57 protein-coding genes and 1 pseudogene (1 of these 58 running past the window's edge) are annotated in these 57,671 nt (G+C 41.7%); 31 read left to right on the top strand and 27 right to left on the bottom strand.

Going from position 1 to position 57,671, the window contains the following annotated elements; genetic code table 11:
• A pseudogene (locus tag AC1DUD_RS13005) lies at positions 1-262 on the bottom strand (OmpA family protein); the annotation flags it as partial.
• Positions 263-410: 148 nt separating this feature from the next.
• On the opposite strand from AC1DUD_RS13005, the gene AC1DUD_RS13010 reads away from it, so the two are divergent.
• Positions 411-1,700, top strand: coding sequence for an aminopeptidase P N-terminal domain-containing protein (locus tag AC1DUD_RS13010; RefSeq protein ID WP_477375114.1), 1,290 nt, complete (start codon positions 411-413; stop codon positions 1,698-1,700).
• 70 nt (positions 1,701-1,770) lie between these two features.
• Here the strand turns inward: AC1DUD_RS13010 and meaB are convergent, their stop codons facing one another.
• On the bottom strand, positions 1,771-2,649 hold the full coding sequence (gene meaB / locus AC1DUD_RS13015; protein WP_477375115.1) for a methylmalonyl Co-A mutase-associated GTPase MeaB: 879 nt from the start codon (positions 2,647-2,649) through the stop codon (positions 1,771-1,773).
• 353 nt (positions 2,650-3,002) lie between these two features.
• Here meaB and AC1DUD_RS13020 point away from each other — a divergent pair, with 353 nt between their 5' ends.
• Complete coding sequence (locus AC1DUD_RS13020) at positions 3,003-3,995, top strand: glycosyltransferase family 9 protein (RefSeq protein ID WP_477375116.1); 993 nt, start codon at positions 3,003-3,005, stop codon at positions 3,993-3,995.
• On the top strand, positions 3,986-5,056 hold the full coding sequence (locus AC1DUD_RS13025) for a glycosyltransferase family 4 protein (protein WP_477375117.1): 1,071 nt from the start codon (positions 3,986-3,988) through the stop codon (positions 5,054-5,056). The genes AC1DUD_RS13020 and AC1DUD_RS13025 overlap by 10 nt, the downstream gene beginning before the upstream one ends.
• Here the strand turns inward: AC1DUD_RS13025 and AC1DUD_RS13030 are convergent, their stop codons facing one another.
• Complete coding sequence (locus AC1DUD_RS13030) at positions 5,057-5,794, bottom strand: glycosyltransferase family 2 protein (RefSeq protein ID WP_477375118.1); 738 nt, start codon at positions 5,792-5,794, stop codon at positions 5,057-5,059. It lies immediately after the preceding gene.
• Positions 5,795-6,001: 207 nt separating this feature from the next.
• On the opposite strand from AC1DUD_RS13030, the gene AC1DUD_RS13035 reads away from it, so the two are divergent.
• The 3 genes from AC1DUD_RS13035 to AC1DUD_RS13045 all read left to right on the top strand — a co-directional run bounded on the left by AC1DUD_RS13035 (position 6,002) and on the right by AC1DUD_RS13045 (position 9,769).
• Complete coding sequence (locus AC1DUD_RS13035; RefSeq protein WP_477375119.1) at positions 6,002-7,000, top strand: glycosyltransferase family 9 protein; 999 nt, start codon at positions 6,002-6,004, stop codon at positions 6,998-7,000.
• Positions 7,001-7,069: 69 nt separating this feature from the next.
• Positions 7,070-8,938 carry an ABC transporter ATP-binding protein gene (locus tag AC1DUD_RS13040; protein ID WP_477375120.1) on the top strand — a complete coding sequence of 623 codons (1,869 nt, stop codon included), beginning with the start codon at positions 7,070-7,072 and terminating at the stop codon, positions 8,936-8,938.
• Between the two features lie 30 nt (positions 8,939-8,968).
• Positions 8,969-9,769, top strand: a complete 801-nt coding sequence (locus tag AC1DUD_RS13045) for a DUF5672 family protein (RefSeq protein ID WP_477375121.1) — start codon at positions 8,969-8,971, stop codon at positions 9,767-9,769.
• Here AC1DUD_RS13045 and AC1DUD_RS13050 read toward each other — a convergent pair.
• Genes AC1DUD_RS13050 through AC1DUD_RS13060 form a run of 3 tightly spaced genes read right to left on the bottom strand, consistent with a single transcriptional unit; the run spans position 9,766 to position 12,156 of the window.
• Entirely contained in the window at positions 9,766-10,131 is a 366-nt protein-coding gene (locus AC1DUD_RS13050) for a CoA-binding protein (RefSeq protein WP_477375122.1), read from the bottom strand. The genes AC1DUD_RS13045 and AC1DUD_RS13050 overlap by 4 nt on opposite strands.
• On the bottom strand, positions 10,124-10,609 hold the full coding sequence (locus AC1DUD_RS13055) for a DinB family protein (protein ID WP_477375123.1): 486 nt from the start codon (positions 10,607-10,609) through the stop codon (positions 10,124-10,126). Before AC1DUD_RS13055 ends, AC1DUD_RS13050 begins: the two co-directional genes overlap by 8 nt.
• Entirely contained in the window at positions 10,606-12,156 is a 1,551-nt protein-coding gene (locus AC1DUD_RS13060) for an NAD(P)/FAD-dependent oxidoreductase (RefSeq protein WP_477375124.1), read from the bottom strand. Before AC1DUD_RS13060 ends, AC1DUD_RS13055 begins: the two co-directional genes overlap by 4 nt.
• Before the next feature lie 595 nt (positions 12,157-12,751).
• Between AC1DUD_RS13060 and AC1DUD_RS13065 the strand changes: the two genes are divergently transcribed.
• The 8 genes from AC1DUD_RS13065 to AC1DUD_RS13100 all read left to right on the top strand — a co-directional run bounded on the left by AC1DUD_RS13065 (position 12,752) and on the right by AC1DUD_RS13100 (position 17,107).
• Positions 12,752-13,327 carry an RNA polymerase sigma factor gene (locus AC1DUD_RS13065; RefSeq protein WP_477375125.1) on the top strand — a complete coding sequence of 192 codons (576 nt, stop codon included), beginning with the start codon at positions 12,752-12,754 and terminating at the stop codon, positions 13,325-13,327.
• A 249-nt stretch (positions 13,328-13,576) separates the two neighbouring features.
• Entirely contained in the window at positions 13,577-14,158 is a 582-nt protein-coding gene (locus AC1DUD_RS13070) for a LemA family protein (protein WP_477375126.1), read from the top strand.
• A 107-nt stretch (positions 14,159-14,265) separates the two neighbouring features.
• Positions 14,266-14,700 carry a TPM domain-containing protein gene (locus AC1DUD_RS13075; protein ID WP_477375127.1) on the top strand — a complete coding sequence of 145 codons (435 nt, stop codon included), beginning with the start codon at positions 14,266-14,268 and terminating at the stop codon, positions 14,698-14,700.
• A gap of 11 nt (positions 14,701-14,711) precedes the next feature.
• The gene (locus AC1DUD_RS13080; protein ID WP_477375128.1) at positions 14,712-15,500 is read left to right on the top strand and encodes a TPM domain-containing protein; all 789 of its coding nucleotides are present in this window, start codon (positions 14,712-14,714) and stop codon (positions 15,498-15,500) included.
• 24 nt (positions 15,501-15,524) lie between these two features.
• Positions 15,525-15,929 (top strand): hypothetical protein, encoded by a 405-nt coding sequence (locus AC1DUD_RS13085; protein WP_477375129.1) that lies wholly within the window; start codon positions 15,525-15,527, stop codon positions 15,927-15,929.
• Positions 15,922-16,473 carry an NUDIX hydrolase gene (locus AC1DUD_RS13090; RefSeq protein WP_477375130.1) on the top strand — a complete coding sequence of 184 codons (552 nt, stop codon included), beginning with the start codon at positions 15,922-15,924 and terminating at the stop codon, positions 16,471-16,473. The genes AC1DUD_RS13085 and AC1DUD_RS13090 overlap by 8 nt, the downstream gene beginning before the upstream one ends.
• A gap of 50 nt (positions 16,474-16,523) precedes the next feature.
• A complete protein-coding gene (locus tag AC1DUD_RS13095; RefSeq protein ID WP_477375131.1) occupies positions 16,524-16,751 on the top strand; it encodes a DUF433 domain-containing protein in 228 nt (75 codons plus the stop codon).
• Positions 16,751-17,107 (top strand): DUF5615 family PIN-like protein, encoded by a 357-nt coding sequence (locus tag AC1DUD_RS13100; RefSeq protein ID WP_477375132.1) that lies wholly within the window; start codon positions 16,751-16,753, stop codon positions 17,105-17,107. Before AC1DUD_RS13095 ends, AC1DUD_RS13100 begins: the two co-directional genes overlap by 1 nt.
• 40 nt (positions 17,108-17,147) lie before the next feature.
• Here AC1DUD_RS13100 and AC1DUD_RS13105 read toward each other — a convergent pair whose 3' ends face one another.
• Positions 17,148-17,609, bottom strand: coding sequence for a nuclear transport factor 2 family protein (locus tag AC1DUD_RS13105; protein ID WP_477375133.1), 462 nt, complete (start codon positions 17,607-17,609; stop codon positions 17,148-17,150).
• A 38-nt stretch (positions 17,610-17,647) separates the two neighbouring features.
• Positions 17,648-20,041 carry a redoxin domain-containing protein gene (locus AC1DUD_RS13110; RefSeq protein WP_477375134.1) on the bottom strand — a complete coding sequence of 798 codons (2,394 nt, stop codon included), beginning with the start codon at positions 20,039-20,041 and terminating at the stop codon, positions 17,648-17,650.
• Positions 20,042-20,312: 271 nt separating this feature from the next.
• Here AC1DUD_RS13110 and AC1DUD_RS13115 point away from each other — a divergent pair, with 271 nt between their 5' ends.
• On the top strand, positions 20,313-21,197 hold the full coding sequence (locus tag AC1DUD_RS13115) for a PhzF family phenazine biosynthesis protein (RefSeq protein WP_477375135.1): 885 nt from the start codon (positions 20,313-20,315) through the stop codon (positions 21,195-21,197).
• A 98-nt stretch (positions 21,198-21,295) separates the two neighbouring features.
• Here the strand turns inward: AC1DUD_RS13115 and dnaA are convergent, their stop codons facing one another.
• The 3 genes from dnaA to AC1DUD_RS13130 form a co-directional block, all read right to left on the bottom strand.
• A complete protein-coding gene (gene dnaA / locus AC1DUD_RS13120; RefSeq protein WP_477375136.1) occupies positions 21,296-22,720 on the bottom strand; it encodes a chromosomal replication initiator protein DnaA in 1,425 nt (474 codons plus the stop codon).
• 433 nt (positions 22,721-23,153) lie between these two features.
• Positions 23,154-24,704: an acyl-CoA mutase large subunit family protein gene (locus AC1DUD_RS13125; protein WP_477375137.1), complete on the bottom strand. Its 1,551-nt coding sequence runs from the start codon at positions 24,702-24,704 to the stop codon at positions 23,154-23,156.
• A gap of 4 nt (positions 24,705-24,708) precedes the next feature.
• A complete protein-coding gene (locus tag AC1DUD_RS13130; RefSeq protein ID WP_243485630.1) occupies positions 24,709-25,239 on the bottom strand; it encodes a DUF7935 family protein in 531 nt (176 codons plus the stop codon).
• A gap of 91 nt (positions 25,240-25,330) precedes the next feature.
• On the opposite strand from AC1DUD_RS13130, the gene AC1DUD_RS13135 reads away from it, so the two are divergent.
• Positions 25,331-25,678 carry a HesB/IscA family protein gene (locus AC1DUD_RS13135; RefSeq protein WP_477375138.1) on the top strand — a complete coding sequence of 116 codons (348 nt, stop codon included), beginning with the start codon at positions 25,331-25,333 and terminating at the stop codon, positions 25,676-25,678.
• Between the two features lie 99 nt (positions 25,679-25,777).
• Here AC1DUD_RS13135 and AC1DUD_RS13140 read toward each other — a convergent pair whose 3' ends face one another.
• Complete coding sequence (locus tag AC1DUD_RS13140) at positions 25,778-26,506, bottom strand: TlpA family protein disulfide reductase (RefSeq protein WP_477375139.1); 729 nt, start codon at positions 26,504-26,506, stop codon at positions 25,778-25,780.
• Positions 26,507-26,687: 181 nt separating this feature from the next.
• Here AC1DUD_RS13140 and AC1DUD_RS13145 point away from each other — a divergent pair, with 181 nt between their 5' ends.
• Positions 26,688-27,926, top strand: coding sequence for an ABC transporter permease (locus AC1DUD_RS13145; RefSeq protein ID WP_477375140.1), 1,239 nt, complete (start codon positions 26,688-26,690; stop codon positions 27,924-27,926).
• A gap of 164 nt (positions 27,927-28,090) precedes the next feature.
• Entirely contained in the window at positions 28,091-28,834 is a 744-nt protein-coding gene (locus AC1DUD_RS13150) for a barstar family protein (protein ID WP_477375141.1), read from the top strand.
• Between the two features lie 117 nt (positions 28,835-28,951).
• On the opposite strand, the gene AC1DUD_RS13155 is transcribed toward AC1DUD_RS13150, so the two are convergent.
• The 4 genes from AC1DUD_RS13155 to AC1DUD_RS13170 all read right to left on the bottom strand — a co-directional run bounded on the left by AC1DUD_RS13155 (position 28,952) and on the right by AC1DUD_RS13170 (position 32,887).
• A complete protein-coding gene (locus AC1DUD_RS13155) occupies positions 28,952-29,692 on the bottom strand; it encodes a tyrosine-protein phosphatase (protein ID WP_477375142.1) in 741 nt (246 codons plus the stop codon).
• Between the two features lie 2 nt (positions 29,693-29,694).
• Entirely contained in the window at positions 29,695-30,750 is a 1,056-nt protein-coding gene (gene rfbB, locus AC1DUD_RS13160) for a dTDP-glucose 4,6-dehydratase (protein ID WP_477375143.1), read from the bottom strand.
• A gap of 12 nt (positions 30,751-30,762) precedes the next feature.
• Positions 30,763-31,788 carry a UDP-glucose 4-epimerase GalE gene (gene galE, locus AC1DUD_RS13165; protein WP_477375144.1) on the bottom strand — a complete coding sequence of 342 codons (1,026 nt, stop codon included), beginning with the start codon at positions 31,786-31,788 and terminating at the stop codon, positions 30,763-30,765.
• A gap of 115 nt (positions 31,789-31,903) precedes the next feature.
• The gene (locus AC1DUD_RS13170; RefSeq protein ID WP_477375145.1) at positions 31,904-32,887 is read right to left on the bottom strand and encodes a UDP-glucuronic acid decarboxylase family protein; all 984 of its coding nucleotides are present in this window, start codon (positions 32,885-32,887) and stop codon (positions 31,904-31,906) included.
• 254 nt (positions 32,888-33,141) lie between these two features.
• Between AC1DUD_RS13170 and AC1DUD_RS13175 the strand changes: the two genes are divergently transcribed.
• The 9 genes from AC1DUD_RS13175 to hemH all read left to right on the top strand — a co-directional run bounded on the left by AC1DUD_RS13175 (position 33,142) and on the right by hemH (position 41,678).
• Positions 33,142-34,389: a 3-deoxy-D-manno-octulosonic acid transferase gene (locus AC1DUD_RS13175; RefSeq protein WP_477375146.1), complete on the top strand. Its 1,248-nt coding sequence runs from the start codon at positions 33,142-33,144 to the stop codon at positions 34,387-34,389.
• Between the two features lie 81 nt (positions 34,390-34,470).
• A complete protein-coding gene (locus AC1DUD_RS13180; RefSeq protein WP_477375147.1) occupies positions 34,471-35,280 on the top strand; it encodes an alpha/beta fold hydrolase in 810 nt (269 codons plus the stop codon).
• A gap of 3 nt (positions 35,281-35,283) precedes the next feature.
• A complete protein-coding gene (locus AC1DUD_RS13185) occupies positions 35,284-35,907 on the top strand; it encodes a lysophospholipid acyltransferase family protein (RefSeq protein WP_477375148.1) in 624 nt (207 codons plus the stop codon).
• Positions 35,908-36,113: 206 nt separating this feature from the next.
• Complete coding sequence (locus AC1DUD_RS13190) at positions 36,114-36,713, top strand: lysophospholipid acyltransferase family protein (protein ID WP_477375149.1); 600 nt, start codon at positions 36,114-36,116, stop codon at positions 36,711-36,713.
• A gap of 3 nt (positions 36,714-36,716) precedes the next feature.
• On the top strand, positions 36,717-37,805 hold the full coding sequence (locus AC1DUD_RS13195) for a glycosyltransferase family 2 protein (RefSeq protein WP_477375150.1): 1,089 nt from the start codon (positions 36,717-36,719) through the stop codon (positions 37,803-37,805).
• 50 nt (positions 37,806-37,855) lie between these two features.
• A complete protein-coding gene (locus tag AC1DUD_RS13200; protein ID WP_477375151.1) occupies positions 37,856-38,461 on the top strand; it encodes a carotenoid biosynthesis protein in 606 nt (201 codons plus the stop codon).
• A 188-nt stretch (positions 38,462-38,649) separates the two neighbouring features.
• Positions 38,650-39,501 (top strand): 4-hydroxy-3-methylbut-2-enyl diphosphate reductase, encoded by an 852-nt coding sequence (locus AC1DUD_RS13205; protein WP_110587341.1) that lies wholly within the window; start codon positions 38,650-38,652, stop codon positions 39,499-39,501.
• A gap of 29 nt (positions 39,502-39,530) precedes the next feature.
• On the top strand, positions 39,531-40,235 hold the full coding sequence (locus tag AC1DUD_RS13210; protein ID WP_477375152.1) for a fatty acid desaturase: 705 nt from the start codon (positions 39,531-39,533) through the stop codon (positions 40,233-40,235).
• A gap of 417 nt (positions 40,236-40,652) precedes the next feature.
• Positions 40,653-41,678 (top strand): ferrochelatase, encoded by a 1,026-nt coding sequence (gene hemH, locus AC1DUD_RS13215; protein WP_477375153.1) that lies wholly within the window; start codon positions 40,653-40,655, stop codon positions 41,676-41,678.
• Between the two features lie 141 nt (positions 41,679-41,819).
• Here hemH and AC1DUD_RS13220 read toward each other — a convergent pair whose 3' ends face one another.
• The 8 genes from AC1DUD_RS13220 to AC1DUD_RS13255 all read right to left on the bottom strand — a co-directional run bounded on the left by AC1DUD_RS13220 (position 41,820) and on the right by AC1DUD_RS13255 (position 50,503).
• Positions 41,820-42,011 (bottom strand): cold-shock protein, encoded by a 192-nt coding sequence (locus AC1DUD_RS13220; RefSeq protein WP_090528875.1) that lies wholly within the window; start codon positions 42,009-42,011, stop codon positions 41,820-41,822.
• A 168-nt stretch (positions 42,012-42,179) separates the two neighbouring features.
• Positions 42,180-44,117 (bottom strand): alpha-amylase family glycosyl hydrolase, encoded by a 1,938-nt coding sequence (locus tag AC1DUD_RS13225; protein WP_477375154.1) that lies wholly within the window; start codon positions 44,115-44,117, stop codon positions 42,180-42,182.
• A 287-nt stretch (positions 44,118-44,404) separates the two neighbouring features.
• The gene (gene crtD, locus AC1DUD_RS13230) at positions 44,405-45,880 is read right to left on the bottom strand and encodes a 1-hydroxycarotenoid 3,4-desaturase CrtD (RefSeq protein WP_477375156.1); all 1,476 of its coding nucleotides are present in this window, start codon (positions 45,878-45,880) and stop codon (positions 44,405-44,407) included.
• A gap of 95 nt (positions 45,881-45,975) precedes the next feature.
• Positions 45,976-46,866: a LysR substrate-binding domain-containing protein gene (locus tag AC1DUD_RS13235; protein ID WP_477375157.1), complete on the bottom strand. Its 891-nt coding sequence runs from the start codon at positions 46,864-46,866 to the stop codon at positions 45,976-45,978.
• A 9-nt stretch (positions 46,867-46,875) separates the two neighbouring features.
• Positions 46,876-47,658, bottom strand: coding sequence for a hypothetical protein (locus AC1DUD_RS13240; protein ID WP_477375158.1), 783 nt, complete (start codon positions 47,656-47,658; stop codon positions 46,876-46,878).
• A gap of 72 nt (positions 47,659-47,730) precedes the next feature.
• Positions 47,731-48,513: a hypothetical protein gene (locus AC1DUD_RS13245; RefSeq protein WP_477375159.1), complete on the bottom strand. Its 783-nt coding sequence runs from the start codon at positions 48,511-48,513 to the stop codon at positions 47,731-47,733.
• A 78-nt stretch (positions 48,514-48,591) separates the two neighbouring features.
• The gene (locus AC1DUD_RS13250) at positions 48,592-49,599 is read right to left on the bottom strand and encodes an aspartate-semialdehyde dehydrogenase (RefSeq protein WP_477375160.1); all 1,008 of its coding nucleotides are present in this window, start codon (positions 49,597-49,599) and stop codon (positions 48,592-48,594) included.
• A gap of 238 nt (positions 49,600-49,837) precedes the next feature.
• Positions 49,838-50,503 carry a Type 1 glutamine amidotransferase-like domain-containing protein gene (locus tag AC1DUD_RS13255; RefSeq protein ID WP_477375161.1) on the bottom strand — a complete coding sequence of 222 codons (666 nt, stop codon included), beginning with the start codon at positions 50,501-50,503 and terminating at the stop codon, positions 49,838-49,840.
• 237 nt (positions 50,504-50,740) lie between these two features.
• Here AC1DUD_RS13255 and AC1DUD_RS13260 point away from each other — a divergent pair, with 237 nt between their 5' ends.
• The 4 genes from AC1DUD_RS13260 to AC1DUD_RS13275 all read left to right on the top strand — a co-directional run bounded on the left by AC1DUD_RS13260 (position 50,741) and on the right by AC1DUD_RS13275 (position 54,320).
• Positions 50,741-51,694: an NAD-dependent epimerase/dehydratase family protein gene (locus AC1DUD_RS13260; RefSeq protein WP_477375162.1), complete on the top strand. Its 954-nt coding sequence runs from the start codon at positions 50,741-50,743 to the stop codon at positions 51,692-51,694.
• A gap of 69 nt (positions 51,695-51,763) precedes the next feature.
• Positions 51,764-52,489 carry a YebC/PmpR family DNA-binding transcriptional regulator gene (locus AC1DUD_RS13265; protein WP_477375163.1) on the top strand — a complete coding sequence of 242 codons (726 nt, stop codon included), beginning with the start codon at positions 51,764-51,766 and terminating at the stop codon, positions 52,487-52,489.
• 211 nt (positions 52,490-52,700) lie between these two features.
• On the top strand, positions 52,701-52,916 hold the full coding sequence (locus AC1DUD_RS13270) for a DUF2442 domain-containing protein (RefSeq protein ID WP_477375164.1): 216 nt from the start codon (positions 52,701-52,703) through the stop codon (positions 52,914-52,916).
• Positions 52,917-53,036: 120 nt separating this feature from the next.
• Positions 53,037-54,320, top strand: coding sequence for a hypothetical protein (locus tag AC1DUD_RS13275; protein ID WP_477375165.1), 1,284 nt, complete (start codon positions 53,037-53,039; stop codon positions 54,318-54,320).
• A 128-nt stretch (positions 54,321-54,448) separates the two neighbouring features.
• Here AC1DUD_RS13275 and AC1DUD_RS13280 read toward each other — a convergent pair whose 3' ends face one another.
• From AC1DUD_RS13280 to AC1DUD_RS13290, 3 genes are all read right to left on the bottom strand, one after another.
• Positions 54,449-55,246 (bottom strand): carboxylesterase family protein, encoded by a 798-nt coding sequence (locus AC1DUD_RS13280; RefSeq protein WP_477375166.1) that lies wholly within the window; start codon positions 55,244-55,246, stop codon positions 54,449-54,451.
• Between the two features lie 103 nt (positions 55,247-55,349).
• On the bottom strand, positions 55,350-56,702 hold the full coding sequence (locus AC1DUD_RS13285) for a glucoamylase family protein (protein WP_477375167.1): 1,353 nt from the start codon (positions 56,700-56,702) through the stop codon (positions 55,350-55,352).
• A 116-nt stretch (positions 56,703-56,818) separates the two neighbouring features.
• Positions 56,819-57,671 carry the 3' portion of a RagB/SusD family nutrient uptake outer membrane protein gene (locus tag AC1DUD_RS13290; protein ID WP_477375168.1) on the bottom strand. Its footprint extends 629 nt past the window's final position, so 853 of the gene's 1,482 nt are visible here — the last part of the coding sequence; its start codon lies beyond the right edge, outside the window; its stop codon occupies positions 56,819-56,821.

Below are 57,671 nucleotides of genomic sequence, written 5' to 3' on the forward strand. Positions count from 1 at the left end.
TACCGTAGCCAAGGCTGATCTTTTTCTTTTGGAAATCAGAAGAACCACCGGTTGCCAGCGACTGTGAAGTTGCGCCGCCATTGATACCGATGCTAAATTTCCTGTACTGGCCTAAACCACCAAATACCTTAGCGGTTGAGGTTTCAGATGACGTTGTAGTTGCCGTTGTTTTGGTTGAATCGGTTTGCGCATTAGCCAAACCAGCAACCATCAAAGAAGCAAATGACAATGCGACTGTTTTCTTTAATGTAGAATAATTCATAGTTTTTAAGATTAAACGATTTTAATTGTGATTTTTTTCAAAATTAGTAATTATGTTTGAATCAATGACCAAACATTGTTCCAAAAATTGTAATAGTTACACAAATAACTAAAAAAAAATGATTTAATAAAATAATCACCCGATAAATATGAAATATCTGCCGATAAAAAATAGCTTATTTACAAATAATAGAAAAAATTTCGTTTCAAGAACAAAACCCAACTCAATCGCTATTTTTCACGCAAATGACGAGTTTCCGCGTAGTGGTGATCAGGCATTTATTTTTAAGCAAAATCCCGATTTTTTTTACTTAACAGGCATTGATCAGGAACAAAGCATCCTGGTTTTATATCCTGATTGTCCTAATAAGGCATACAAAGAAGTACTTTTTTTAAGACAAACCAACGAACATATAGCTATTTGGGAAGGTCATAAATACACCAAAGAGGAAGCACGTGAGGCATCAGGTATCGAGAGTATTTTTTGGCTTAACGAATATGATACTATACTGCATAGTATTATTAACTATGCCGAAAATATTTACATTAACACCAATGAAAATGACCGCTATGCGCACACTGTCCCTTACCGTGACTATCGCATGTATGAGGCCCTTAAATTAAAGTACCCGCTTCATAATTATACCCGTTCGGCCCCTATTTTACGCGACCTGAGAGTAATAAAATCAGATATTGAAATTGAGCTTACACAAAGGGCCTGTGATATTACTCGTGATGCTTTTGTACGCGTTTTAAAATACACTAAGCCCGGAGTAACTGAGTATGAAATTGAAGCCGAGATTATTCACGAGTTTATCAGGCAGCGGGCTACTGGCCATGCCTATAACCCTATTATTGCTTCGGGCGCCAATGCCATCGTGTTACATTACAACGATAACAACCAGGTATGTGACGATGGCGACGTGATACTACTTGATTTTGGTGCCGAATATGGCAACTACAATGCTGATATGACCCGTTCAATACCCGTTAGCGGCCGCTTTACTGTGCGCCAGCGCCAGGTTTATAATGCCGTTTTAAACGTGATGCGGGAGGCCACAAAACTCATTGTTGCAGGAACTGTATGGAACGAATACCAGGACGAAGTTGGGAAGATCATGACCGGTGAACTTATTGGCCTTGGTTTACTCGACAGACATGACGTCGAAAAACAGAACAAAAACCTACCGCTGTACAAAAAATATTTCATGCACGGTACCTCTCATCACCTGGGATTGGATGTACATGACTATGCGAGCAGGTATAAACCTTTTGATGTCGGAAATATATTAACCTGCGAACCAGGGATTTATATTGCAGAAGAAGGCTTGGGCATCCGCCTTGAAAACAATATCCTCATCACCGGCAATGGTAATATCGACTTAATGGCCAGCATTCCGGTTGAAGCAGAACATATTGAAGAAATCATGAACAGCTGATACTCCACATTAAGTCTATATAAACAAAACAGCCTGATTTGAGCTTCCTTTACATTGAGCTAATCAAATACTATACATAGGTATCCACAAAAGTATACAGATTGAATTTTCCGCTCTTCAAAGCTTCAGCAATATCAAGCTGAAGCTTTTTTTTGTCTACTCCTGCCATCATTTTTTGTTGAATAAGTTTGTATACTTTTTCGGTCAGTAGTAGCCTTCGCCTGTTGTTTTGTGTTAAATTAGCTTGTTGTATAAAGGCGGCGATATTATCAATCCCCTGGTTTTGCGACGCCGTAGTTTTAAATATGGGTGGTTGCCCGTCAACGCTATGCCCGATGATCTTTTTTAAATTATTGGCAAATACATCAGCCCCTTCCCTGTCGGATTTATTAATGATAAAGGCATCAGCAATTTCCATCAATCCCGATTTGATATGCTGGATCTCATCGCCTGCTTCGGGCACTAATACCACCAGGGTAATATCAGCAAGACCTGTAATTTCAATTTCAGACTGGCCAACGCCTACAGTTTCAATCAGCACATAGTCAAAACCAGCCGCTTTTAATACATCGGCCATTTCAATGGTTTTTGCAGACAAACCGCCTAAGGAGCCCCTTGTAGCTAACGACCGGATAAAAACATCAGGGTGATTAAAATGTGATGCCATCCTGATCCTGTCGCCAAGCAGCGAACCGAAATTAAAAGGAGAGGTAGGGTCGATGGCCAGCACAGCTACTTTTTTTTTATCTTCCAAAAGCAGATCAATGATGCCGTTTACCAGTGTACTTTTGCCGGCGCCGGGTGGCCCCGTAATGCCAATAACCGGGCACTTTTTTTCAAAGTTGAGACTTTTAAGTAAGGTAGTGCTGCCATTCAGGTCATTTTCAACAATAGTTAACGCACGCGCTACCGCACGAAAATTTAATTGACCAATTATATTCTGATGCAAGTTCAAAGCAAATGATAATAATGTTCAAATCTACCTATTATATGATAAACACGTTAATAGCAATATTAAACTATTGTTACGTATGCGATTTGATTTATTCTAAGTATCCGGATACTCATGATATTATTAATCTATTATACTTTTAATAACTATCAAAAAGTTTGAATTATAAACCATGATTCAAACAAATATCAAATTTTACAAAAAAAATAAAATACTCTAAATTAAAAGATACAAAAGTAAATGCAACAATGATATGAAAATTACATTAAGCCTATAGCAGATTTAATCTTATCATTGCAAACTGAAGTATAACATTTATTAATCTGCCCGTAATGTAATACGTTAAAACAATGCCAGATATCTATCATATAAAAACACCTCATATCTTAATTAGCAGGGTTGATGCAATTGGCGACGTTGTACTTACGCTACCGGTGGCAGCATATATTAAACAATTATTTCCCAGTGCTATAGTTTCATTTTTAGGTCGTACCTATACACAACCGGTAATTAATACTATGGCTTCTATCGATGTATTTGTTAATTACGATGAGCTAAAAAAACTACCTGACAACGAACAGGCTGAATATCTTCAAAAGCAAAACATTGACGCGGTTATACACGTGCTCCCCAATAAACATATTGCAAAAGTAGCAAAGCAGGCAGGTATCAAACTCCGAATAGGAACAACCAACAGGGTATTTCATTGGTATACCTGTAACAAACTGGTAAAACTAAGCCGCAAAAAATCAGATCTGCATGAGGCACAGCTTAACCTGGTTTTACTAAAGCCCTTAGGACTTAAGCAGGCGCCCTCTTTAGCCGACATTATAGCAAATAATAATTTCCATAGTAAAGTTGACCTGACACCGGCTTTGACCGCTAAACTTTTAAGCGATAAGTTTAATCTCATCATCCATCCAAAATCGCACGGCAGTGGTATGGAATGGGGCCTGAATAATTTTGCAGAGCTTATAAATTACTTGCCGCCTGATAAATTCAACATCATCATAACCGGATCTGACAAGGAAAAGGCTTTGCTTACAGATTGGATACAAACACTCCCGTCAACAGTGCAGGACATGACCGGGCAGATGTCGTTGGGGCAACTGATAACTTTTATAAGTAAAGCTGGCGGCCTTGTTGCCTCAGGTACCGGTCCGCTGCATCTTGCAGCTCTGACCGGGATCAATACCCTTGGATTATTCCCCTCGTTAAGGCCAATACACCCGGGCCGGTGGGCACCTGTTGGCAAAAAGGCTGACTATATGGAAAGCGGAACAAACAATTTAGAAACGATAACGCCGTTTATGGTGGCAGAGAAAGTTAAAACATGGACATAAATAAACCCCGTGTATTGGTTACATTTGATTCGATGAGGTATCCAAACACTGGTTTGTACCATTTTGGAAAAAGCTTGGGCAAATCACTGATTAAAGAAAACACAGACCTTGATCTGACTTACTTTTTACACAAATCTGTAACCGAGTTTGATACAGACGCAGCCATACACAGAAATTATTTACAAAAGCATCATAAGTTTTTTTTCTACAATAACAAAGGTATTGACCTGTTTCACTTTACCGACCAGTTTTCAAGGCTAAAGCCTAAAAAAGTGCGGAGCAAATACAAAAAGATACTAACTATACATGACATTAACCAGGTACATGAAAATATAGGTAAAGATGAGTTGGACCTGTACCTCAAAAAGCTGGGAGAGCGGATCAATTCAAGTAATAAAATAGTAACAATATCAAACTTTGCCGCTAATGACGTATTAACCTACTTTCCGCATGTTGCCGACAGGTTAACTGTTATCCATAACGGCGCTGATAAACTAATATTAAAACAAGGCCATCAACCGGCCTATCAACCACGAAAGCCATTTTTATTTACGATTGGCATTGTAGCAGCAAAAAAAAACTTTCACGTTCTGCCCGCCTTATTGGCAAACAATGATCTTGAGCTCATTATTTCGGGCATCAAAACGCCGTACGAAGAAAACATCATTGCCGAAGCAAAAAAACATGGGGTTGAAAGCAGGATTAAAATAACCGGCCCTATATCTGACGATGACAGGGCGTGGTATTATAAAAATTGCGAAGCATTTGTTTTTCCGTCAATTGCGGAAGGATTTGGGTTACCAGTAATAGAAGCGATGCATTTTGGTAAACCTGTTTTTGTATCAACCCGTACCTCGCTGCCTGAAATTGCGGGAGATTGTGCCTATTACTTTGATAACTTTGAGCCTGCCAAAATGCAAAAGGTGTTAGTTGCGGGATTGGATGATTTTCATAAAAACTCGCCATCTGAAAAGGTAATAGCCCATGCTGAAAGCTTTAACTGGGATAAAACGGCTAAGCAGTATTTGCAGCTGTATCATGATTGCCTTGAGGGCCGGTGATTATGATTTCCCTCTTAACTTTCTGACCATAAACCTAAGCCAGAATTTAAAACCAAAATTCTTTAATATCAGCTTAGGTTTATCCTTTTCAAATACCATGTCACGCGACTGACCAGAAACACCGTTATGGCTAAAATTGGCTATTATATGGTTCAAATGCACAAACTTTAGGCTTTTATCGCCAAAGCACTGCATGTTTAATGCAAAATCGGCCGAAGAAAGGTACTTTAAATTATAGCTATATTTTTCAAAAACGATTTTAGGATAAATGATGGATTGCTGAATAATGCCGTGCTTGGCAAGGTAATAATCAGATACCTCGCCTAATGGTTTTAACCCTCTTGTATGCACACTGCCATAATAGATGGTATTTGGCAGCTTTAATTCTACAAGCATATCTGAAAAATCAGCCAATAGCTCGTCGTCGGCGCCTAAAAAGTAGATCCAGTTACCTGTTGCCTGCCTTACAGCTTTAGTCATAGCATCATAGATGCCGTTATCCGGTTCACTTTTCCAGTAAGTGATTTTATCATTATTGGCAAACAATATCTCTTTTGTACCGTCAGTGCTGTTGCCGTCAATAACGATAAGTTCAATATCGGGGTAGCTTTGCGTGTACACACTATCAAGGCTTTTCTGCAGTGTTGCGGCGGCATTATAGGTAACAATAATAACTGTAACCTTCCCCGCATACGTACCGCCCTGTTTTGACGTTATATTTTGTGTATTTTCGCTCATTCATTTAATTTGTGCAAAGTAAATACCATAAAAGCAAAATACATTACTTTCTATCTGTTGTTTTAAATGCAAAAAAACAGGAATCTATTCCGATTAACCCGCTTCATTTTACTAAAAGCACCATACATATTCCGATTTTTTGCTTTATTCAAATCCTCCAAAAAAAGAATATTAATCGTTAAGACCGATGCCATAGGTGATTACATATTGTTCAGAAATTTCATCGAGATCATAAAACTGTCGCCAAAGTACGGTAATTACGAAATAGATTTATTAGGTAACGAAATATGGAGCGATCTTGTTGTTGCACATGACGGGCAATACATAACAAAGTTTTTCTTCACAAAAGCAAACAGCCTTTATTATTCGCCCAAGTCGGTATTTAAATTAGGATTGCAATTGTTTGTCAGAAACTATGAGGCGGTATTAAACCCCGCAAGCACACGTACCTTTATTACAGATGGACTCGCTGCACTTTCGGGCTCATCAAACCTGATTGGCTTTGAAAGCAATACTGAAGGCATCGAACCTAAATATAAAGCTAAAACCGACAGGTTTTATAAAACATTATTACCGTTACCTTCTTCAATACATTTTGAATTTGCCAGAAACGAGTATTTTTTTGAGCAGGTACTTAACCAACCCATCTCCATTCAAAAACAATTTATTGGTGCAAACCGATCAACAAAAAGCGGTATCATTATTTTTCCCGGTGCAGGTCTTAAAAGCCGTGGATGGGAGGCTGAAAAATTTGCCCAACTCATTAAAAAACTTGAGCAAAGCACTAATGAAATTATTTACCTGGCAGGTGGTAATGCCGAGATACCGCTCTGCAACCATATATTGGAAAAATCGCAATCAGCAGCCGTTGTTAATATCAGCGGTAAAACCAATTTGAATGAACTTATTGAGATGATTGCAAATTCAGTAATGATTATTTCCAATGACAGTAGCGCCGTCCATATAGCTGCAGCTGTTGATACACCTTTTGTATGTATTGTGGGAGGCGGCCACTTTAACCGCTTTGTACCTTACCCAGCAGGTATTGTCAAAAACGGATCATTTATCTATGAAAAAATGGATTGTTATTATTGCAACTGGAATTGCATTTTCAAAACAGAAAGCGATAAACCTTTTCCATGCATCGCCAATATAGATATCGACAACGTTTGGCAGGCAACTCAAAGGTATTTGACGATAACGTGATATGCTTTTAGGCGACTTTACAGGTTATTAGCTAATTACTATTAGCTTTGCATTTTATAATAAAATTTAATGAAGATTTATTTCAGGCTTCTTTCGTTTGCTCGTCCTATAGGTAAATTCGCGGTTCCTTACTTTATATGTACTCTATTTTCCGTAATATTTAATACGCTTAACCTTGCCTTACTAGCCCCATTATTAAAAACAATTTTCGATCCCAAAACAGTTGAAGTGGTAACCAAACCGGCAAACTGGTGGAACCCTTTAAAGGATTTCGACTATTTTGCACATGAGGCCAATTTAATTTACGGCCCACTGGGGGCATTAAAATTTGTTTGCGTGGCCATAGTTGTTTCAGTACTGCTAAGTAACCTGTTCCGCTATTTTTCGCAACGAATTATGGAGAACCTGCGCATATATACGCTACTTAACCTGCGCCGCACTGTTTTCAATAACGTCATGAATCTGCATTTGGGTTATTTTAGCAATGAACGCAAAGGCGATATCCTTTCAAAGATCTCTGCAGACGTTCAAGTTGTTCAATTTTCAGTGACCGGTACTTTGCAGGTAGCATTCAAGGAACCCTTTCAGCTTATAACTTACCTCGTGTTCTTATTTGTGATATCGGTTAAGTTAACCTTGTTTTCAATGCTGATCATCCCCGTTTCGGCATTTGTTATATCAAGGATAGTTAAACGCCTTAAAGAGCAGGCTGCAGAATCACAGCAAACTTACGGCAATATGATCAGTAATCTTGATGAAGCTTTATCGGGCATCAAGATCATCAAAGCATTTAATGCTGCCACTTTTATCAAAAATCGTTTTGACCGTGAAAACAAGGAGTATTCAAGAATAACCCGCTCTATGGCCAAAAGACAGCAAATGGCATCACCAGTATCTGAGTTTTTGGGTGTATTAATGGTGGCGGGTATAGTATTATACGGTGGCTCCTTAATTATTAAAGGCCAGGGCTCGCTATCTGCCGATAATTTCATCGTTTATATAGCTATGTTTTCGCAGATCATGCGCCCGGCCAAGGCTATATCCGATTCATTTAGCAATATCCACTCAGGTATAGCAGCCGGCGAACGCGTACTGGCACTGATAGATGAGAAGCCGCTGATTGTTAACGCGCCCAATGCCACAGAGCTTACTGGCTTTGAGGATAAAGTTAAATTTGAGAACGTATCATTTGCCTATACAGCTAAACCCAACACAACACCAGGTACTGGCGAGAAACAATCGATCGAAACTGAAAAGTATGTACTCAAAAACCTCAACCTTGAGATTCCGAAAGGGAAAACAGTTGCCTTGGTTGGGCCATCGGGTGGTGGAAAATCAACTTTGATGGATCTGCTGCCCCGGTTCAGCGAGCCGCAGTCGGGAACAATCTCCATTGATGGTAAAAATATCCAAACAGTTACCATGGAATCACTGAGGGCATTAATGGGTATAGTCAACCAGGAATCAATTTTGTTTAATGATAGTATTTTCAACAACATTGCTTTCGGCAAACCGGATGTAACCATGGAAGAGGTAGAGGCGGCGGCCCGCATAGCCAACGCCCATAATTTTATTATGGATACGCCAAACGGCTACCAAACCAACACTGGCGACCGCGGTACTAAACTATCAGGTGGGCAGCGCCAGCGCATTTGCATTGCCCGTGCAGTACTGAATAACCCGCCCATCATGCTGCTGGATGAAGCAACATCAGCCCTGGATACCGAATCAGAAAAACTGGTACAGGAAGCTTTGAATAACCTGATGAAGAACCGTACCTCGCTTATTATAGCCCATCGCTTAAGCACTATTCAAAATGCAGATATTATAATTGTACTTGAAAACGGCTGTATCGTTGAACGGGGATCCCATGCCGAATTGCTTCAAAATAATGGTCTTTATAAAAAGCTGATAGATATGCAGGCTTTTAATTCATAATATAAAACATCGTTTTAAGCTAACTCTATTTTGAAAGCAACCATAATTATACCTTTTTATAAGCATACACTAAGTGCTTTTGAAAAAATTGCTTTTGCGCAGGTAACTAAAGTATTATCAACTCATGATATAATTGCTATTAAGCCTCACAATCTTTTGTTACCCCCTGATGTACAGCCATGGCCCTTTACTGATGTGATTAGTTTTGACGACGCTTACTTTAAAAACGTTAAAGGCTACAACGCGCTTATGCTTGCCGAAGAGTTTTATAAACGCTTTTTAAACTATGATTTCATGCTTATATATCAGCTTGATGCATTTGTATTTAGCGATCAGCTGATGGAATGGTGCGAACAGGGCTATGACTATGTAGGCGCGCCATGGATCCATAAATATGATTATCCTGACATGGTCAAGGCCATAAAATCAAAAATACAACACCGGTGGCATTTGTATTTTGATGTACAAATTGATGGAAGGCCATCGCGCATGCAATTTGAAAATAAGGTGGGCAATGGCGGGTTTTCATTGCGTAGGGTTAAAAAGTTTCATGACTTATGCGTTAGCATGCAAGACCAGATTCAAAAATACCTAAGCCTGAACGATGATCATTACTTTAATGAAGATGTTTTTTGGGGCGTTGAGGTAAATCGGCGTAAAAAATCCATCAATATTCCTTCGTATAAAAAAGCCGTTGGTTTTTCTGTCGAACTATTTCCTGAACGGGCGGTAAAAATAAACGGCGGCAAACTCCCTTTTGGATGCCATGCATGGGACAGAAACCTGGAATATTGGCAACCAGTGTTTAAAAATTACGGTTACGAAATTTAATACTCCCCTACCGATAACATGACCAGCGTACATGCGTACTCTGTTTCAATACCTTTTTCATTGGCTTTGCGCCTCAGTTCGGCATTTTCAGTTCCGGGGTTAAATATAATCCGTTTAGGATTTGTGTTCAGGATATAATCATACAGCGGCAGTTGGTTTTGCGGACCAACATACAGCGTAATCGTATCGATATCATGATGTATGGTTTCGGGCTTTTCGATAGGTACGCCGGCAACCTCGCCTGTTTTTATGCCAACGTTAACAATGGTATGCCCGCGTTCAACCAAACGGGTGGCCGCAAAGTTGGCATACCTGCTGGTATCGGGTGTTGCCCCTAATATTAACGTTTTCTTATTAGCCATTGATCATCCTGTTTAGTAAAGCAATTTGAGCCGAATGATAAATATGGTGCTGTATCAAACCGCTCACCTGCTGCTCGTAAGTATCGCCTGTTCCCGACTCCCCGTCAAGTTTACCGGTAACAGCTTCGCTCCATTTTTCCTCCGGGAAATTTTGGATAAAGCCGACCAGGTTCACATTCACCAGCTTTAAATCTTCAACAATCCATTTCCACTTTTGTTCGTCGGGCAGGCCTGGCTCGGGCCAGTCGCCCCGTACCGGCAGCTGGGCATCCATGCCATTCATCCGATCCATTACTTCTTCTGTCCATCCGGTCATGTGCAAAATAATAGCGGCAATATTATGCACCGAGCCCACAGGCTTTTCATAAGCGGCTTCAAAGCTGATACCGTCAACAATAGCATAAACCGAGGGGCCATACCATGGCTCGCCTGATAAAACACTTTCAAGCTCGCTGGCTAATTTTTGAGATGTGGTCATGATAATATTTTTAAAGTAGCAGTTGCACAGTTAATGCCATCAATAGCAGCAGAAATTATACCACCCGCATAGCCGGCACCTTCTCCGCATGGAAATAAACCGGAGATCTGTGGATGCTGCAAAGTTTCCTTATCGCGTGGAATTTTCACAGGTGATGATGTGCGCGATTCAACACCTACCAAAATAGCTTCGTTAGTATAATAGCCTTTCATTTTTTTGCCGAACACCGGCAAGGCTTTACGCAAACGTTCGTTGATCCAATTAGGTAAAACCTCTTTTAGCTCAACACTCTTAGTGCCTGGCAGGTATGAGTTAACCGGCAAATCGGTTGATAAACGGTTTTGCACAAAATCAACCATGCGCTGTCCGGGTGCTACCAGGTTGCCGCCCCCTGCAACAAAAGCGGCCTGCTCCACCTGTTTTTGGAAGTTGAGCATTTTAAAAGGATCGCCATCATCGCCGGCAACATCCTCCAGATTAATTTGCACCACAGTGCCCGAATTAGCAAAAGGATTGTTCCTTTTTGAGGGGCTCCAGCCGTTCACCACAATCTCACCGGCTTCGGTTGAGCATGGGGCTATGATACCGCCGGGGCACATGCAAAAAGAAAATACACCACGATCATCAACCTGTTCAACCAGGCTGTAGTATGATGGCGGCAGATCTGGCCCGCGGTATTCGCAATGGTATTGTGCGCGGTCAATTATTTCCTGCGGATGCTCTATCCTTACTCCCAAAGCAAAAGGCTTGGCTTCTATCAAAATATTCTGACTGTGCAGCATTTCAAACACATCCCTTGCCGAATGCCCTGTAGCCAGGATCACAGCATCTGAAACTATTTTTTCGCCGGTTGATGTTTTCACACCTTTGATCTTTCCAAAATCAACAAGCAGTTGAGTTACTTTGGTATCAAACAGGATCTCGCCACCAGCGTTCAGCACCGTTTCACGCATAGCAGTGATGATCTGCGGCAATTTATTGGTGCCGATGTGCGGCCGCGCATCAATCAATATATCATCGGCAGCTCCATGTGCTACAAACATTTTTAAAACCTGGTTCACATCACCCCGCTTGGTTGAGCGCGTATACAGCTTACCATCCGAGTAGGTACCAGCCCCACCCTCACCAAAACAATAATTTGATTCGGGATTAACAAGGCCTTGTTTATTAATATTGGCCAAATCACGTCGCCGTTGTTTTACATCCTTGCCGCGTTCAATAACAACCGGTTTTAAGCCAAGTTCGATGCATTGCAACGCTGCAAATAACCCGGCAGGGCCTGCGCCAACAATTATTACCGGCCGGCCAAACTGCACGTTGGGGTAATTAACGGTAAAAATTTCTGGTTGATAGGCCTCCTGCATAAAAACCCTCACCTGCATACGGTAAACCACACGACGACCCCGCGCATCAATAGAACGCTTTAAAATTTTTAACGCCGTAATATTTTTCAGGGGAATTTTAAGTGCCGATGAAGCCAGTTGTTTCAAAACCTCCTCATCTTCATGTTGCCCGGGAGGACAAACTATCTCTGTTTCTTTTGTCATGACTGATGCCGGGTTTTTATCCCGGATGGTGCAAAGTTAAGAAAAAACTACAGCCCCCTAAAGGGAGAGCTTTTGATTAGCAATTTTTACCTGCGCTCATTTTCACCTTGAGGCTGTATCATAAAGATCAGCCTCTTTTTTTGGCTTATTCAGATACTTAAGCAATATATAGTTTTGAGTTGGATTGAATTTACTAACAAAAGGGGGTTAACAGGGTTAACACAATTCAGGGTTAACATCTACTTATATATCTTATAATCAAATAATTAATCGTTTTTTATGCAGAAATATGTTACCCCCCTTTTTGTATAAATATTGTTAGCCAAATTTCAATTCATAGATAACAAACACCCAGGGTGGCCAATTTGATTTATGATACAGCCTCTTAAAATGGGTTTGCGTTTGTAACGCAAACCTTAACCATTCAGCTTTTTTTCAACGGCGTTTAATATCCTTAAAACCGTTCGGCTTTGCACAATGACCGTACGCTATCGAACAGTTTTAAAAGCCAACAAAAAATAAATCACTAAAAATCAACAACTTACAAAATGGCACTTAGATTGGCATGCACCTCATGTATTTAAATAATAAAACAATGACTACCGCCGACGAACGCTTACACACAATATGGAATGGTTGCCTGACTAACGACAGGAAGAGCCAGGAGCAATTATACAGGCTATTGGCACCCCGCATGCTGGCCGTTTGCATGCGCTATGCAACCGATAAAGACGAAGCACAGGATATATTACAGGAAGGTTTTATAAAAATGTTCCGCAACATGAAAAACTACCGCGGCGAAGGTAGTTTGGAGGGATGGATCCGCCGCATTATGGTACATTGTGCTATATCCCGCTATCGTAAATTAAAACCAATGGTTTTAGTTGATGATTTTGCCGCAGAGGAAGCTGCCGCCATACCTATAAGCAGTTCATACAATGATAATGGCCTCGAAGCTAAAGACCTGATGAAACTGGTACAAAAACTACCAAAAACATACCGCTCTGTTTTTAACATGTATGCCATTGAAGGTTACTCGCACCAGGAAATAGGCTCATCACTGGGCATGAGCGAATTATTATCACGCACCACTTTACACCGTGCCCGTACCCTATTAAAAGACATGGTAGCCAAACTCACCATGCGCGAAGAGCACTGCCTGGCAGGATAACCGATGCTACTTTTGAAAGATTTACACTGATCATCTATAAAGCTATAGCCCCTCGCGGGGCTTTCTGCTTTTTATAAGTGTTCATAATGGTGAAAAATTTCTCATATCTCACGTCTCGTATCTCACATCCTTCTATAATTTATCGAAAAGCCGTACCTTGACACCTTGTCAGCAATGCGCAGCGTTTGTAACAACGGTACGCGAATTGTACTCTAAACAAAAACATCACATAAAACACACGAAAAACAAATGAAAAAGTTATTCTCGGCTATATTAATTATAGTAGCTGCTATGTCCTTAAGTTCATGCAGCTACAACAGTATGGTTAAATTGGATGAAACCGTTAAAGCCAAATGGGGAGCTGTACAAAGCGATTACCAGCGCCGCAGTGACCTGATCCCCAATTTAGTTAACACCGTAAAAGGCGCCGCTAATTTTGAAAAGAGCACCCTTACCGCTGTGGTTGAGGCCCGTTCAAAAGCAACATCGGTACAGGTTGACCCTAATAAGCTTACTCCCGAATCAATAAAAGCATTCCAGGCATCACAGGGCGAACTAAGTGCGGCCCTTGGTAAATTGCTTTCCATTACCGAAAACTACCCCGACCTGAAATCGAACTCCAACTTCCATGATCTTCAAATTCAATTGGAAGGTACCGAAAACAGGATCAATGTATCGCGTAAAGATTTCAATGATGCTGTTCAGGAATACAACAGCAAGATCCGTTCATTCCCGGCCAATATAACTGCCAAAATGTTCGGCTTTTCTGCAAAAGGCTATTTTACTGCCGAACCAGGTGCCGATAAAGCCCCAAAAGTAGAGTTCAATTAATTTGATGGGATTACACCGATTTCTGGAGATTTCACCGATTCTATTTGAATTGGTGAGATCACAAAAAATCGGTGAACACAAAAACAATCAGTGTAATCACAAAATATATGGCTGTATTTAACGAAGAGGAGCAGCAGCGCATCCGTAAAGCCATTGAAGAGGCCGAAAGCCGCTCATCGGGCGAGATCAGGGTTTGTATTGAAAAAAGGTGCAGCGAAGAGGTTCTTGACCGTGCCGCAAAATATTTCATGCAGCTCAATATGCATAAAACCAAGCTCAGGCATGGTGTGCTGGTATATGTTGCCACTGTCGACCGTAAATTTGCCATCATTGGCGATGCTGGTATTAACGAGGTAGTACCTCCAAATTTTTGGGACGCCACCCGCGATGATATGCTGCAGCATTTTAAATATGGCGATATTGTTGAAGGGATTGTTACAGGCCTCAAAATTGCCGGCGAACAACTGCAAAAATACTTCCCTCATCATGACGGCGACCAAAACGAACTTCCCGATGATATTGCCTTTATGGATGGCGATTAAAAACTAAAAACATGTTCAAAAAGTTTATACTGTTCTTCGGATTTATACTTTGCGCTATTACCGTAATGGCGCAGGATTTTCCTGAACGTTCTAATACCCTCGTTACCGACTATACTAACACCCTAAGCCCGGCTGATAAACAGCGGCTGGAAACTAAATTGGTTGCCTATAACGACTCTACTTCAACACAAATTGCGGTGGTTATCCTGAAATCTACCGGCAGTTATGACATTAATGACTATGGCGTTCAGCTGTTACGTAAATGGGGAGTAGGGCAAAAGGACAAAAACAATGGTGTGCTGGTACTGGTAGCTATCGGCGATCGCAAAATGAGTATCCAAACCGGCTACGGCGCCGAAGGCTCTTTGCCTGATATTGTTACACAGGATATTATCCAAAACGACCTTAAACCACACTTTAAACAAGGCGACTACTACGGCGGACTTGATGCTGGTACTAACAGCATCATTAAAGCGATGAAGGGTGAGTACAAGGCTGCAAAAAAGCAAAAACAAAGCAATAGCGGCTCGGCTGGTTTTATATTTATCGCGATTGTAGTAGTCATCCTGATCCTGGTATTCCGTAATCGCGGTGGCGGAGGCGGAGGCAGGCAGATCATTGGTCGCCGTGGCGGTGCAAGCCCATTCTGGTGGTTCCTGGCAGGCAATATGCTTGGTGGCGGAGGCCGAAGTAGCGGCGGCGACTGGGGAGGCTTTTCCGGTGGTGGCGGTTCTGGAGGTGGTTTCGGAGGTTTTGGCGGCGGAAGCGGCGGTGGCGGCGGTTCAAGCGGTAGCTGGTAAACCGTACACAATAAAAACAACGCCATGCAAAAAGATATTATCTTAAGAGAAATCGAAAAAATCGTATACTCAATAACAAGACTTGCCGGCTTTAAAAACGCGGCGAATCCGGAAGCGTTTATTCAACATGCTGATCAGATGCTTCAGGATGAGTATGATCTTAAACTGCCTGAATTACTTGAACTAAGTATCGAAGATTTTGACCTTTTGCTTGATGAAAGAAATTATTCGGCCGATAAGCTGGATGCATTAGCTCAATTATTACATATGTATTATGAGCCATTTGTTGCTAATGATGAAACATTAGCTGCCTTACAAAAAATCATTTCCATATTTAACCGGTTGGAGACGGATCACCACCGTACGTCATTCGAAAATATAAATAAACGTAATATCATCTATCAATTTCTGCAAAACAACTATGAGTAAAGATCTCACCTGGAAACTACTTTCATCATCATACATACACAAAGGCCCCTGGGCTACCTTACGTATTGATAAATGCGAAATGCCCAACGGCAAAATAGTTGAAGATTATTACGTACTTGAGTATTCAAACTGGGTTAATGCAGTGGCTATAACCGAAGATAACAAGGTGCTTATGGTGAAACAATATCGTCATGCTGCGGGCGTCATCTCGCTTGAAATTCCGGGTGGCGTGATCGATGCAGGTGAAGAGCCGGTACACGCCATACGCCGAGAGCTGCTGGAGGAAACCGGTTATCAGTTTGATGAATTTGAACTGATTTGCACCGTATATGGCAACCCATCAACGGCAAACAATAAAACGTTTACTTACTTTACCAAAGGCGGTAAAAAAGTACAGGGACAGCATCTTGATGAACTGGAAGACCTCATTGTTGAGGAATATACCATTGACGAGGTAAAACAGTTATTACTTAATAACGAAATAAAACAAGCCATGCATTGCTCTGGTTTGTTTTACGGGATGATGAAGCTGGGAGTGATGTAAGAATGCCTTAGGAATATTTCATATATGGATCTCTTTAGTTAAATTTGAATATGCGTCAGATTGATTACAAACAATTTATAGAAGTAAATCCCGAAGTAAGGTTTGGGAAACCTGTGATTATCGGAACACGCATTACAGTGTACGATGTTTTACAGTGGCTCGCTTCTGGCTCAACTCATAATGAGATTATCGAAGATTTCCCTCAACTGACCGAAGATCATATATTTGCTTGTCTGGCCTATGCAGCCAATAAGGAGCGAATAATAAAGGTTGTATAATGGCTGTTATTGCTTCTCGCGGTATCCGTATTATTACCGATGAGAATATCTCGTGGCGTTTAAAAAAGATGCTTCCATCCTGGGACATATTGCCTGTAAATGAAATCACACCGCATGAACGTTTAAGCGACATTCGTATATGGCAATTCGCAAAAAATAACAATTATTCAATTCTAACTTTTGACGAGGACTTTTGGGAACTGCAAAATCTTTATTCCTTTCCTCCTAAAATAATATGGTTGCGGACCGGGAATGTAAACACCAGAATGATAGCTGAACTTTTATCAAAGGTCGAAGATTCAATAGCTCAGTTTATTGAAGACGACTCTTTAGGGATATATGAACTATATCTGTAGAAAGCAATCTATTTCACGACAATTGCTAATGCTTTAAGCATCACTCAGGGCAATTATCCTTCCGCCGGGTATCTACAATGTAAATGATCTTCCAGCCATCATTAGTTTTCATCAGCTGGAAAACATCTACGCCGCAATGGCTGAATTTATCATCTAAATAAAACTTATACGGAGCCCAAACGCTGGCCAGCGGACCATCAATTTTAATATCGGCAAAGGTTACCCTTTCGTCATAAACACCTTTATGCGGGGTACCAACCAATTTTATAAAGTCATCCGGGTTTTCAATCTCTAAAGCTGTTGTGCCATCTTTTTTGTTAGCTACGCTATGAAAAGCTATTCCTTTGGCAAAAGTTAATCGCAGCATGGTACTATCTCCCTTCCGCATGGCGGTAAACATGGTATTGATGGTTTGCTTAATAACGTCCTGCTCAGTTTGCTGAGCGAAAGACAAAGCATTAAAACCAAAGCAGGCAAGTAAAAACAGCAAGATCTTTTTCATAGCTGAAGATAGCAATATGCCATGACAAACCATAATGATCAGTTTGCCGGCACAATCTCATTAAACTTTTTGATGATCGAGGCCCAGTCATCGCCAAATTTCAGGGACAGCATCTTGCCATCAGGCGATATAACTATTTTTGACGGGTAGCCCGAAATAGCATACTGTTTTTCAATATTTCCGTCAGACATTACCGCAGGTAGATCGAACTTATTGGCTGCAAAATATGCTTTAACATTGGCCTCATTATCCCGGCAGGCTACACTCATAAAAGTGATGCCTTTATGTTTACCATCGTTAATTTCCTGGTTAAAGGTATTTATATCGGGCATTTCTGAGCGGCACGGCCCACACCATGTTCCCCAAAAATCAATAACCAGCCATTTGTTCTTAAAATCGGCCAGGGCGTGATCTTTACCGTCAATTCCTTTCAGGGTAAACGCAGGCGCCGTTTGCCAGGTATCAAGCACTTTGGTTTTAAAAAACTCTGGAAAGCTTTTACCGGGCACATGCTGCTGATAAACTTTCTGCATCTCATCAAGGCTCATCGGCTCCGCATTAATGTGCTCTGCAAAAATACCGAGGGCCTGTTGCTCATCGCCGTTGTTAAAAAGGCGTTCTATAAACTCGTCCCTGTACCCCTCTTTGGAATGCAGGAACACCCTGTCGTAAAAACTGGCGTAAGCCTTTTCCTTACTGCTATGGGGCGAATACCTGGCAGCTTTTGACAGGTATTGCAGCGCTTTTACCGAATCGGTTACTTTAGCAGCGGTATACTGCAAGTAACAGGCGTAAGCCAATATATTCTGAGCTGCAAAACGATCTGTATTGAGTGTATCCGCTGTGTACCTTTCCAAATTTTGGACGGTTTTTAAAAGCAAAGCATCCGCGGTCTTTTGTTTTTTGGCATCAACGAGCAATTTATAGACCAACAAAGCATACCTGCCGCCATTACCCTGTTTCATCTCCGCATCATCCATGTGCATAAACGCGTTGGCAGCTTTGCTTAAAACCGCCGCATCGCCGGGAGTGTCTTTTGCATTTACCCAAAGATACAGTGCATTGATTTTTTGCTGCATTAATGGGTCACGATCATTGTGCAAAAGGTCAAGCAGTTGCCGGGCTTTATTTTTAGCATCGCGCCTTTTTTCGTTTTGTTCGGCAACCATCTTTTTTACATCATCCGGACTGAGATTTTTTTCTTTCACGTACTTTTTGAACCCATCATCCTTCATCATTTCCTCTATTTCAAAATTTAAAAAGCTTTGCGCATATGATTGCTGTACCAACTCGTTAAATCCGTGCAGCTTGTACATATAACGCGCTACTTCATAAGCCGAATCGGCCGAGATCTCAAGTACACTACCAAATTTATTGAACAGATGTACTTCGTTATCTTTTAAAAATCGGGTAGGTGTCTGCAGCAACTGCTTTTCATATTTTAAATCTTCATGCGAACTTTGCATCAGGCTAAGTTTTACAACGGCATAGTGGGCATCATTGGCAAAAGTGGCATCATGTGCTTTAAAATAGCCTTTCACTTTTACTGAATCAATCTCAGTATTAGTCCTGAATGCTTTGCTAAATGTTGTATTTGTTTTTATAGCCATATTAAGCCAGGCAGTATCAACCGAGTGCTTTTCTGCCCTATATCGTACAGTTTGCGTACGTTTAAACATAGGTACCAGCTGTTTTTTTCCATCGGTGATGATTTCAATTTTAGCTATGTTGCCGTTTTGCAACTGTTCGGTTAAACCGGTTACTTCATTAAAAACAATGTCGCCTGTTACGTTATCTGCTATGCTGCCGGGCACCTTGATATTTGAAGTAGCAATGTAAAGCAAGGCACCGTTAATAGCAGTAACCTTATAGTTGGTGGTTGAACTTGACCATTCGCTTTTATAAGCTATACGCTGGGCCGGCAAAGGCAAAAACAAACTTTCAATTGCCTCTTTTGGAAAAAATTTAGCGTTATTTTTTAGCTGATCGGCAATATCATCCTTTAGTACCCAACGGGTTATGGCATCCTGAAATGCTTCGTCAAAACCGGTAATATTTAATAGTTCACCATGCGGCCCAATGGTAACCTTAAGTGGCTGCTGTAATAATGCCAGGGGCAGCAATGCACTTGACGAATTAGGCCTGTACCTGCGAATGCTATCGGTATTTAAAGTTCCGTTGGCAAAAGCATACTTTGTAAATTTTTCGGAAGTAACTGCCTTAACCAGCTTGCAATCGAGCAACGTATTAGCGCCCTCACGTCCTATAAACTTAAACCAAAAGGTATAGGTATAATCATTTTGGTTATCAGGCGAGTTTACCGCCGTATGTGAATCTATTTCAAATTCTTTGCCTTTTTCAAGCGAGACAGACTGACTGTAAAGGCGGGAAAAGCAAACAAAAAGCAGCAGTAACAGGGTTAGTTTTTTCATGTAAGGTTTAGTAGTGTGTTGTAACCGTTAAATCTACATTTAATTAGCAATTTAATCAAGCGGGCTTAATTGATAAAAACGTATACTGTTTGAGATAAGCCCGCCTGATCATGCTTTTTACTTCTTACCTAAATCCTCCCTATCCGTAAAAGATAAAAAACATGATGCACCTTATAAAATCACTCATAATTCATTATTCAATTTTAAATTACACTGACATTTAATACACAGTGCTTCATTACTTTGCGGAAAGCAAAAACATCCTTTACCTATGAAAAAGTTACCATACTATATCCTTGATGTATTCACCAACCAACTATATAAAGGCAATCCATTATCAGTAGTGTGGTGTGATGACGAGCTGGAATTAGATCAATACTACAACATAGCCCGTGAGTTTGGCTATTCCGAAACATCCTTTGTGTGGTATTCTGATACCGAAAAGTCACTTAAAGTACGTTCATTTACTCCGGGAAATCATGAAGTTGGCGGCGGTGGTCATAACTTCCTGGGGGCTGTATCCCTGGCGTTACTTAAAGGATGGGATATTTTTAACGGTCAGGACGCGGGGCATTGGGTAACCATGAAGAATGAAAAATTACCCGTTGTGATCAATGAGGAAAATGGCCTGATACGGGTAGCAGTAAAACAACAGGCCGCGAAGAACCTTGGTACTGTTGATCCGGAAATCATAGCGGCGGCACTCGGTTTGGAAGCAGCCTACCTGGAATTAAATAATTGGAAGCCTACCATCATGAAAACAGAGGTAGCCCACACTATGGTACCCGTAAAAAACAGGGCGCTCCTTAACCGGGCTATCCCCAACCCCGATAAGCTTAAGGAAATTTCAAAAAGCTACGGTTTTGAAGGGTTCTACTTATTTACGACCGATGTTTCAGAAAACGGCTATCTAACCGAAACCCGCTTTTTTAACCCGGCATATGGTATTGACGAAGACCCTGCCACAGGAACAGCTGCCGGACCCCTCGCCGGATTTTTGCAGCAGGCCAATTACATAAGCATCAACCAGGATTATAAAATTTTGCAGGGAGTGCTGGTAAATCATCCATCTACCATCCACATAAAAGTAACACCCGAAAATGTATTGGTAAGTGGCTCATCAGTAATTGTAATGGAGGGTACATTATTTTTGTAAACGAAGTATCAATTGATTCAGGCTATTGAATAATTTATCCCAACAAAAAAGCCCTGCATAAAATGTGCAGGGCTTTTGTATGTTCAAGGTCGTACGTATTACGACATTTTTAGTTTCTTCTGGATATCGGCTACGTAACCTTTAAATTTTTTATCGGTGTCAATCAAATCCTCTACAGTTTGGCAGGCATAGATCACGGTAGAGTGGTCACGGCCACCAAAGAAATGGCCGATTGATTTAAGGGAGCTTTTGGTATGGGCTTTGGCCAGGTACATAGAAATTTGACGGGCCTGCACAATTTCGCGTTTGCGGGTTTGTGATTTTACCATCTCGATTGGCACTTCAAAATACTCACACACCAGGCTTTGAATGTACTCCATCGAAATTTCTTTAGATGAGTTCTTCACAAAGTTTTTCAACATTTGTTTAGCCAGGTTCAGGTCAATCTCCTTACGGTTAAGCGTTGACTGTGCCAGCAATGATACCATTGCCCCTTCCAGCTCACGCACGTTATTGTCGATGTTATGAGCAACGTATTCGATCACATCGTTAGATAGCTCGATACCGTCCTGGTAGATTTTGTTTTTCAGGATAGCCATACGTGTTTCCAGGTCAGGGATCTGCAGATCGGCAGAAAGGCCCCATTTAAACCTCGAAAGCAGGCGCTCTTCCAAACCGGCCAGATCCTTAGGCGCTTTATCTGATGTAATGATCAGCTGCTTACCTGACTGGTGCAGGTGGTTAAAAATATGGAAGAAGAAATCCTGTGTTTTTTCTTTACCCGCAAAGTTGTGCACATCATCCATGATCAGCACATCAATAGCCTGGTAAAAGTTCACAAAATCGTTTATGTTATTGTGCTTTAAGGCATCAACAAACTGCTGCGTAAATTTCTCGCATGACACATACAGTACCAGCTTATCGGGCAGTGTGCGTTTAATTTCGTTACCGATGGCTTGTGCCAGGTGGGTTTTACCTAAACCTACACCACCGTAAATCATCAGCGGGTTAAAAGAGGTACCTCCCGGTTTAGCAGCAACAGCGTATCCTGCAGAACGGGCCAAACGGTTACAATCACCTTCAACAAAGTTTTCGAAAGTGTAGTTACGGTTAAGCTGAGGATCTACATTCAACTTTTTGAGCCCGGGTATAACAAAGGGGTTTTTAATATCCTTGTTAATTGAAATAGGTATCGGCATACTCTGATGTTTTGAATCAGCGCCATTTCCGTTTGAAGGCATATTAGTTGTGTATGGTTTACTTGATGATTGCTCAACAACTATATTATACTCTAAACGTCCTTCGTCGCCTAATTGTTTCTTAATTGTTTTGCGCAGTAACCCAACATAGTGCTCTTCAAGCCACTCATAAAAAAATAAACTTGGTACCTGTATGGTTAATACACTCCCTTCCATCCTCAAAGCTTTTATCGGCTCAAACCAGGTTTTAAAACTCTGGGCCGGTATGTTGTCTTTGATGATCTGAAGGCAGCTATTCCAAACGTTCGTACAAGTTTTTTCCATATAGATATTAGTAAAATATTGATTTCCAACCCCCAGCGAAACAACTTTTGGCCTTGCTACGGAACATCGAATATTGCCAAAAAAAGCTTATAAAAAAATTAAATTTTCACTTTTTTAACAATTGGCTTTTTATTAACAAATTCGATTTTTTAATGAAATTTTTGTATGGATAACATAATTTTCCATACAAAATCATAATCCAATTATTTTTTAATTATTTTTTTCTTTTTTTGAAATTTCAAGAAAAATCAAAATAAAAACGAGGGTCACAACCCTTAATTATACGCCAAAACAGCGGCAATTGTTGAGCCGTTTCAGCTATTATTTCAAACTAAAAATTAATACACTGGTTTAGTGCCTTATAAAAATAAAAACCAAGTTTTGTTGATTTGCGGCACGCTATAAGCATACGCCCAAAAGCCGCACCACGATACTAATATTCCCCGAAAACGCCGCGTAGTACATCGGCAATCTCCCCCAGCGTAGCATAGCTTTCAACCGAAGTTACGATAAAAGGCATTAAGTTTTCAGTGCCTGTAGCTGCAATTCTCAAAAGATGTAAACTTTTCTCAACAGTTTCTCTATCGCGCGTATTTTTTAGCTCGGTAATTTTCTCCGACTGCATTTTTCTTATAGTGTCATCCACCCTAAATACATTAACAGGCGCTTCTTCCTGCTGTGTAAAGCGGTTAACCCCTACAATCACTTTTTCGCCGGTTTCGATCTCCTGCTGGTACCGGTAGGCCGAAGCTGCTATTTCCTGCTGGATGTAATCCTGCTCAATAGCTTTCACTGCACCGCCCATGGCCTCTATCTTATCTATATATAATTGGGCGGCGGCCTCTATCTCATCTGTCAGGGCCTCTATAAAGTATGAACCCGCCAGCGGGTCAACCGTATCGGTAACGCCACTTTCAAACGCGATGATCTGCTGGGTGCGCAAGGCAATTTTAGCAGCAGCTTCGGTAGGTAACGACAGTGCTTCATCATATCCATTGGTATGCAATGATTGCGTACCTCCCAATACAGCAGCCATAGCCTGGTTGCTTACCCTTATAATATTATTTAAGGGCTGCTGGGCAGTTAAAGTGGAGCCACCGGTTTGGGTATGAAAACGGAGTTTTTGAGCACCCGGATCGGTAGCGCCGAGTTGCTGGACAATATGAGCCCACATGCGCCGGGCAGCCCTGAACTTGGCTATCTCCTCGAAAAAATTGCTATGACAATTAAAAAAGAAAGAAAGGCGTTTGGCAAAAACATTAATATCAAGTCCCTTATCTAACGCGGCTTTTAAATAAGCCTTACCGTTGGCTAATGTAAATGCCAGTTCCTGTACCGCGGTTGAGCCGGCTTCGCGAATGTGATAGCCTGATATAGAAATAGTATTCCATTTAGGCACTTCTTTGCTGCAATATTCAAACACATCAGTAATGAGCCGCATGGACGGTGCAGGTGGGTATATATAGGTGCCGCGGGCGGCGTACTCCTTTAATATATCGTTTTGTATAGTACCGGAAATCTGCTTGAGATCTGCTCCCTGCTTTTTGGCTAAAGCAATATACATAGCCAGCAGGATTGGGGCTGTGGCATTGATGGTCATGGAGGTGGTGATATTCTTCAGTTCAATTCCGTCAAACAGGATTTCTATATCCTTTAACGAATCAATGGCTACCCCTACCTTACCTACCTCGCCTTCGGCAAGGGCATGGTCAGAGTCATAACCTATCTGTGTCGGGAGATCAAACGCTACCGAAAGTCCGTTGGTACCCTGGCTTAATAAATAATGGTAGCGCTTGTTTGATTCTTCGGCGGTTGAAAAACCGGCATACTGCCGCATGGTCCAGGGTTTGCCCCGGTACATATCTTTCTGGATGCCGCGGGTAAAAGGGAATTCGCCGGGCAATTCATTCATATTTGAAGATTCGGTATAAACCTCCTTAATTTCAATACCCGATGTAGTGGTGATCTTTTTATCCGCGGCCATGAGCTTAGTATAATTCTTCCATATCCTGCCTGATCAGGCCTAACGCCACATCATAAGGATTATCTTCCAGCTTGCTTAAATGCACCAGGATCACTTTGCTTAACTCAAGCGCTGAAGTATCCGGCGGCAATGCCTTAACCGCATTATTGATCATATTGATGGTATCATCCTTTACCCTTTTCACCACGTTCCAAACCCGGGCGCTTACATAAATTTGCTGGGTAATGTTATGTTGAAACTCATTACGTACCTCATTAATAATAATAGCCTGTAATTCAGCGGCAGTATCGGCCGAACCGTTTAAACGGATAAGCAAACTTGCCGGGTTAACCCTTTCAATGAATAATACAACCCTTTCATAGGCTTGTAAGCGTAATGGCAGAGTTTGATTGCTGATGGTACGCTTTAATTCCAATAGCTGGATACTTTCCGATTTATCAAGATATGGCTTAAAAAGATAAAAAGCGATATACACAACGCCTAAGCCCGAAATAGTATACTTTAAAATATCAAACAAAAAAGGTAGAGTGGGCATGTTTATGAATGTTATACAGGGGTCATAAAATTATGACATTAACAAAAATCTGCATTTTACGTTATATTTGTGTAGAATAAATAAAAATAAGATGAGTATAGCTGTTGAAACCGCTCCGGTTACTTTTACGCCGGGCGCTGTAAGAGAACTTTTTAAATTGAAAGACCAGCAAGAAATAAGCGAAGACTTCGGTTTACGTGTGGGTGTTGAGGGTGGTGGATGCTCGGGTATGAACTATATCTTAGGCTTCGATATGAAAAAAGACGGCGATCAGGAATACATTATTGATGACATCAAAGTATTTATGCACAAAGCGCATGGTTTATACCTGGCCGGCATGCAGATCGACTACCAGGATGGATTAAATGCCCGTGGCTTTACTTTCAACAATCCTAACGCTGCCAGCACCTGTGGCTGCGGCTCTTCTTTCTCGGTTTAAACAAACCCGGTTAAAATATTGAAAGCCGTTTCATAGCAAATATGAAACGGCTTTTGTTTTTAGAGATATACCCGTGTGCTTTTAAATCTTTAAGAATTGCTACCGAATATCCGTTATAGTTTTCCTGATCCAAGCCGGCACGGTTCCATCCCCGTAGCCCTGGCTGTTAAATCTTATAACTCCTTCCCTGTCAACAACCAAACTCACGGGACATTCATCAACCCCGTAATAGGCAAACAATGGCATCGAATCACCGATGACATGATATTTAAATGGCGATACTTTCAAAAATCGTTCAACCTGTTCCGTTTTATCCAACGAAATTGCGATGAAAACAACATCTTTATTATTCTGATATGCTTCAACAAGGTGATTTAGTTCCGGCATTTCATACCTGCAGGGAGGGCAAGCTATAAACCAAAAATTCAGAACAACAATTTTCCCTTTCAGATCTGCAGCTGTAATCATATTACCGTTAACATCCTTCATACTAAAAAAATTAAAAGTGCTGCCTGTTTTAAAAAACCTGGTCTCCGGTGGTTTATTAGCATTAACAGGTAAACGTCCGTCTGTAAGGTTATCACGTTTCGTCAAAACAAAAGCCGAACTGTCGCTATCATGCTGTACGGGTTTCAACATATAACTGCCTGTAGCCACGAGTTCATGCCACTTAGCAAAGGGATATTTTTCGCCCTTCGCATTGACGACCACTGTTTTTTCGTTAAAACCATATTCTTCTATTGGTTTTGTTATCTCAATCTGCCCATATGCATTTGAAATACCCATGGCCAACAACACGATGGAAAACAAGAGGATGTGATTTTTCATTTCAAGGTTTAAATTTCGGCCGAAATTTAAAGTATAATTGGCATGCCGCCAAATCAGACTATTTCAATGCTCCCAATATTATTACAATCAGATATGTCAGCAATCAAAAAATTAGTGCTCAGCCCCTGTAACAAATAGCTATAGTGCTTAGTCATACCAACAAGTTTTTTATATTTATACCATGCCGGTAAAAACCTCTTACAAAGAAAACATTTCTATTGCATTACAGTCCATAGCCGGCAACAGGCTGCGCACCTCATTAACCGCGCTGATCATTGCTATAGGCATTATGGCCTTGGTTGGTATTTTAACAGCAATTGAGGGGATCAGGCAGTTTACTAATGATGCTTTTGCCGATCTTGGCGCCAATACCTTCACTTTGCAAAACCGCGGCGAAGGGCTAAATTTTGGCAATGGCGGGCATCGCAAGGTTTATCCGGCCATTACCTATGATCAGGCCGTACGTTTCAAAAACACTTTTAAACTACCGGTGGCCGTAGCCATTAATTTAGAGGTGAACGGTACCGCTGTAGCTAAATATGGTAACCAAAAAACCAATCCAAACATATCTATCTCAGGCTCTAATGAAAACTACCTGCTTACAGCAGGCAAAAAACTGGCTTTCGGGCGTAATTTCTCGGCTTCTGAGCTGGAACATGGCTCAAACGTGGTTATCATTGGCGATGAGATCAAAAAGAAACTATTTAAAACCGAGGACCCGATAAATAAATCAATATACCTTGGCACCGACAGGTTCAGGATAGTTGGTGTATTTGCATCAAAAGGTTCGAGCTCATTTGGGGGCGATAAATTTTGTGTGATCCCTGTATTGAAAGCTAAGCAGATAGACAGTACAAAAAATGCCTCATTCACGGTAACTGTTAAAGTGGCCAGTCCCGGTGCCCTTGATGCTACTATCGGTGAAGCCACTTCCCTGTTTAGAAATGTAAGAGGGCTTAACGTTGTTAACCAGGATAACTTTGAAATAAGCCGGAGCGATTCCATTCAAAAGGAATTATCAGGCCAGCTTGCAGGTATTACTGCCGCCGGCTTTGCAGTTGGCATTATCACACTCATAGGTGCGGCCATCGGGCTTATGAACATCATGCTGGTATCGGTAACAGAACGCACCCGTGAAATTGGCGTGCGCAAAGCCATAGGGGCAACCCCGGCTATCATCCGTAAACAATTTTTGATAGAGGCTATAGTGATCTGCCTTATAGGCGGCGCGGCCGGCATGATACTGGGTATGGCCGCCGGAAACCTCATTGCCGTACAAATAAGTGGCGCGTTTGTAGTACCATGGGGCTGGTTGTTCTTTGCAGTAATACTATGTACGTTTATCGGTTTAATATCGGGTTACTACCCCGCAAAAAAGGCAGCCAAACTTGATCCGGTTGAGGCTTTGAGGTATGAATAAGCACAGAAGCAATAAAGCTCAAAGAAATGCTTTCACTCAACCTAAAATAGCAGAAACATCCTCTTTAAAAATACTGATGGATATTCTTTTCCCCAGAATAAAATTCGCTAACTCAACGGAAGCGTAACTTGTTTGGAATATGGATAAACTGTTAATCCGTAATAATGAAAGTTAAGGTATACGCTGAGAATAAAATCCTGCTCACTTGTAAATATATTTGGTTAGAGCCGTTTGCACCAGGCACCGCTCGTAAGTTTACTTTTACGGGTATTAGCGCCACTTCAAAAAAGAGAATTCTACAAAAAACAGATGACGCATTTTACATTGGCTCAAACGAATTGAAAATACAAGTCGATATTTTTGATAAATTCAGAAGAAGGCTATCTATCGAAAACTTTAAAGTGTACTTGATCGATTATGGAGATCTGGAAAAATCATCACTTTGGATTTCAGGGTTAGTATATGATGATTATTTTACAGAGTATCGGCAAGGTCGTGTAGATGTTTTTAGCTTGTGGGCTAAAGATCAGAGTATTAAATGGAAAGATCTTCCTTTGAATTCACTGCTTAAAGAAGATTACATCGACTGTTGCCTTTCATATTCAGGGTTAAGTTCACAAATACTTGACCGGGATTATTACAAGATTGATTGGTCATTGATAAATGAAGATAACGATTTTCTTTATTGGATCAGTTTAGAATTCATTGGAGAAAAAGGATATTTTGGACATAGTCTTTATACTTTCGAAGATTGTTTATTAGAGATATTCCACAACGGTGGTTTAAAGGAACAAAGAAAAATGACATTCTTCAGCAGTACAAAAATATCAGATCCTAAAGTTTACGAGTTATATCAACTTACAAAAGGAGTTTTCGAACGATTTAAATTTTCCGTTGAAGAAATATAGCTTGCCCCGCGACAAGGCATATCTCAACAAAAAGAAAACTCCGATAGTACAACCGATCTCAACACATCATCCAACAAAAAAGGCGCATTAAATGCACCTTTTTTGTGATAAATTTATCTAAAACAACATCTTGTTCTTAAGCGGATAATCGAAAAGTAACTTTTCGATATAGGTTGTTTTAAGTGAATCAGCAAATGCCGCTGCATGCCTCAAGTGGTGCATGTCGCTTGAAATGTAATCTATCAAGCTATTATCAACCAGTTCTTCGGCCATCTTTTTTATGTCTTTGCCATAGTATCCGGTAAGGGATATCGTGTTAAGCTGAAAATCAACTCCCCAGCTATGAAGGTTCCTCAACGTATCCAAATCAAGGTACTGGTAACGCTCCGGATGGGCTAAAATAGGCTTATACCCCTTGTCATGAAGCTTTTGAATTACACTATAAGTATTTGGTGGTTGATTTATAAATGAAAACTCAAATAACACATGGTTATCGCCCATAGTCATAACCGGCCCGTTCTCTATACGCCCTTCAAACGTTTCATCAAAATAGTGTTCGGCAGCGGCCTCAACAGGTATATCAATTCCCTGTTTAACCAGTTCGGCTTTTAATATGGTGAGTGCGTTTCCAATAGTTTCGGGAGTGTTACGATAAAAATCTATCATGATGTGGGGCGTGGCAATAATTTTTTTTATCCCCAGTTCCATCATCTTCTTTATCAACTCTACCGAATCCTCAGGTGTTTTGGCACCATCGTCAATTCCGGGCAACACATGTGAGTGCATATCAACCATGATACTTTCATAGTTGTATTTTGATTCCCTTACTTCCTTTTTCCTCTTAAAAAGCCCGAACATTTTTATCTATCGTTATACTGACTGCTGTAATACTGCTGGTAATGTCCCGACGTTACATCATTAAGCCATTCCTCATTAGCAAGGTACCAATCTACTGTTTTTTCCAAACCTTCTTCAAAAGTTATGCCCGGCACCCAACCCAATTCATTTTTGAGTTTGGTTGCATCAATAGCATATCTTAGATCGTGCCCGGCCCTGTCTGTTACAAAAGTGATCAGTTTGGCCGAATCTCCCTCGGTCCTGCCTAATTTTTTGTCCAATATACTGCAAAGCAATCTTATCAGGTCAATATTTTTCCATTCATTATGGCCGCCAATATTATAGGTTGAGCCTGATTTGGCATTATGGAATATCACATCAATAGCGCGCGCATGGTCTTCAACCCAAAGCCAGTCACGTATATTTTCGCCTTTACCATATACAGGTACCGGTTTACTTTGTTTGATATTATTGATTGCCAGCGGAATTAGCTTTTCCGGAAAATGAAACGATCCGTAGTTATTTGAGCAATTTGATATCACGGTATCCATACCGTAAGTATCCTGGTACGCCCTTACAAAATGATCAGACCCAGCCTTTGAAGCCGAATAGGGAGAATGCGGGTCGTAGGCGGTTTCTTCGGTAAACATGCCGTCTTCGCCAAGCGAGCCATATACCTCATCTGTTGATACATGGTAAAAACGGGTTTGATCATATCTGCCTTTCCAGTGCTCGCGGGCGGTATTCAATAAATTTACTGTACCTACCACATTGGTCATTACAAATTCAACCGGATTAGTGATCGACCTGTCTACATGTGATTCGGCAGCAAGGTGGATTACCGCATCGGGGTTTTCGGCTTCAAAAAGTTTATTTATAAAATCAATATCAACAATATCACCCTTTATGAATTTATAATTAGGTTCATTTTCGATATCCTTCAAATTGGCCAGGTTACCTGCGTAAGTAAGTTTATCTAAATTAATAATACTATAATCAGGATAATTCTTTACAAACCTGCGCACCACATGCGAGCCAATAAACCCAGCCCCTCCTGTAATAATGATCTTTTTTTTCATTCCCTGCCGTTGTTATTTATTGAAAGGATTTTGAGCGATATATTTTTCCCATTCCCAGGCCGATGACATCATTTCACCAATACCAAGTTGGGCTGTCCAGCCAAGTTTGGTTGATGATTTGGTAACATCGCCCCAAACCTGCTCCACATCACCTTCGCGGCGCGGGCCGATTTCATAGTTCAGTTTTTCGCCTGTTGTGCTTTCAAAAGCATGAATTACTTCCAACACCGAAGTGCCGTTACCAGTACCCAGGTTAAACACATCATAACCTTTAAATTCATCTTTTTGGGCAAGCTTTAATGCAGCTACGTGAGCTTTGGCCAAATCAACTACGTGAATGTAATCGCGAATGCAGCTACCATCAGGTGTATTATAGTCATCGCCAAAAACAGTTATTTTTTCGCGTTTGCCTATAGCTGTCTGCGTAATAAAAGGCACCAAATTTTGAGGTACACCAATTGGCAACTCACCAATCAGGGCCGACTCATGGGCACCTACCGGGTTAAAATAACGTAATGAGATCACTTTATAATTGGTGCCGGAATTTACCATATCAACCAAAATCTCTTCGGCTATTTGTTTGGTATTGCCGTATGGCGATTGTGCTGGTTGCACAGGAGCATTTTCTGTAACGGGCAGTTTTTCAGGCTGGCCATAAACTGTACAGCTTGATGAAAATACAAAATTAATAGCCTTACCGTAGTAAGCTTCTAATAAGTTGATAAGCGAATAAAAATTATTCCTGTAGTATTTCATCGGTTTTTTAACCGATTCGCCTACTGCTTTGAAAGCCGCAAAGTGGATGATACCGCTTATTTCTGGCTCGGCAAGTGCAAGCGACCGAACGGCGGCTTCATCACAAAGGTCAAGTTTGTGAAATACCGGGGTAAAGCCTAATATCTTTGTAAGTTGATCCAATATTTTAGGATCTGAGTTTGACAAATCGTCAACAATAACAGGATCATAACCTGCATTAATCAATTCAACAACTGTATGAGATCCAATAAAACCCAAACCGCCTGTTACTAATATTTTCATCGTTTAAATAGAGTGTATATTTTAATGTTTAACCAAGTAAATAGATTGTGACTATCCATCTACTTTATGTTATATTATAAAAAAGGCCCAAATTTAATTTCCGGCCTTGTTAACCTTACTTGTTGTAATAAGTAAAATCTTTATGATTTATTTCCTGTTCTGGTAATGATTTGAAGTAATCTAAAGTAATCTTCAAACCTTCACTTCTGGATACCTTTGGCTCCCAGCCCAGTATGGCCCTGGCTTTCGTGATATCCGGACGACGTTGTTTCGGGTCGTCTGTAGGTAGCGGCAGGCTGATTAACTTTTGATCCGTTCCCGTAAGTTTGATGATCTCCTCACCAAATTCACGGATCGTGATCTCATCGGGGTTACCAATGTTCACCGGCTGGGCATAATCACTGTGCAGTAAACGGTAAATGCCTTCTATCAAATCATCTACATAACAAAATGACCGGGTTTGTGAACCATCGCCAAACATTGTCAGCGATTCGCCCCTCAATGCCTGGCCAATAAAGGCCGGCAATACCCTACCATCGTTAAGCCTCATCCTTGGGCCATAAGTGTTAAAGATCCTTACGATCCTCGTTTCCAGTCCATGAAAAGTATGGTAGGCCATGGTGATGGCTTCCTGGAACCTTTTTGCTTCGTCATATACCCCTCTCGGGCCTACAGGGTTTACATTGCCCCAGTATTCCTCCGGCTGCGGGTTGATATTCGGGTCACCATATACTTCTGAAGTTGATGCAATCAGCATCCTTGCCTTTTTATTACGGGCAAGCCCAAGCAGGTTATGGGTACCCAATGAGCCTACCTTTAATGTTTGAATCGGGATTTTCAGGTAATCGATCGGGCTTGCAGGCGAGGCAAAATGCAGGATGTAGTGCAATTCGCCGGGTACATATACAAACGTGGATACATCATGGTTATAAAACTCAAAGTTTTCCAGCTTGAACAAATGTTCGATATTTCTCAAATCACCTGTAATCAGGTTATCCATGCCTATTACATGGTAACCTTCTTTAATAAACCTGTCGCACAGGTGCGAGCCTAAAAAGCCGGCTGCTCCGGTGATCAGGATCCTTTTTCTTTCTGTCATATTACTACTGTTTTACGGCCTATACTATTATAATAAAATCTATGGTCTTTCATCCTGTTCAGATCATACAGGGTATGCCCATCAATTATTGTTACATCCATGGTATTAAATGTGTTCAAATTCAAGGTAAACAATTTGTATGATCAACCATTTTAACCAGCTTATTACGGCACCGGGCGGGCCATAAAACCAATATTGTAATTATTGTTATTACTTTTATGCCCGGCTAAGATAATCATTCAGCATTAAAATTGATGTTATTATATAATATAGGAATCAAATTATATTCCCTTTTTATCCGTTTTGCCTCATTGTTTAACAATAAGGCAAAACTTTGGGTTGCAGGACGTAAAAACACTGTCTTTATACGGATAGAAAGCAGTATTTGGTTTCATTTTGCCTCACTTGGCGAGTTTGAACAGGGCAGGCCAATACTGGAAGCAATAAGAAATTTACGCCCGGGGAAGAAAATAGTGGTCACTTTTTTTTCTCCTTCGGGATACGAGATCAGGAAAAACACCCCGCTTGCCGACTATGTTTATTACCTGCCTTTAGATACCGCAAAAAACGCCCGCAGCTTTATTGATGCCATTAACCCGGAGATTATTATTTTCACTAAATACGAATATTGGTTCCACTTTTTTAACGAAGCAAACAGGCGTAACATCCCTTTATATATTGTATCGGGCATATTCAGGCCGGGGCAGGTATTCTTTAAATGGTACGGCGGTTTTAACCGCAACATATTGAGCCTGGTAAGCCACTTCTTTTTACAGGATGAGGCTTCTAAGCTATTATTGCAAGGCATCGGTATCAACAATACATCCGTGAGCGGCGATACCCGGTTCGATCGTGTTTGGGCCAATTCGCAAAACCCGAAAGTACTGCCTTTGATAGATGAGTTTAAAAACGGGCATAAACTGTTTATCGCAGGCAGCACATGGCCACAGGACGAAGCCTTATTAGCCAAACTGGTAAGCGAATACCCTGATTGGAAATTCATCTTCGCCCCGCATGAAATACCGGAGGAGAAGATTAACAACCTGATAGGTTTATTGCCGGAAGGGAAGGCAATTACATTCTCCCAATTAAAGTCCGAAGCCGAAGGTCTGAGGTCCGGAGATTTCATTAACCAATCTCTAACCTCCAACCTACAGTCTCTCGTCATTGACAACATCGGTATGCTTTCGTCACTTTATGCTTATGCGGATATTGCCTACATAGGCGGCGGCTTTGGTGTAGGGATCCATAATACTTTAGAGGCGGCGGCTTTCGGCCTGCCGGTTATCTTTGGCCCTAACTATCAAAAGTTTAATGAGGCCAGGGAGCTCATCGCCATCAAAGCCGGGTTTAGCATCAACAACGAAACCGAGCTGAAAGGCATTGTTGATACACTGGTTAATGATGACGCTTTTTATAATGTTACCAGCAAAAAGGTATTCAATTATGTAAAGGAAAATGTGGGTGCTACGGAGATGATCATGAAGTATATCGATAAATAGTTATTCATTCAAATTACCATCTCCTAAAACAAAACAGCGGTATTTACTGTACAAAAGCCATAAATTCTTAATATTGCCTTAATGGGTTTTTTACATCTGCCCGGCTTGGGCAAAGCACATTTTCACGAATATGGTACCGGTCAGAAGCCATTGCTGGCCTTTCATGGTTATGGCATGACGGGTAAGCAGTTTCATGTACTTGATCAATCTGTTTTACCCCAGTATCACATATACGGTTTCGATCATTTTTTTCACGGCGAAAGCAGGCTCGACAGCTGGACAGAACAGCAGATCCTGAACGGAATGCCCAAAGCCATGGTACGTAATTACATGGAAGAATGGTTTAAACTTTATGGCAGGCAGCGTTTTTCGGTAATGGGATATTCTATAGGTGCCAACCTGGCCCTGATATTGGTTGAAGAATATGCCGATATGATTGACGATATTATATTAATGGCACCCGATGGCCTGGCTGTTTTTAAAGGTTTTCATTTTATATTGCATAACAAACTTGGCAGGGCAATTTTTCGCACAGCTACAAAAAGTAAATGGCTTGCCCCTTTTTTAGTAAAAAGTGTAAAAAAGGTTGGTGTTATTGATGAAAGCCTTTATCAAATAGCCTACAATGAAATTGATACTGAACAAAAACGGCTTGATACTTATTATACCCTAAATTTGATCAGGCTGTTAAAACCAGATGCGGAGAAAGTAGCCCGGCTCATCAATCAGCATAAAATCAAATGTTTGCTGATATTTGGAAAGCATGACAAGCTGTTCCCAAAATCGGCAGCTATGCCATTTTTAAGAATGCTTGATGACGCCGAAGTACACGAGGTTGAGCTTGGGCACTGGCTGGTTACAAAAGCACTGGATGAGTATTTAGTTAAATAAAACATGGTACCCTCGCGAAAAAAGAAATTCTGGAGTAAACTATACATCAGCTATGTTCGTTGGTGGATCAGCCGTAATTTTAAAGAGATTAATGTACAGCCTTTTGAACCTCGGCCTGGTCATTCAACATTACTTTTGAGTAATCATTTCAGCTGGTGGGACGGCTTTATTGCCAACTGGACAGCCGTTTACAATCTCAAAAAACAATACTACGTAATGATGCAGCAGGATCAGTTTGATCAGCGCAGTTACTTACGGTACATAGGTGCCTACTCCATCCAAAAGGGATCAAGGGCTATGCTCGAGTCGCTCACTTACTCGGCCGGGATCCTGGATCAACCCGACAACCTGATCGTGATATTTCCGCAGGGCGAATTGTACTCTAACCATGAAACGCACATCCACGTTGAAAAAGGTGTTTATAAACTCATGCAGCAGATAAAAGGCCCCTGCCAGGTGGTTTACCATTGCATCCTGATAGATTACTTTGAAAGCCTGAAACCACGTGCTTATGTTCACTTATTTGATTTGGGAGTTGCCAGCCAACTCACTTTTGAACAGTTGAAAGAGAACATTAACAATGCCCATCAGCAAGCTTTGAAAAATCAGATCAATATGGAGCATTAACAATTGACGCTAATTTCCCGAATTGTTTCGAAGTGACGCTAATTCCATTTGATAAACCGGGCGATAAAATTCGTGTAATTCGGCTAAATTGTTCAGTAAGCAATGCATTCGTGTTAACTGCTTTAATTCGTTTAATTCGATAAAATTGTCGTCGACATGCAATACATTCGTGTCAAAATATGATCCGCAATAAAAATAACTTTTTCATGAACCGCATTGTCCATTACTATATCAAATGGGCGGTTAGCAAAACATTTCATGAGTTATTGTTTGATGATATTGCGATTGACAAAAACAAGTCAGTGCTACTTATTGGTAATCACTTTAGTTTTTGGGACGGATTGATCTTATATTGTATCAACGAGAAACTACTAAAGAAAAAACTGCATGTCATGATCCTGGAAGAAACCGCCCGTAAAGAGCGCTTCCTGATATATGTGGGCGCCTTTTCGGTAAAAAAAGATTCCAGGAGCGTACTTCAATCGCTCGATTACGCTGCCGAATTACTTAACGATCCTGCAAATTTGGTTTTAATGTTTCCGCAGGGCAGGCTGTATGCTAACTTTGTTACAAACATAAAATTTGAAAAAGGACTTGTAAGGATAGTTGAAAAAGCGGCCGGAAATTTCCAGCTTGTTTTTGCTTCAACTTTTATTCAGTACTTTAAACATAAAAAGCCCACAGCAACCGTTTACTTAAAAAGCGAACCCGAAAATTACGCCGGAAAAAGCATAGATAAATTACAGGAAGCATACCAAAGGCATTATGAAGCCTCCAAATTACAACAAACCGAAATTGATATATAAAAAGTGATAATAGCCATATTAATAACCCTCTTTTTTATCATACTCAGGTTTGCGGTAACGCTGTTCAACTATATCTCCAACCCTAAGCTGCCCCATATAGGTCGGTATTATTCGGATAAGGTGTCCATCCTGATCCCCGCACGTAACGAGGCCGGCAATATACTAACCCTGTTAAACTCTATCCATCAGCAGGATTATAACAACTACGAGGTTATTATTTATGACGATGATTCGACCGATGATACATACCGGGTTTGTAACGAGTTTGCAGCCGGGCACCCTCATTTCAGGGTAATAAAAGGTAATAAATTACCCGATGGCTGGATGGGTAAAAATTACGCCTGCCACCAAATGGCTAAACAGGCAGATGGCAAATACCTGCTGTTTTTGGATGCAGACGAGCAGATCAGCAACCGGCTGATCAATAGCGCGGTACACCGCATGCACCTGCACCAGTTAGGTTTGTTAAGCCTGTTCACCAACCAAACTATGCTTACTACCGGCGAAAACCTGGTAGTACCGCTCATGCATTTCATATTGCTTAACCTGCTGCCTTTACGCCTGGTATATATCGTAAAAAATGCTTCGGTAGCGGCGGCCAGCGGCCAGTTCATGTTATTTGATGCCGCCATTTACCATAAACATCAATGGCACAAAGCAGTGAAAAACAAAGTGGTAGAAGATGTGGAGATCATGCGCCTTATTAAAGCCGAAAATTATAACGGCGAAGCACTGCTGGCCAACGGCATGATCAGTTGCCGCATGTACCGGGGATACAACGAGGCAATAAACGGGTTTAGCAAAAATTTTCTGGCTGCTTTTAACTACAGTATCATCGGCTTTTTGGTATATATTACCATCACCATCGCGGGTCCGTTGATTATTCTTACAACCCTGAACCTGCCTTTGATATTTTTTACCTTGGGACTTATTTTGCTTACGCGGATCATGATCTCGCTTTCGGCCGGGCAAAACGCAGGGTACAATATCCTTTTACATCCTGCCCAGATGTTTAGCCTGCTGGTAGTAGCAATATTATCTATACAACGCCATCTTACCAAAACCACCATGTGGAAAGGGCGAAAAATTTGAGATCCTCAATAACTAATATTACTGAACCTTCAAAAAACAGGATCTGTATAATGGTTATCCTGCTGTTTCATTTGGTGGGGCTGATAGGCTTTATCGTTCCATCTTTAACAGTATTATTTATAGCACTGGTGCCATGGCATTTGCTATTAATGCTGGGTATAATCTTGTATAGCTATGATACTTTAGATATTCGGTTTCTGCTGTTTGCCTTAATTGTTTTCCTGATTGGTTTTGCGGCCGAGTATATTGGCGTACATACCGGCTGGATCTTCGGCCACTACCGCTACGGTGGAACGCTGGGCACCAAACTATTTGAGATCCCTTTGATGATCGGGGTGAATTGGTTCCTGCTCATTTATGCTGCGGGTGTTACGCTGCAAAGAAGTCGTCTTAAAAACGCAACGATAAGGATACTTTCGGGGGCCATAATCCTAACGCTACTTGATGTGTTGATTGAACCTATTGCAATACATTTTGATTACTGGCACTGGCTGGATGCAGGCATTCCTTTCAAAAACTATGTTTGCTGGTTTTTACTTAGCGCATTGCTGCTTTTTATATTTGAGCAGTTCAAATTTAAACAGCAAAGCATTATTGCCCCGGCATTGTTGATTGCACAATTTGTGTTTTTTGCTGTTTTGAATTTGATGTATTAAAAGGCAATCAATATTTATCAGCATAAAAATCAGCGAAATCAACATAATCATTACAATCAATGTTATTTTTTGAAGTGTTAAACTTTATATATTGACTAAGGCGATCAGATATCTATCGATATAAAAATCAGCGAAATCAACGCAATCATTACAATCAACGGTTATTTTTGCCGTAAATTTGCAGCACCATGGGAGATTATCAGTTAAAGGTTACTATTGACCAGGATTCGGGCTTTTGTTTTGGGGTAGTTTACGCCATTGATATGGCCGAGGAGATTTTAGAAGAAGACGGATACCTGTACTGCCTTGGCGATATTGTGCATAATGACGAAGAGGTTGAACGCCTAAAAGCAAGAGGCCTGCGTATTATTGAGCATAGCCAGCTTAAAGATCTGCATAACGAAAAAGTACTCATTCGTGCGCATGGTGAAGCTCCCGACACATACCGCACAGCATTAGAGAATAATATCACCCTTATTGATGCCTCATGCCCGGTAGTGCTTAAGCTGCAGAACCGCATCAAAACCTCATACGACTCGAACGAGAAGATCCTGATTTTTGGTAAACACGGGCATGCTGAAGTGGTTGGCCTGCAAGGACAAACCAATGATGAAGCTATAGTTTTCCAGGATATTGCCGAATTGGACAATGTAGAACTTCCGCATAATATCACGCTGTACAGCCAAACCACCAAGAGTATGGATAAATTCTACTCCGTGAAGGACGAGCTTATTTCGCGCGGATATGCCCTTAAAGCTAACGATACCATTTGCCGCCAGGTAAGCAACCGTGATAAAGACCTGCCCAAATTTGCAACGCGCTTTGATAAGATCGTTTTTGTATCGGGCAAAAAATCATCAAACGGCAAGGTATTGTTTGAAGTATGCCGCAAACATAACCCCAACACCTACTTCATATCATCAACTGACGAGCTGGACAAAAACATGTTTGCACCCAACGATACCATTGGTATAGCCGGCGCTACGTCAACACCTATGTGGCTAATGCAAAAAGTGAAAGCCGCGCTTGAAAGTTTATAACAGCACGCTTTTTGCTGTAATACTGTAACATGCAAAAAAGCCCATCACATTCCGGTTTGTTTGTAGCCGCGCTGGTAATTGGCTGCTGGGCAACGAGCATTATATTGCTCATGCAATGGCATTTCAGTTTTGCTAATCCGCTTGTTTATGTATTCATGCTGGTACAAATGCACCTGTACACGGGATTGTTCATCACCGCCCATGACGCTATGCATGGCACAGTTTCACCAAACAGGGGCTTAAATAACTTTGTTGGCTACCTGAGTACTTTTCTATACGCATCCTTCTGGTACCCGCAATTATATACCAAACATCATAAGCATCACAGTCATGTACATACGCCTGATGACCCGGATTACCACCAGGGTACTTTTTTTTCCTGGTATGTACAATTTATCCGCAATTATTTGTCCGTGTGGCAAATTGTGGTAATGGCGATAGTTTTCAATATCCTAAAGATTTGGATCCCTCAGCCAAACCTCATTATGTTTTGGGTAGTGCCTTCATTGCTAAGCACCTTACAGTTATTTTACTTTGGAACCTATCGGCCACACAAAGGAGAGCATGACAACCGGCATTTTGCCCGAAGCCAGCGCCGTAATCATTTTGCCGCATTTTTTAGCTGCTACTTTTTCGGATATCATTACGAACATCACGAATCGCCGGGAGTGCCGTGGTGGCGGTTGTGGAAGGCCCCAAAGCCAAATGATGAGAAGGAATTAACCAATTCGTAACTCACCGCCCGTCATTGCGAGGCACGAAGCAATGACGGAAGTAAAACAAAACCCTACCCAATCATTTATTTGTAAATTGTGACCTCCGTCATTAGTAATGTCCCATCAGGGTCTCTCGCAGAGGACCCTGATGTATACACCATGCAAATCCACTATTGTGAGTTCCCCTGGCAGATGTCTGAAACGTGGTGAACCTCAGGGTCCTCTGCGAGAGACCCTGAGGGAACATGAAAATAATCCCTAATTTGCAAGGTAGCCGTTCAATTCTCTCTGTACAGTTCGCGATTGCTTCGTACCTCGCAATGACGGGAGTATAACGACGGGAGTATAAATGGTGCCTACACCTCATTTATTTGTAAATTGTGACCTCCGTCATAAGTTACGGGGCATTTTTTGTTATTTTTGCACCCTACAGTTATGGCTAAAAAAGGAATTTTACTGGTTAACCTGGGCACCCCGGATAGCCCAAGTACAGCAGATGTAAAGCGTTATTTGAATGAGTTTTTGATGGATCCACGGGTTATTGATATTGGAGCTATTTCACGTACCCTTTTAGTTAAAGGCCTTATTGTTCCGTTCAGGGCACCCAAATCAGCCAAATTATACCAGGCCATATGGGATCCTAAAACAGGCTCCCCACTATTACACTACAGCGTTTTACAGCGGCAGGCTTTACAGCAGCGCCTTGGTGATGAGTATATGGTTGAGCTGGCTATGCGTTACCAAAACCCTTCTATCGAATCGGCTTTGGAGAAACTGAAGGCTGCACTTGTTGAAAGTATCCAGGTGATCCCGTTGTTTCCGCAATATGCTTCGGCCAGTACAGGTTCCGTTTATGAAAAAGTGATGGGTATTGTTGGTCAATGGCCAACGTCGCCAAATATCACGTTCATCAACTCGTTTCATGATAATGAGCTCATGATTGAAACTTTTGCCGATAACGCGCAGAAATACAACCCTGATACTTACGACCATGTATTGTTCAGTTTTCACGGGTTACCGCAAAGACAGCTGATCAAAGCCGATCATACGCATAACCACTGCCTTAAATCGGCAGGTTGCTGCGAAACGCTTACTGATGTTAACAGGTTTTGCTATTCGGCACAATCGCACCATACGGCAAAGTTAATTGCCGAAAAATTGGGTATCCCAAGAGAAAAATACACCATTTGTTTTCAGTCGCGCCTGGGTAATGACCCATGGGTGCAACCTTACACCAGCGAAATTGTTGCTAAGCTGGCCGGCGAAGGTAAAAAGCGCCTTCTGGTATTTTGCCCTGCCTTTGTAGCCGACTGTCTTGAAACAGTTTATGAAGTAACTACCGAATATGGAGACGAATTTAAAGCCCTCGGCGGTGAGCATGTTCAATTAGTAGAAAGTCTGAACGATGCACCTAAGTTTATTGATGCCTTAGTGCAGATGGTAAAGCCTGTGGTAGCTTAAAAAGAAGATTTCAGATTAAAAATAATTATTGCCTAACGGTATTGCTTGTAGATGAGCATGCGTTAGGCTTTTTTCATTGCATAAAAAAAGCATCTGCTCATTACTGAACAGATGCTGTACGATTTTTATATAATTGATAGTTTAACCTACTTTTACATTTACCGCATTTAAGCCTTTTTTGCCTTGCTCTACATCGTAGGTAACGCTATCATTTTCACGGATAGTGTCGATCAGACCTGAGACGTGTACAAAAACTTCGGCACCACCATTAGTTGGTGTAATAAATCCGAAACCTTTGGTTTCATTAAAGAATTTTACTGTTCCTTGCATTATATTTTTATTTAATTATACAAAGGTAACATTTAATAATCAATAATCAATTAAAAATAAGGCTATTACATACTTATAGTTTTCAGGTGTATGATAGACTGTTCAAAATCGAGGTATAGAAACCGTATTTCCATTCATCCGGAAGCCTTAACACTTAGTGTTTTAACGCCTTTATTGTTGTAATGGAACACTGCTGTAAACATGATATTCGCCGGGTTGCAGCGTCATGGAATATGGCAATGATGTTACATTAATACTGGTTTTACTAATGTTATCATACCATGTCCCGGTGGCAGAAAAATTGATGCTGGCGGGTTGCGCCACCACGTCAAAATTACCAACTACCTCAACATCCGTACTGGCATCTTTTAACTGTATGGTTTTAATTGCACCGTCAAGACTTTTCGTGTAATTGGTTGAAGCAAATACGGCATTCTTTTCCTTCATCTTAATCATTTTTGAATAAATGCTGTATAAATGCCTCCTGTTAGGGTCGGTATTGTAGTTCCAGTAAATTGGTTTATTGCTGGTGCGGCCGCCCTGGTCAATGCTTACGTCGTAACCAAGCTCACCAAACTGCCAGAGCATTTTAGGGCCCGGCACAGAGAACAGGAACGCGGCAGCCATTTCCTCGCGCGCTAAACCGGTATTCTTATCTTTTACATTGTAGCTGCCAGCGGCATTGCCATAACTCTCGTTCTTAAACTGTAGGCGCTCTTCATCATGGCTTTCAAAATAGCTCACCAGGTTATAAGGCTGTGTAAACGTATGCTGATCATAAAACAGACCCTGGAAGTTGGAGTTGGTTAACCAACCCATGGTAGCTTCGTTGGCATTGTAGTTAAGGTTATTCCAAAGCATCATACCTTCGCCGGCAAGTTCTTTCTCTTCCTGGTTGGCTGCAAAGTGCTCCAATATCACATAAAAATTATTATTGTCGATGCTTTTGATGTAGTTATTATAGTCTTTCCAGATGGCTACACGACTGGCATCATATTGCCCCCACGGCCCGACCGCAGCATCAGACGTGCCGTAGTTAACCTGCGTAAAGCCTTTGGAAAGGTCGAAACGGAACCCATCGATCTTATACTCTGTCATCCAAAATTTGAGCACATTTTTTACAAAATACTTGGTATCAGCACTTTCATGATTAAACTGGTAGCCCACATTATAAGGGTGCGTTGGGTCAACATTGTACCATGGATTGTTGGCCGCAGGTTTACCCGCAGTTGTATTAAAATACATTTGCACCATAGGCGATTGGCCAAACGAATGGTTAAGCACCATATCCTGGATCACCGCTATGCCGCGCGAATGGCATTCATCAATAAAGGCTTTCAACGCATTTTTAGTACCATAATATTTGTCAGGAGCAAAGTAAAATGATGGATTATAGCCCCATGAAAGGTTGCCTTCAAACTCATTAAACGGCATCAGCTCAATAGCATTAACACCTAAATTCGACAGGTATTTTAAAGTATCTGTAAGGGTTTGATAGTTGTGAGCATCAATAAAATCACGCACCAGTAATTCATAAACAACCAGGTTCTTTTTATCCGGGCGGGTAAAGCTGCTGTTTTTCCAACTGTACGCAGGCTGGTTAGCCTGGAAAACGCTTACGTTACCTGTGGTTTTCCCGGTTGGATATTTCTTTAAGTTAGGATAAGTATCTGACGATATGTATGAATCATTATCGGGATCAAGCACCTTCTCCGTGTACGGATCTGCAACTTTTAATGATTTATCGATATRAAACTGGTAGCCATATTCAGTAGCGGCATCTATATTATCAATCTGCACCCACCAGCGTTTGCCGTCGGGTGTATTGTTCATTACAACTTTGGTATCATTAACATCCCATCCGTTAAAATCGCCAATAACGGACACCGATTTTTTGCCGGGTGCATACAGGTTAAAAATAACCGATTTACCCGAATTGATAAAAGTAACCCCATCCTTTGCCCCTGCCGGCAAGGCCTTCCCAGTGTTCACCACCGTATCACCGGGAACGTTCCCGGAATTGCCCGGCAAAACTTCTTTCTTCTTGCATGAAGTAAAACCGGCCAATAGAAGTCCGGCAAGTAATAAGTAAACATTCTTAATTGTCATATCTTGTTATAATTGGTTTTTTGCACTGAAATTACCGGTAGCCTGCTGGTTTACAGGCGAAAGAATACCATTATCRCAATATCTGCAAAATAACTGATAAAATTATATTTCCTAAAAATTATGTATTTATACTTCGGAGATAAAAAATCAAGGCTTACTGGGTATAGTTAATGCCCCTCATTAGTTGCGTATACCTGGCACGCTTAAATTTGTTTATTTAATTTCTACAAACCTGTTGCACCTCTGGTACAACTTATACGTAAGCTTAGAATATCGGGCGACACACCTTAGCCGATCAATGAGCTCACTATTTTTGCAGATAGCAAACAAAGTGGGATCCCACCTCCCGGGTGTACACTTCCCCCGCAAAAATATACCCCTTTCATTTTTGACGATTTATTGGCATGTCGCAGAAATGCAGCAAACTGACTATTGGAGCTGGTACCATACAGCGAACCCTGGTATGAGGATGTGCGGCTTTCTATACTCCGTGGATCGAGGATGCTTTCATTGGCTATCAATCCGCCAATGTCTTTACACAGCAGGCGACTTAACTTGTTCAATATGTTCTTCCGCGCTTCAGCTATCAGCGCATCCCAATCCTGACCGGTATTGGCAGGTACGTTGATCATGACAAACCAATTTTCGCAAGCGTCGGGAGCATCGTCGGGTTTATATTTGGAGCTGATGTTGAGATAGATGGTTGGATCGCGGTAAATACTTTTTTTCCTCCAGATATGATCAAACTCCGCTTCATAATCAGCACTGAAAAAGATATTGTGCAGGTCGAGCTCCTTAAACTCAGCCCGGATCCCCCAGTAAAATATCAATGCCGAACTGCTCCTTTCCTGGCTTAGTATTTTTTTAGGGTGAAGTTTAGGATGATCATTGAGCAACTTATGATAGGTGAACCAGATATCCATATTGGATACCACAATATCTCCTTCAATTATCCCATCATTCGTCCTGATCCCTTTTACTTCCTGCCCTTGCAATGCAATTTCTGCTACCGGTTTATTGTAGTGAAATTTCACACCTAATGACCCTGCCAGCGCCACCAAACAGGAAGTTATGTTATACATCCCCCCTTCAGGAAAATAAGCACCAAAATGTTGTTCCAGGTGTGGGATCACATTCAAGGTAGCAGGCGCTGCATAGGGATTTGAGCCGTTATAGGTTGCATACCTGTCAAAAAACTGTACTACCCGTTTATCGTTAAAGAAACCCTGGTTTGCTTTATGCATGCTGCGGAAGGCGTCTATCTTACCAAATCTTAATATCGATTGAAATGTATCCCAACGCAGATATGTTTTAAGTCGGTGCAGGGAGCGTTCCAAAAACACATGATTGGTAATACTGTAGATCCGGTTGCTGTTTTCGAGATACTCGTTCACTGCCGCCGCCGGCTCACCGGTTTGATGTTGGATCTCACTGCCAAACTTATCAGCATCGGCATAAGCGGTTAACTTAGTGCCATCTTCATAAAAATATTTGCAAACAGTATCCAGTCTTTGATACCTGAAATAATCGGAAGGTTTTTTACCGGCCAGCTCAAAAAGCTCGTCGACGTATTGCGGCATCGTAAATAAGCTTGGCCCGGCATCAAAACGGTAACCATCCTGCTCAAACTGGCTCAGCTTACCGCCGGGGTAACTGTTTGCCTCATAAACCTCAACTTGATAGCCCCTAACCGCCAACCTGATAGCGCTGGCTATTCCGGCTATACCGGCACCAATAATTAAAGCTTTTTTGGAGGAGGGCATGGGGTAAAGATAAGAACCGTGATTTATAGGATTTGAGGATTACCTTGAATTATTTTATTTATCAGGAAATCAATTAATCCTGATAATCATGGTTCCTAATGCTGCAAAGCGTAATTGATAAAATTACTCGTCAACCCATAGTCCTCAGTACCCTTGCGGCGGATAAAGAAGAAATCACGCGTAATTTTTAAACCTTCAATAGGCACTTCAACAAGGTCGCCTTCGGCCAGTTGACGGATAATTGACGGCCTTGGCATAAATCCGAGGCACTGATCGGCCAGCAGGAAATTCTTCAAAGCCTCGGTACCGCCAAGGCGGATCTTTACCGACAGATCGGCTGGTTTGATATGTAATGCCGAAAGGGCTTTCAGTACAGCATTCAGCGTACCCGAACCACGTTCCCTTACAGCTAAAGGCGTTTTTACAAACTGCTTTAAGCTTAATGACTTTCCAGCCAGCGGACTCTTAGCCGAGCAAACCGGGATCACCTCATCGCTCATAAAATGTTTGTATGATACTGTGGTGAGTTTATTATCAACCTCGATAATACCGATATCAACCTCATGGTTAAGCAAAGCATTCAGGATATACTCACTGTTGCGGTTTACCAGTTGCACATCAACGTTGGCATATTCGCGCTGAAAACCTGAAAGTATTTGCGGCAAAATGTAAAGGGCTATGGTTGTGCTGGCCCCCAATCGCAAATGTCCGGCAGCTTGTGAAAGGTTACTTAATACCGAAAGGTCATATTCTATCTTCCGTTCTATCTCCGTTGCCTGTTGCAAATATTCGTTGAGTTTATTACCGGCTTCGGTGAGTAAAATACTATTGCCCTTACGTTCAAACAAAGGGACTTTGTATTGATCCTCAAGTGCCTTAACATGCTTGCTGATGGCCGGCTGGGTTATAAACAGCACCTGTGCAGCCTTGCTGAAACTCAGGTTGGCAGCAACTTCCATAAATACACGGTGGGCAAAAGAGATCATAGGGCAAAGTTAATTTTTTACCCGTTCGAAATACTTACCGGTAAATTTATATACGATATAGTCGCTGGTAACTTGTCGTTTTGCATTTACTAACGGACTATGAATACTTTGGTTTTTAGCATCGTAATAAATAGTTGGGATCACCTTCATATTAACCACCGACAAGAAATTATAATCAAAATACAACTTGCTATGCATCCCGCTTTGAGTTTTAACCAGCAATACGGCCCCGTTTAGTTTATCCTTTTCGATGGTAAAAAACTGGATGCCCTGCGTAGCGTCAATACTTGAACGTACCGAATTATACGCTGCCAGATAGTAAACCTTACTATTTGCCCTGAGGGTATAGATCTTGGAATACCAATAAACCGGGTTATGCTTTTTCCCCACCGAATCCATTTTTAATGAGGAAAATATTTTGCCATTAGCCTTGTATTGCAAAACATTATCAAAGTCATACCCGGTGCTGCCCAACCTGGTATCCCATGAATAGGTACGGAACAAACCATCGGCAGATGAGGCAATCACTACCCGTTCTTTAACCAGTTCCGTAAAAGGGTAATTAATAGTTTCGGGATATTTGGAGGTGTAGTACTTGAGCTTGAAGCCAAAGATCTTGTTCATTTTCTCTAATGAATCGATAGCCTTCCACTCCTTTTTATGTGTGCCATAGTAGTTCACCCGTTTAAAAATCCGTAGCAGGTCGGCTTCAATGGCCTGCGGACTTTGGGCAAACAAATTTGCTGAGTAAAAACAGCAGCAGAAAACAATTATTAACTTAAAGGTTTTCATCGGTAAACAAGATACGCAAAAAAAGCAAATCCGGCGGACATTCGTAGCAAATCGCTATCAGTTGCTTGTTTTTTAGCCTTTTATTTTTTCAAAGTATTGGCCGTTGAATTTGTAATTAATGAATTTAGATGTTACCTGCGCTTTGGCATTTACCAAAGGTATCCGTATAGTTTGCGTAGCCTGATCAAAAGTGATAGTCGGGCGTTTTTCGAAAGGGATTTCAACTACCGAACCAAAATCGTATTCGTAAAAAATTGTACTATGTAACCCTGATTGCGTTTTAATAATTTTTACGTCGTTATTCAAAACGCCATTTTGAATGGCAAAAAGCCTAATTCCTGTACCAGCATATCTTGATGATTCAATAACCCCGTAAATGCCCAAATAGTAAGTGTTGCCACCTGTTTTAAAGGTGTACAAATTTGAATAAAAGGGAGCACCTCCCTCCTCGGGATTGTTCACCAATAATGACTTTGTTTTATCACCAGCTTTGCTTTGTAACACATTTGCAAAAACATGCATGGTACCGCCTGTCCATGTATCCCATGAGTAAATCCTAAACAAGCCATCTGTCGACGTGAAGATATCAAGTTGTGCTTTTTTAAGCGAGTTAAAAGGCATGTTAATGGAAGCCGGATAGGTTTCCGCATACTTTTTTAGTTTGTTCCCAAATTCATCGTTAGCATTACCTAATGATTCGCTTGCACCGTCAACTCCTTTATCTTGTTGATCATCCCAATATGCAATCTTTTTAAATGATTTTAGCAAATCGGCCTCAACGGCCTGCGGTGTCTGCGCAACGAGCTTAATGGTTGCAATAAAACAGAAAAGAGCAATCAGGCTTAAGGTTTTCATAACAAAATATTACTGCATAAAAATAGGGATAATCAAATGACTATCCCTATCCTATTCTTTTGAAAAGAAATATTCTATCTATGCCTCAACCGGCTGACCGATCAGGTTTTTAGCAGCCAAATACTCGGCAATCTGCACGGCATTAGTAGCTGCACCTTTGCGCAGGTTGTCAGATACTATCCAGCAGTTAAGGGTGTTGTCCTGGCTTTCGTCGCGGCGTAAACGACCAACAAATACCTCGTCTTTGTCATGCGCATCAAGCGGCATCGGGTATTTCAGGTTAGCGGTATCATCAACCACAACAATACCCGGCGAGTTAGCCAAAAGCTCACGTACTTCGCTCAGGTCAAAATCATGCAGAAACTCTATGTTAACCGACTCAGAGTGGCCGCCCATAACCGGGATGCGCACAGTGGTAGCAGTTACTTTAATGCTGTCATCGCCCATGATCTTTTTGGTTTCGAGGATCATTTTCATCTCCTCTTTAGTATAACCGTTTTCGGTAAATACATCAATCTGGGGGATCACGTTCAAATCGATGGTGTAAGGGTAAACCTTTGGCCCATCGATACCTTTACGTTCGTTAAACAACTGATCAACAGCTTTAACACCAGTACCTGTAACCGATTGGTAGGTTGAAACTACCACCCTTTTAATTTTATATTTATCGTGCAGTGGTTTTAAAGCCACTACCATTTGTATGGTTGAGCAATTTGGGTTAGCGATGATCTTATCTTCGGCAGTAAGTACATCAGCGTTTACTTCTGGCACAACCAATTTTTTGGTCGGATCCATACGCCATGCCGATGAATTATCAATAACAGTTGTACCAGCAGCCGCAAATAAAGGAGCTTGCTGTAATGAAGTGCTTCCGCCGGCCGAGAAAATTGCTACGTCCGGCTTCATCTTAATCGCATCCTCAACAGAAACCACCTTAAACTGCTTACCCTTAAAAGTAATTTCTTTACCAATACTTTTTTCTGAAGCTACGGGAATTAATTCTGTAACGGGGAAGTTGCGTTCTGCAAGAACCTGCAACATTTTGGTGCCTACTAATCCTGTAGCACCTACTACTGCGACTTTCATTTTTTAAATTGTTTTTGAAATGTATCAGGCTGCTTCACAGCGCCTGTTTTTAATTAATTATGTGTTTTAAAAGTTAAACCCTCAAATATGCACATTTTTTTGGTATCGTGAAAATATAAAGTCTATGGTTTTTGTGGGCTTTGAGCGCGTGGTTGATTGGGTTGGCTTAGGTGAGTGGTTGTTTTGAAAATGGCAAATAGCTCCTAATCTTAACTCTTTTAAATATCCGTATTTGATATTATGGTGTAAATAGCTTCCAATGTCCCTCGGAGATTACCTCAATTGTACCGTCGGTTACTTTAATGGCGGTTTGATCATCAATTGCATATGATGGTACCGGTATCGTAGCAGCTAATTTTTCTATGCTGGCTAACGAATTATCCGGAAACCATTCATGATCCAGATGCGGATGAATTGCAAAATCAACCACGTTCAGTGATTTATCGCTTTCGGCTGGCAACCTATGGTTACTATAGGTTGTTCCAAAACGGGTCATTATCATACTTCCGGCGCTTAAGCCAACATAAACCATCTTATGCAGCAGCGACGGCAAAAGGCCTGCCAAGCCGGATTGCTGCATCCAGTAGCACAAATACTGACAGTCGCCACCGCCAACCAGCAAAGCGTCAGTTTCCTGTAGCATGGGTATCCAAATATCTTGTTTAATACTGGATAGGGCCGTTAGCTCCAGTATTCCGAGCGACTTCCATCCCAACTGGCAAAAAGGGTCACCCAGTGATCCGCAAATCACTTTTTGTGATATGTCTGCACCGCCGGCTATGGCATATATTGCTGTAGGGATGAAAAGAGCACACGACTCAGCAATCGGTTTGCCCAAAAGTTCAAGTAGTGCGTTATGGATACTCTTGTTGCTAATACCAGCAGAAGTAAGAAGAAGCTTCATAATTTCTTTTTTGCTTATATGGTTGCCTGGCTTGATAAGCCTGTTTAAGTACGTTAATTTAAAGGTTGAACCAATTTCGGCAAGATTGCCCACATTGCCAAACCAGATTATAATAACTTAATCAACCACTCACCTAATCAACCCAATCAACTACTACTCAAAAAATCAGCGCAATCAACGCAATCAAAAATAATCAACGGTCAATTTCCTACCTTTGCGCGGTAAACTCAAAATTGCATGAGCGAAAAGATCTTAGTGATAGGCGCCAACGGCCAGATCGGCACCGAGCTGGTAATGGCTTTGAGAAATATACATGGGTCTGAAGCCGTAATAGCTTCAGACATCAATAGCCCAACCTATGCCATGCGCGGCAGCACCGGGCCCTTTGAATTGATCAATGTACTTGATAAAGATAACCTGCACCACATATTTGATAAACACCGCCCTACGCAGGTTTATCTCTTAGCTGCGATACTATCCGCCGTGGGAGAACAAAAACCCAAAATGGCCTGGGATTTAAACATGACCGGCCTGTTACATGTGCTTGATTTTGCGGTTGAGTTTAAGGTATCGAAAGTTTTCTGGCCAAGCTCCATAGCTGTTTTCGGTCCGCATTCACCGCAGCATAACACACCGCAGTATTGCGTAATGGATCCTAATACGGTTTATGGTTTCAGTAAACTGGCCGGCGAACGCTGGTGCGAATACTACTTTAATAAATACGGACTTGATGTACGCAGCATCCGCTATCCCGGTTTAATTGGCTGGAAAGCTAATCCAGGCGGCGGTACTACCGATTATGCTGTTCACATATTTCACCATGCATTAAAAACCAGCACCTACGAAAGTTTCCTGGCCGAAGGTACTGCCCTACCCATGATGTATATGGATGATGCCATCAGGGCTACCATTAGTTTAATGGATGCCCCGGCCGAAAAGATCAGCATCCGTTCATCCTATAACCTTGCCGGTATCAGCTTTACGCCCGAACAGCTTGCAGAAGAAATAAAGAAACTGATCCCTAATTTTGAGATTAGCTATAGCGAAAACGATCCGCGCCAGGCAATTGCCGATAGCTGGCCAAAATCAATAGATGATAGCTATGCAGAAACCGACTGGGGCTGGAAACTGGAATATGACCTGCCAAAAATGGTAGCTGATATGCTGGAGAACCTTAAAAATATTATTTAAAAGAAAACAAGTATTATATTCGCCAAGTCCATGGTCTATAGTCCATGGACCATGGACAATTAGAACACTATGGGAAGAGCATTTGAATTCCGCAAAGAAAGAAAGTTTAAGCGCTGGGCCAAAATGGCAGTGCAGTTTACCCGTTTAGGTAAGGAAATTGTAATGGCTGTAAAAGCCGGTGGCGGTGATGTTAACACCAACTCACGCCTGCGTACTGCAGTACAAAACGCCAAGGCTGTAAACATGCCTAAAGACCGTGTTGAGGCAGCTATCAAACGTGCCGGCAGCCGTGATGAAAAAGATTACGAAGAGCTTGTTTACGAAGGTTACGCACCTTACGGCGTTGCCGTTTTGGTTGAAACCGCTACGGATAACACCAACCGTACCGTTGCCAACGTACGCAGCTACTTCACAAAATATGGCGGTTCGTTAGGTAAAACCGGCTCACTTGATTTTATCTTCACCCGTAAATCGGTTTTCACCTTTGAGCCGGGCGAACGTGACCTGGAAGAACTTGAATTTGAATTGATAGATGCAGGTTTGGAAGAGATCTTTGTTGAAGCCGATGAAAATGGCAACGATATTGCTGTAATCCACACGGCTTTTGAAGATTTCGGTAAAATGCAAAAGGCACTGGAAGAAATTGGTATCGAAGTAAAATCGGCCAAATTGGAGCGTGTGCCGCAATCATTCCATGCCGTTACCGAAGAACAGGTTACCGATATCATGAAACTGATTGACCGTTTGGAAGAAGACGACGACGTACAGGCGGTTTACCATAATATGGCGGAATAATTCTGATATCGGATTTGAGAATTTCGATTTCGGATTTGTTTAATTATAAATAACACGTCATTGCGAGGTACGAAGCAATCCCCGATTAGCAGGTCCGCCCTGTATAGTTTGGGATTATTAATAATTATAATTTGATTTTTATAGGTATTAATGAGCTCCCTACGTTCGGTTGTCTTCGTACCTCGCAATGACGGTTTAACTAAGCATTATCATGCCACTATTCAACACACGTAAGGGAGAAAAAAAAGTAAAGGTTACCTTTGCTAACGGGCTTCTTTTTGTTGAAAGCGATGGTGGTAAACCCCAGGCTTTCCCGCTGGAATGGTTCCCGAAATTACTCAACGCAACCGACGAGGAACGTGAAGACTGGAGCCTGACTGATAAAGGCATCCGCTTTAATAAGCTGGATGTGGATGTAACGCTTTAGCTTAGAGTCAAGACAGCAAGAGCCAGGAAACAAGAAAAAAACAAGAATAGGGTACGAGATGTAAGAGGTTGAATCTTCATCTTACAGTCTTGATTCCTGATTCTTACATCTAAACAAAAAATGGTTTTTGAAGAATTTTTAAAGAAGAAAAGAATTGACCTTGTAGCTCTTGAAGAGGGCGAGCCAGCTTTATTTTCTGAATTTAAAGATCACTTTGAACAGATGGGCGAAAAAAGTTTCGACCATACCAAAAAATACTGGTTTAATAAACTGAGGCGGCAATTTCCAGTCCCGCTTGAGGTTAAAACCGAAAAAGTACATATCAAAAACCCGCTTGCCGAACAAACCATTACCGAAAGTTTGATAGAACCCGGTACGCCGGCCAAAGTTGGCTTTACGCCAAAATTCCGCCCGGCGGTAACTAAACCGGCGGCTTCTGTTGAAGAACCTAAAGAACAAACAGCAGAACCAGCAACACCGGAATCCTCATCATCCGAAACAACGCCAAAACCGGCATTCAAACCACGCTTTAACCCAGCAATGGCAAAAGCTAAACCGGAAGCAAGTGAAGCAGCGCCGGAACCAGCCACCGAGCAACAATCCGAGTCTTCTGCTCCTGGTGCTGATGCGGCATCTACACCTGCTAAACCAGGCTTCAAGCCGCGTTTCAATGCAGCAATGGTAAAGCCAAAACCGGCTGAAGCCGAAGCGCCGGCAGAGGATAAAAAGGAAGAGACTCCATCTGCAGAGCCTCAAGCCCCAACTACTGAAGCGCCTGCACCGAAGATAGGGTTTAAACCACGTTTTAATGCGGCTATGGTAAAACCCAAATCCGCAGAAAATGAAGTGCCTATTGAGGAGAAAAAAGAGGAAGCTCCGACCAAAGAGCCTCAAACGCCGGCCACGGAAGTGCCTGCGCCTAAAATGGGTTTTAAACCCCGCTTTAATGCAGGCATGGTAAAACCCAAACCGGTTGAAAATCCCCCTCCCGCTGAAGAGAAAGATGAAGCTCCTGCTCAGGAACCTCAACAAACAGCCACGGAAACACCGGCACCCAAAATGGGATTCAAACCGCGTTTCAATGCGGCTATGGTAAAACCCAAACCGGTTGAATCAGCTGAAAATAAAAAGGAAGGGCCATCCGCCGAAACTTCACAATCAACAGTTGAAGAAGTAAACCCTACTGAAACTCCCGCTCCAAAACTTGGATTCAAGCCGCGATTTAATGCAGCCACAATGAAGCCCCAACCTGCTGAAAGTGACGAACCAATAGCGGAGAAAAAAGAAGAAACACCAACTGAAGAACCTCAACAGCCGGCTTCCGAAGCACCCGCCCCTAAACTTGGATTTAAACCACGCTTTAATGCGAAGAGCCCTCCTAAGAAATCAGAGGAGGAAGAATAAACTCCATTAAGTTATTAAAATTGTCAATTGCGATAGCGTGGCAACCGCACGGAGGCGCAGTCGCCCTGTATAGCATGCGATTGCTTCGTCGTACCTCCTCGATGACATGATTATCGATTTTACCTTTCCTACTTACTATGCGAAAACAACCAGTGCAGCAAATCCGGCTCATTAAAGGCATTATCCCAACTGTTATGACCTACTCCGGGATATAGCGTAAACCTTGGATGCCCCCCTGCTTCTTTAATAGCATCAACCATTACCTGCGAATGATCTGCCGGTACAACAGGGTCATTATTACCGTGGAAGATCCAGAGTGGAACTTTTTTGGCGTATTTCTTTGCGTTCAGGGTATTATCGCCGCCGCAAATGGCAAAGGCCGCTGCAAATACCTTCGGCTCACGGCCGATAAGTTCAAATGTGCCCATACCGCCCATACTTAAACCACCTACATAAACTCTATGCTTATCAACAAAAGGTTTATCCAAAAACTGGTCAACCAGTCCCATCAACATGATCATAGCCATGGTTGGCGGGGCGTCTTCCTGGAAAATAAATTTACGCTTATTGGTGGTCGAATCGGTAACCTGCTTCACATTGCTCCAGTAGCTTTTTGCCGGGCATTGGGGGTAAACTACAATGGCCTCGTAAATTTCCCGTACACTGTCCTGTAAAAGTCTTTGAGCACCGTAAGCCAGTTGCGACTCATTATTGTTTCCCCGTTCCCCAGAACCGTGCAAAACAAACAACAAAGGATACTTTTGCCCCGGATTAAAATGTTTTGGGAATAATATACGATATGGCAGCGTATCCACTTTAAAGATAAAGCTACCCCTGTCAAAAGAGGTCAAATTTTGGGCTCGGGCTAAAAAAGAGAATGCTAAGAGCAAGCTTAGCATTCCTGTGATTCGTATTATTTTGATCATGGGTTAAAATGCTTCTCTCCTTTACAACCAGCGTGAATATCGCTGTTGCATCAAGACAAATTTAACCTCTTTAACGACCTTTTGTTTATTTTTTTATGCCGAATTAATTTTTTGCGATTGCCGGGCTCTCAAAACCAAGCTTTTTCAAGCCTCCCTGAACCTCAGGGCAACTCATGAAAAGTTTCCACAACAAGCCGGTGCGATAATTTTCAATCATCACGACGATCGGCCCCTGGTCGATAGCTAAATAAGAATTAGCATACCAGTTATGCGATTCGCTGAAAGCATCGGTAAAACCATATTCACCCCAGATCTTATCACCCAGATCATAATAGAAATGGCGCAATGCCTTCATCGAATATTCCGGGGTATAAGGGAACGCAGAGAGTGCTGCTGTTGGTGTAATTACCCCAAGGTCGTTAGTTGGCGAATGGGCATTATAGCCCTCAAAGTTATCGCTGGCAGTTAAGCCCCAGCAATTTTCACCGTAGCCTTTAAACTTTTTAGGGTTGTCAACACAGTAGGCATGATTGATCAGTGTATGGTTTTTGTTTTGCTCCCAATAGTCAGCATAATCATCCTTTAATCCTTTGGGGTTAAGGCCAAGGAATGAGTATTGTGAAAAGAACAGCGGACCACCATAATCAAAACCTAATGGTAATTTAAAGCCATAAAAAGTTCTGCCATTTTTAAAGAAATCGCTTTGGGCCCATCCGCGGTGATATACATCGGCGCTAACCGGGTAACGTTGTGCTGATGCCGCCAGTACGTAAGTTATCAAACACTCATTAAAGCCGTGAATAGGAAAGTTCATAGCCCAGCCATTATTAGGGCTCCAGTGCCAGTAAAGGGCATCGCGGCCATCGCGGGTATACCAGCTCCACTCCATTTCGCCCCACATCCAGTTGATTACATCACGGATGCGACGCTCTTTAGGGTCATCGGCATTGAAATACTGCCTTGCGCACAATAAACCCTGGAATAAATAAGCAGATTCAACAATATCTCCGCCATCATCCTTGCGACCAAACCGGATCACTTTACCTGTTTCGCCATTTAACCAGTGCGGGAAAGCACCGTGAAAAGCATCTGCCTTGTATAAAAAGTTAACGATCTTAACCATACGGTCAACCGCTTGTTCATGTGAAACCCACTTGCGGCTATCAGCCACGATGAGCGACATGATCCCGAAACCAGAACCTCCCGTGGTTACCACCTCGTTTCCGTAGTCAAAAGAAGTGTTGCTGCGTTCCCGGGCCAGGCCACTAACCGGATGTCCAAAATCCCAAAAATAGCGGAAGGTTTGGCGCTGTACTACATCAAGCAAAGCGCTATCCGTAAGGTTTTTGATAATGCCAACGGGCTTAATGCCATCTTCTGTTTTTTTTGCCGCTTTTTGGGCAAAGCAGCAAATGGCAGCCAACATAAATACCGGGGTAATTAATAGTTTTTTCATTAAGCTATTTGCGTTTGAATATGAAAAACAGGGTTTTCATTAAAAAAGAGAGGTTGCCCGTTAAACTCAACAAAGCAACCTCATGATCAATCAACTGTGTGTATTTTATTGGTTAATTAATAACCTGGGTTTTGTGTTAAAGCACCACCGCTCAAATCTATTTCTGTTTGAGGCACAGGCCATACTTCGTTTTTGCCTGCTTTCCAACCACGCGAGCCGAAAACCGCGGTGCCCCTGCCCTGACGGATCACGTCGAAATAACGTTCAAATTCCATGGCCAACTCAAATCTTCTTTCGTTGTATATGGCAGTGCGTAATGTAGCCTGGTCTGTAGTAATAACTTTAGGTAAAATAGCATTATTACCGGCGCGGGCGCGGGCACGAACCTGCTCCAACGGAATTAGCGCAGCCGCAGAACTACCAAGCTCATTATTAGCTTCAGCGTTCATCAGCAATACATCGGCGTAGCGCAAAACGATCTTATTTTGCTGGCAACCTTCATTAAAACCTGATACATACTGACTGAAAGGCACGTATGATTTTTGATTGTACATAGGGTTATCGCCTGTTGCGGGGATTTTATCTCCTTCAGGTGTAGTTTCGCCCCTGAATATGATAGTAGCATCACGGCGGGGGTCACCAGTTTCATATGCGGCAGCTAAACCGGGGCTTGGTACATTAAAGCCCCAGCCACCACCTGTAACGCCACGTACACCCTGAACCTGCGAATACTGTGAGTTTGATGCATCCGGATTATTAGGTATCAAAGCACACTGTACCTCAAATATCGATTCCTGGTTATTTTTATGCGTTGTACGGAACAATTGCTCATAATCAGGATACAATGAATAACCAAAACCCATCACCTGATTGGTATAGCTTAAAACATCGCTCCATTTTTTCAGGTACATAGCAACTTTTGCATGCAGTGCAAGTGCGGCACCTTTTGTAGCGTGACCTAGATCAGCA

The organism is Mucilaginibacter sp. P4_A11, from assembly GCF_056402535.1.

Excerpts from the sequence above, each read along its gene's own strand:
- AC1DUD_RS13010 (WP_477375114.1), top strand. The coding sequence starts at position 411 with ATGAAATATCTGCCGATAAAAAATAGCTTATTTACAAATAATAGAAAA.
- AC1DUD_RS13020 (WP_477375116.1), top strand. The coding sequence starts at position 3,003 with ATGCCAGATATCTATCATATAAAAACACCTCATATCTTAATTAGCAGG.
- AC1DUD_RS13025 (WP_477375117.1), top strand. The coding sequence starts at position 3,986 with ATGGACATAAATAAACCCCGTGTATTGGTTACATTTGATTCGATGAGG.
- AC1DUD_RS13030 (WP_477375118.1), bottom strand. The coding sequence starts at position 5,794 with ATGAGCGAAAATACACAAAATATAACGTCAAAACAGGGCGGTACGTAT.
- AC1DUD_RS13040 (WP_477375120.1), top strand. The coding sequence starts at position 7,070 with ATGAAGATTTATTTCAGGCTTCTTTCGTTTGCTCGTCCTATAGGTAAA.
- AC1DUD_RS13050 (WP_477375122.1), bottom strand. The coding sequence starts at position 10,131 with ATGGCTAATAAGAAAACGTTAATATTAGGGGCAACACCCGATACCAGC.
- AC1DUD_RS13055 (WP_477375123.1), bottom strand. The coding sequence starts at position 10,609 with ATGACCACATCTCAAAAATTAGCCAGCGAGCTTGAAAGTGTTTTATCA.
- AC1DUD_RS13060 (WP_477375124.1), bottom strand. The coding sequence starts at position 12,156 with ATGACAAAAGAAACAGAGATAGTTTGTCCTCCCGGGCAACATGAAGAT.
- AC1DUD_RS13065 (WP_477375125.1), top strand. The coding sequence starts at position 12,752 with ATGACTACCGCCGACGAACGCTTACACACAATATGGAATGGTTGCCTG.
- AC1DUD_RS13070 (WP_477375126.1), top strand. The coding sequence starts at position 13,577 with ATGAAAAAGTTATTCTCGGCTATATTAATTATAGTAGCTGCTATGTCC.
- AC1DUD_RS13075 (WP_477375127.1), top strand. The coding sequence starts at position 14,266 with ATGGCTGTATTTAACGAAGAGGAGCAGCAGCGCATCCGTAAAGCCATT.
- AC1DUD_RS13080 (WP_477375128.1), top strand. The coding sequence starts at position 14,712 with ATGTTCAAAAAGTTTATACTGTTCTTCGGATTTATACTTTGCGCTATT.
- AC1DUD_RS13085 (WP_477375129.1), top strand. The coding sequence starts at position 15,525 with ATGCAAAAAGATATTATCTTAAGAGAAATCGAAAAAATCGTATACTCA.
- AC1DUD_RS13090 (WP_477375130.1), top strand. The coding sequence starts at position 15,922 with ATGAGTAAAGATCTCACCTGGAAACTACTTTCATCATCATACATACAC.
- AC1DUD_RS13095 (WP_477375131.1), top strand. The coding sequence starts at position 16,524 with ATGCGTCAGATTGATTACAAACAATTTATAGAAGTAAATCCCGAAGTA.
- AC1DUD_RS13100 (WP_477375132.1), top strand. The coding sequence starts at position 16,751 with ATGGCTGTTATTGCTTCTCGCGGTATCCGTATTATTACCGATGAGAAT.
- AC1DUD_RS13105 (WP_477375133.1), bottom strand. The coding sequence starts at position 17,609 with ATGAAAAAGATCTTGCTGTTTTTACTTGCCTGCTTTGGTTTTAATGCT.
- AC1DUD_RS13110 (WP_477375134.1), bottom strand. The coding sequence starts at position 20,041 with ATGAAAAAACTAACCCTGTTACTGCTGCTTTTTGTTTGCTTTTCCCGC.
- AC1DUD_RS13115 (WP_477375135.1), top strand. The coding sequence starts at position 20,313 with ATGAAAAAGTTACCATACTATATCCTTGATGTATTCACCAACCAACTA.
- dnaA (WP_477375136.1), bottom strand. The coding sequence starts at position 22,720 with ATGGAAAAAACTTGTACGAACGTTTGGAATAGCTGCCTTCAGATCATC.
- AC1DUD_RS13125 (WP_477375137.1), bottom strand. The coding sequence starts at position 24,704 with ATGGCCGCGGATAAAAAGATCACCACTACATCGGGTATTGAAATTAAG.
- AC1DUD_RS13130 (WP_243485630.1), bottom strand. The coding sequence starts at position 25,239 with ATGCCCACTCTACCTTTTTTGTTTGATATTTTAAAGTATACTATTTCG.
- AC1DUD_RS13135 (WP_477375138.1), top strand. The coding sequence starts at position 25,331 with ATGAGTATAGCTGTTGAAACCGCTCCGGTTACTTTTACGCCGGGCGCT.
- AC1DUD_RS13140 (WP_477375139.1), bottom strand. The coding sequence starts at position 26,506 with ATGAAAAATCACATCCTCTTGTTTTCCATCGTGTTGTTGGCCATGGGT.
- AC1DUD_RS13145 (WP_477375140.1), top strand. The coding sequence starts at position 26,688 with ATGCCGGTAAAAACCTCTTACAAAGAAAACATTTCTATTGCATTACAG.
- AC1DUD_RS13150 (WP_477375141.1), top strand. The coding sequence starts at position 28,091 with ATGAAAGTTAAGGTATACGCTGAGAATAAAATCCTGCTCACTTGTAAA.
- AC1DUD_RS13155 (WP_477375142.1), bottom strand. The coding sequence starts at position 29,692 with ATGTTCGGGCTTTTTAAGAGGAAAAAGGAAGTAAGGGAATCAAAATAC.
- rfbB (WP_477375143.1), bottom strand. The coding sequence starts at position 30,750 with ATGAAAAAAAAGATCATTATTACAGGAGGGGCTGGGTTTATTGGCTCG.
- galE (WP_477375144.1), bottom strand. The coding sequence starts at position 31,788 with ATGAAAATATTAGTAACAGGCGGTTTGGGTTTTATTGGATCTCATACA.
- AC1DUD_RS13170 (WP_477375145.1), bottom strand. The coding sequence starts at position 32,887 with ATGACAGAAAGAAAAAGGATCCTGATCACCGGAGCAGCCGGCTTTTTA.
- AC1DUD_RS13175 (WP_477375146.1), top strand. The coding sequence starts at position 33,142 with ATGTTATTATATAATATAGGAATCAAATTATATTCCCTTTTTATCCGT.
- AC1DUD_RS13180 (WP_477375147.1), top strand. The coding sequence starts at position 34,471 with ATGGGTTTTTTACATCTGCCCGGCTTGGGCAAAGCACATTTTCACGAA.
- AC1DUD_RS13185 (WP_477375148.1), top strand. The coding sequence starts at position 35,284 with ATGGTACCCTCGCGAAAAAAGAAATTCTGGAGTAAACTATACATCAGC.
- AC1DUD_RS13190 (WP_477375149.1), top strand. The coding sequence starts at position 36,114 with ATGAACCGCATTGTCCATTACTATATCAAATGGGCGGTTAGCAAAACA.
- AC1DUD_RS13200 (WP_477375151.1), top strand. The coding sequence starts at position 37,856 with ATGGTTATCCTGCTGTTTCATTTGGTGGGGCTGATAGGCTTTATCGTT.
- AC1DUD_RS13205 (WP_110587341.1), top strand. The coding sequence starts at position 38,650 with ATGGGAGATTATCAGTTAAAGGTTACTATTGACCAGGATTCGGGCTTT.
- AC1DUD_RS13210 (WP_477375152.1), top strand. The coding sequence starts at position 39,531 with ATGCAAAAAAGCCCATCACATTCCGGTTTGTTTGTAGCCGCGCTGGTA.
- hemH (WP_477375153.1), top strand. The coding sequence starts at position 40,653 with ATGGCTAAAAAAGGAATTTTACTGGTTAACCTGGGCACCCCGGATAGC.
- crtD (WP_477375156.1), bottom strand. The coding sequence starts at position 45,880 with ATGCCCTCCTCCAAAAAAGCTTTAATTATTGGTGCCGGTATAGCCGGA.
- AC1DUD_RS13235 (WP_477375157.1), bottom strand. The coding sequence starts at position 46,866 with ATGATCTCTTTTGCCCACCGTGTATTTATGGAAGTTGCTGCCAACCTG.
- AC1DUD_RS13240 (WP_477375158.1), bottom strand. The coding sequence starts at position 47,658 with ATGAAAACCTTTAAGTTAATAATTGTTTTCTGCTGCTGTTTTTACTCA.
- AC1DUD_RS13245 (WP_477375159.1), bottom strand. The coding sequence starts at position 48,513 with ATGAAAACCTTAAGCCTGATTGCTCTTTTCTGTTTTATTGCAACCATT.
- AC1DUD_RS13250 (WP_477375160.1), bottom strand. The coding sequence starts at position 49,599 with ATGAAAGTCGCAGTAGTAGGTGCTACAGGATTAGTAGGCACCAAAATG.
- AC1DUD_RS13255 (WP_477375161.1), bottom strand. The coding sequence starts at position 50,503 with ATGAAGCTTCTTCTTACTTCTGCTGGTATTAGCAACAAGAGTATCCAT.
- AC1DUD_RS13260 (WP_477375162.1), top strand. The coding sequence starts at position 50,741 with ATGAGCGAAAAGATCTTAGTGATAGGCGCCAACGGCCAGATCGGCACC.
- AC1DUD_RS13265 (WP_477375163.1), top strand. The coding sequence starts at position 51,764 with ATGGGAAGAGCATTTGAATTCCGCAAAGAAAGAAAGTTTAAGCGCTGG.
- AC1DUD_RS13270 (WP_477375164.1), top strand. The coding sequence starts at position 52,701 with ATGCCACTATTCAACACACGTAAGGGAGAAAAAAAAGTAAAGGTTACC.
- AC1DUD_RS13275 (WP_477375165.1), top strand. The coding sequence starts at position 53,037 with ATGGTTTTTGAAGAATTTTTAAAGAAGAAAAGAATTGACCTTGTAGCT.
- AC1DUD_RS13280 (WP_477375166.1), bottom strand. The coding sequence starts at position 55,246 with ATGATCAAAATAATACGAATCACAGGAATGCTAAGCTTGCTCTTAGCA.
- AC1DUD_RS13285 (WP_477375167.1), bottom strand. The coding sequence starts at position 56,702 with ATGAAAAAACTATTAATTACCCCGGTATTTATGTTGGCTGCCATTTGC.